Here is a 55,303-nt window from a genome sequence, read left to right as displayed (position 1 = left end):
TGCGCAGTTCAGTGCGGTCTGGCCGCCCATGGTTGGCAGCAGCGCATCAGGGCGCTCTTTTTCGATGATCTTGGCGACGGTCGCCCATTTGATCGGCTCGATGTAGGTCGCATCCGCCATGGCCGGGTCGGTCATGATGGTGGCCGGGTTCGAGTTGACCAGAATGACGCGGTAACCCTCTTCGCGCAGAGCCTTGCAGGCCTGGGCGCCGGAGTAGTCGAATTCGCAGGCCTGGCCGATTACGATCGGGCCAGCACCAAGAATCAGGATGCTTTTAATGTCTGTACGTTTTGGCATGGGTTGTCACTCGAATCCTGTGTCAGTCGGCAAGCCGTCTTGAACATCTCAGGTGCCGGGCGGGCTGCCGGATCAGATCCGGCCCACCGCGATCACCTGCTCGCTACAGCCGCAAGGCAGCCTTACCGGCGCTTGTCCATGGCTGCGATGAAGCGATCGAACAGCGGCGCGACGTCAGTCGGGCCCGGGCTCGCTTCAGGGTGCCCCTGGAAGCTGAACGCGTCCTTGTCAGTGCGCTCGATGCCTTGCAGGCTGCCATCGAACAACGACTTGTGAATCGCGCGTACGTTGCTCGGCAGGGTCGCTTCGTCCACCGCAAAACCGTGGTTCTGGCTGGTGATCATGACCACGCCGGTGTCCAGGTCCTGGACCGGGTGGTTGGCGCCATGGTGGCCCAGATCCATCTTGATGGTCCGAGCGCCGGAAGCGAGCGCCAACAACTGGTGACCCAGGCAGATACCGAACACCGGAATGTCGGTCTCCAGCACTTCCTTGATCGCCTGGATGGCGTAATCGCAAGGCTCCGGATCGCCTGGGCCGTTGGACAGGAAGATGCCGTCCGGCTTGAGGGCAAGCACTTCACTGGCAGGGGTCTGCGCAGGTACCACCGTGACACGGCAACCGCGCTCGACCAGCATGCGCAGAATGTTGAACTTGACGCCGTAGTCCCAGGCGACCACGTGGTACTTCAAGTCGGCTGCGGCAACTTCGGGGCTGCTGTCGGACTGCAGGTTCCAGACCGTAGAGCGCCACTCGTAGGTTTCTTTGGTGCTGACTTCCTTGGCGAGGTCCATGCCTTTCAGGCCCGGGAAACCTCGTGCCGCCGCGATGGCTGCTTCTTCGGAAATGTTGTCGCCAGCCATGATGCAGCCGTTTTGAGCGCCCTTCTCGCGAAGGATGCGCGTCAGGCGGCGCGTGTCGATGCCTGCGATCGCAACGGTTTTATTGGCCTTCAGATACTCGGCCAGGGGCATCTTGTTACGCCAGTTGCTCGCAACCAGTGGCAGGTCGCGAATCACCAGACCCGCCGACCAGACGCGGTCAGACTCGGCATCTTCCGGCGTGGTACCGGTGTTGCCGATGTGCGGGTAAGTCAGGGTGACGATTTGCTGGGCATAGGAAGGATCGGTAAGAATTTCCTGATAGCCTGTCATTGCGGTGTTGAACACCACTTCACCAACGGTTTGACCGTCGGCACCAATGGCTTCGCCGCGAAAAATGCTGCCATCAGCAAGGGCGAGTATGGCTGGCTTAGTCAAGAAGACCTCCCGTAATAAAGCCTGAAAGGGCGATCGCAGGTTGTAAAAAAGCGGAATGACGTATAGACACGTCACCCCGCTTTTTTCATAGAATTATCTGCGCGCTTTTAGTGGACACACTAAAGCTGTAGCTTACAGAAAGAGGTCTTTTTAATCCACCGCTAAAATTGCCGTGAGGGCTGGGGAGTGCGACGAGACATCGCGTAGCGGGTGTGTAAAGGCTTTGAACTGCGGGCAGGATACAGGTAAAGCCCCTCTCCTGCCCGCATTGTTACCTGTCACGTCTGGAGCGCCGCCAGACTCAGCGCAGATCGAGTACGTCCTGCATGTCGTAAAGACCCGGCGCCTTGCCATCGAGCCACAGAGCGGCGCGCACTGCGCCCTTGGCGAAGGTCATGCGACTGGACGCCTTGTGCGTAATCTCCAGACGCTCACCCTCGGCGGCGAACAGCACAGTGTGATCACCTACAACGTCACCGCCACGGACAGTGGCAAAGCCGATCGTCTCACGCTCACGAACACCCGTGTGACCCTCACGACCGTAGACGGCGACCTTGCTCAAATCACGCCCCAGGGCATCGGCAACCACCTCCCCCATGCGGACAGCCGTACCCGACGGCGCGTCGACCTTGTTGCGGTGATGAGCTTCGATGATCTCGATGTCCGCGTCTTCGCCCATCACCCGCGCCGCCAGATCCAGCAGCTTGAACGACAGGTTCACGCCCACACTGAAATTGGACGCGAAAACGACAGGAATATCCCGGCTCGCTTCCACCAGCAGGTGCTTCTGTTCGACGCTCAAACCGGTGGTACCAATCACCATCGCCTTGCCCGATTTACGGCAGAACGCCAGGTTTTTCAGCATGACGTCCGGCAATGTGAAGTCGATCAGAACGTCGAACTCGTCGGCAACCTGCTCCAGATTACCGGTCAACTGAACACCGATACGCCCCAGCGATGCGAGCTCGCCGGCGTCGGCACCGATCATCGTGCTGCCGGGACGAACGATTGCCGCTGTCAGTCCGGTGAGCGGCGCACGATCCTGCACCGCCTCGATCAGGTTTTTGCCCATGCGCCCAGCGGCGCCCATCACAGCAATACGTCGCATGCCCTGCTCCTCAGAGGTCGCCGAAGAAGCGCTTCACGCCTTCGAACCAGCCGCTGGCCTTGGGCGAATGAGAGCTGTCGCCTTCAAGGGTGGCACGGAACTCTTCGAGCAGCTCGCGCTGGCGACGGCCCAGGTTGACCGGGGTCTCGACGGCCACACGGCACATCAGGTCGCCGGCGCCACCGCCACGGACAGGGGCAACGCCCTTGCCGCGCAAACGGAACTGTTTGCCGGTTTGCGTGCCTTCCGGGATCTTCAGCTTGACGCGACCGTCCAGGGTCGGCACTTCCAGCTCACCACCCAGTGCAGCGTCGGTGAAGCTGATCGGCACTTCGCAGTAGAGGTGCTTGCCGTCGCGCTGGAAGATCGCGTGCTCACGCACGTTGATCACGACATACAGGTCGCCCGTTGGGCCACCCTGCGTGCCCGCTTCGCCTTCGCCCGAGAGACGAATGCGGTCGCCAGTATCGACGCCTGGCGGCACCTTGACCGACAGTGTCTTTGATTCTTCGACACGACCTTCGCCATGGCAGGAGTCGCAAGGATCGGAGATGATCTTGCCGTTGCCGTGGCAACGCGGACAGGTCTGCTGAACAGAGAAGAAGCCCTGCTGCATGCGCACCTGGCCGATACCGCCGCATGTCGGGCAGGTCACCGGAGACGAACCCTTTTTGGCGCCGCTGCCGTCGCACGGTTTGCAGTTGACCAGTGTCGGCACACGGATGCTGACCGTCGTGCCGCGCACGGCTTCTTCAAGATTCAATTCGAGGGTATAGCGAAGGTCGCTGCCACGCTGGGCACCGCCACGACCACCACCGCCGGCGCGACCGCCGCCGAAGAAGTCGCTGAAGACATCACCGAAGATGTCGGAGAAGTTGGCGCCACCACCGCCGAAACCGCCGCCGCCCATACCTTGATCGACACCGGCATGACCATATTGGTCATAGGCCGCGCGCTTGCTGGCATCGGAAAGCACTTCGTACGCTTCGTTGGCTTCCTTGAAGGCGTCTTCCGAAGCCTTGTCACCCGGGTTGCGGTCAGGGTGAAATTTCATTGCGAGACGGCGATACGCCTTTTTCAGGTCCGCTTCGCTGGAGCCACGCTCCACTCCCAATACTTCGTAATAATCACGCTTTGACATAAATTTTCCGCACTCTTGAGGACGTCCGGCATGACCCTCCTGAGTCTGCCGAACTCGTTGAGCCCCTTTCAGGCCCGGACCCAACTCACGTCAATTAAACGATCCTGGTCTTGGTTCAACGGCCTTTAATCGACCGAGAAAAGCGGCTGAACAAGCCGGAGTGCAGGAGCATCCGGCTTTGCCACAAAGCCCGCGAATCAGCTTCGCAAGCTTGAAAATTTTGGGTATTCCAGACACGCCAACGCGGGAGCAAGCTCCCGCGCGGCGACATCCTACCAGCGACCACTGGAAAGCGGTCAACCGGCGATCAAGTGAGCCTGCGCTTACTTGTGGTCTTTCACTTCTTCGAACTCGGCGTCGACAACGTCGTCAGCCGGCTTGCTTTCTTCCTGAGCGGCCTGAGCACCGCCTTCAGGTTTTTCGGCTTGCTCGGCGTACATCTTCTGAGCAACCGGCGCGGAGACTTTTGACAGTTCCTCGATCTTGGCGTCGATGGCAGCCTTGTCGTCGCCTTTCACAGCGGCTTCAAGTGCAACCAGTGCGGCCTCGATAGCGGTCTTCTCTTCGGCGGTGACTTTGTCGCCAGCGTCGGAGATCATTTTGCGAGTCGAGTGAACCAGCGCATCGCCCTGGTTGCGGGCAGATGCCAGTTCTTCGAACTTGCGGTCTTCGTCCGAGTTTGCTTCAGCGTCGCGAATCATCTGCTGGATTTCTTCATCCGACAGACCGGAGTTGGCCTTGATCACGATCGACTGAGTCTTGCCAGTGGCCTTGTCTTTCGCGCCGACGTGCAGAATGCCGTTGGCGTCGATGTCGAAGGTCACTTCGATCTGAGGTACACCGCGTGGTGCTGGCGGGATCTCGGCCAGGTCGAACTTGCCCAGGGACTTGTTCTGAGCGGCTTGCTTACGCTCGCCCTGCAGCACGTGAATGGTCACAGCGCCCTGGTTGTCATCGGCAGTCGAGAACACTTGCGATTTCTTGGTAGGAATCGTGGTGTTTTTCTCGATCAGCGCTGTCATCACGCCGCCCATGGTTTCGATACCCAGCGTCAGCGGGCTGACGTCCAGCAGCAGAACGTCTTTGACGTCGCCGGCCAGTACCGCACCCTGAATAGCTGCACCCATGGCGACGGCTTCGTCAGGGTTGACGTCTTTGCGTGCTTCTTTACCGAAGAACTCGGTGACTTTCTGCTGAACCAGTGGCATACGGGTCTGACCACCGACCAGGATCACGTCGTTGATCGCGCCGATGTCGATACCAGAGTCTTTCAGCGCAATGCGGCAAGGCTCGATGGTGCGCTGAACCAGGTCTTCAACCAGCGATTCCAGCTTGGCGCGCGAGATCTTCACGTTCAAGTGCTTAGGACCGGTGGCATCTGCAGTGATATACGGCAGGTTCACGTCGGTCGAATTGCTCGACGACAGCTCGATCTTCGCTTTCTCGGCAGCTTCTTTCAGGCGCTGCATCGCCAGCGGATCACCTTTGAGGTTCATGCCGGATTCTTTCTTGAATTCGTCAACCAGGTAATCGATCAGGCGGATATCGAAGTCTTCACCACCCAGGAAGGTGTCACCGTTGGTGGCCAACACTTCGAACTGGTGCTCGCCATCGACTTCAGCAATTTCAATAACAGAGACGTCGAACGTACCGCCACCCAAGTCATAAACGATGACGGTGTGATCGCCCTTTGCTTTGTCCATACCGTAAGCCAACGCGGCTGCGGTCGGTTCGTTGATGATGCGCTTCACGTCCAGACCGGCAATACGACCGGCGTCTTTGGTGGCCTGACGCTGGCTGTCGTTGAAGTAAGCAGGGACAGTGATGACTGCTTCAGTCACGGTCTCGCCGAGGTAGTCTTCGGCGGTTTTCTTCATCTTCTTCAGGATTTCAGCCGAAATCTGAGGAGGGGACATTTTCTTGTCGTTGACTTCAACCCATGCATCACCGTTATCAGCCTTGGCGATTTTGTAAGGCACCATCTTGATGTCTTTCTGCACGACTTCTTCGTCGAACTTACGGCCGATCAGACGCTTGACCGCGTACAGGGTGTTATGCGGGTTGGTAACTGCCTGACGCTTGGCCGATTGACCCACGAGGATCTCGCCATCATTGGCATACGCAATGATAGAAGGGGTGGTACGAGCGCCTTCGGCGTTCTCGATAACCTTGGCTTTACCGTTTTCCAGAACCGAGACGCAGGAGTTGGTGGTCCCCAGGTCGATACCGATAATCTTGCCCATTTTTGAATCTCCCGAAACTTAAATGTGGTTGCCGCAACTGCATTTACAAATTGCGGTAATTCTTAAACGCTTGGCCTGTAAATGGGGGCCACTCAGCTAATTTCAAGCCTGCTCGTCAATAGACGGCGAAACAGGCGATGGCGCCTTGCTGACCACAACCATGGCCGGGCGAAGCAGACGGCCATTGAGCTGATAACCCTTCTGGAACACCTTGAGCACGCTGTTCGGCTCCACGTCCGCGCTTTCCTGCATCGCCATTGCCTGATGGTGCTCGGCGTTGAAAGGCTGGCCATGAGGGTCGATGGCTTCAAGGTTGTAGCGCTTGAGCGTGTCGTAGAACATTTTCAGCGTCAGTTCGATGCCTTCACGCATCGGCCGGATGCTCTCGTCGTCCGAGTTGGACAAGTCCAGACCACGCTCAAGGCTGTCGACAATCGGCAGCAGATCGCTGGCAAACTTCTCAAGCGCAAACTTGTGCGCCTTCTCGACGTCTTGCTCGGCACGGCGGCGGACGTTCTGCAGATCCGCAGCCACACGCAGAGACTGGTCCTGCGCCGCCTTCAGCTGTTCTTCAAGCACTTGCACACGCGTTGCCAGATCATCTTGAGAAGTCGCCGTGTCGGCAGCCTGATCCTGGGCCTGCATGTCCGGGTTCTGTTCGTCAGCCATAAATTCTCTCCTTCTAATTACATCCGTGAGCTCAACTCACGCCTCTGCCCGGCTATATGGGGTCGTAATTTTCGGGTTCAAGGGTTTAAGTGCAGGTTCGGCTGAATAACCCTACAAATGTTCTGACATGAGTCCGGTGGCGGTGAGCGGTGGCGAAAAGCAGGATTGATGCTAAAAATGGGCGATGACCTTTCAAATCGAGCTAAGGCAGGGCATTGTCAGCCCAAAGCAAAACACTGTATAAATAACCAGACAAATTGTTTGGGAGCCGCTCTGATGCTGGTCCACCTGTCCATACATAACTACGCCATCGTTGAACATCTCGATCTCGAACTGGATCGCGGCATGAGCGTGATCACCGGGGAAACCGGGGCCGGCAAGTCGATCATGCTCGACGCCCTCGGCCTGACGCTGGGCGATCGCGCCGACAGTGGCGTGGTGAGGCCAGGTGCCGACAAGGCAGACATTCTGGCGACCTTCGACGTGTCGGATATCCCTGAAGCAAGCGCATGGCTGAAGGAGCGGGACCTCGAAACCGACGGTCCCTGCATTTTGCGCCGGGTCATTACTGCCGAAGGCCGTTCACGGGCCTACATCAACGGGACGCCATGCCCTCAGGGCGACCTGAAGGCACTTGGCGAGTTGGTCATCGACATTCACAGCCAGCACGAGCATCAGTCGCTGCTCAAGACCGATACCCATCGGCGACTGCTGGACGAATATGCGGGCGCCACCGACCTCGCACGCCAAGTGCAACTGGCCTCCCAGCGCTGGCGACAAACGCGTCAGGAGCTTGAGCGTCTTTCCAATTCAGGCGACGAGCAACGGGCCAAGCATCAACTGCTGAGCTATCAGCTTGAAGAGCTGGAAAGCCTGAGCCTTGGCGAAAACGAGCTCGAACGGCTGGAACAGGAACACACCACGCTGACCAATGCCGAGAGTCTGCTGGGCATCTGCCGGCAAGTGGTCGAGCTGTGCAGTGAAAGCGATTCCGGCAATGCGCTGAACGCACTGACTGCCAGCCTCAACCGACTCAGCAGCGTCAACAACACGCCCGATGCATTGAATGAAGCCACCAATCTGCTCTCCAGTGCGCAGATTCAGGTTGAAGAGGCCGTCGGCGAGATCAATCGTTTCCTTGATCGCTTCGAAGCGGACCCCGCCCGTCTGCAGCAAATCGAAGAGCGCCTCGACACGATTTACACGCTGGCACGCAAACATCGCGTGCAGCCAACGGAAGTCGCAGCGCTGCACCAGAAGCTGCTCGACGAGATCGAAACCCTCAACGCCAACGATGAGGCGATCGAGAGACTGGAACACGAGGTGGGCTCTTACGCGCGGCACTATCAAGAGAAGGCGCGCGAGCTGAGCGACCTGCGTCACCGTGCTGCGCCTGAACTGGCCCACAAGGTCGAGCACGAAATTCAGCGGCTGGGTATGCCGGGCGGACGCTTCAATATCGAGCTGCGCGAGAACGTAGACAAAGAGCTGTCACCCAACGGGCTGGAGCAGGTTGAGCTGCTGGTCAGCGCCAACCCGGGTCAGCCGCTCAAGGCGCTGGCGAAGGTGGCGTCCGGTGGGGAACTGTCGCGGATCAGCCTGGCGATTCAGGTGATCACCGCACAGACATCCCGGGTCCCGACGCTGGTGTTTGACGAAGTGGACGTCGGTATCGGCGGCCCTACCGCTGAAATCGTCGGCCAACTGCTGCGTCGTCTCGGCGAACGCGGCCAGGTCATGACCGTTACGCACTTGCCGCAAGTCGCCGCCCAAGGCCATCAACACCTGTTCGTGCACAAAGTTCGTGAAGCGGATGTGACCCGCACGGCAGTGTCCAAGCTGAGCAAGAACGAACGAGTGGAAGAAGTGGCGCGAATGCTGGGAGGGATCGACCTGACCAAAGAGTCGCTCGCGCACGCCAAGAAGATGGTGGTCACGTCCAAATCGTGAGGACCACCAAGGCGTAACCCGGGCATCGTCGATCTGGCAGGACGCCGATTGCGAAATGCATAAACAACAAAGGCGACCCGCGGGTCGCCTTTGTCGTACTTCACAAAAGACTTACACCTTTTGCTTGCGTACGTAGAGCACCAGATTGTGATCCACCAGCTCGAAGCCGTGCTTGCTCACAATGGCTTTTTGCAATTTTTCGATTTCTTCGTCGAAGAACTCGATGACCTCGCCGGATTCCACGTTGACCATATGGTCGTGGTGGCCGCCGTCAGCCAGCTCGAATACCGCATGGCCGCCGTCGAAATTGTGGCGAACCACCAATCCGGCTGCTTCGAACTGAGTCAGAACTCGGTAAACCGTTGCCAGACCGACGTCTTCGTTGGCCTCCATCAGCGCCTTGTAGACGTCCTCCGCGCTCATGTGACGCTGCTGCGCAGAATCGAGCATTTGAAGGATCTTGACCCGCGGCAGGGTCACTTTAAGTCCGGCTTTGCGTAGTTCGCTATTTTCAACCATGGTCAGCTTTCTCGCAGACGCTGCTTCGCAGCTTCTCTTAATGCAGGTATGATCGGGGTTTACGTTGTCCCAGCCAAGATAGTGGAAGTCGCCCACCGATGCAAAACACCAAGCTCTTGCTAACCAGTTTCACCTTCGTGGGACTGCTCGCACTCGCCGGTTGTTCATTCCCCGGGGTTTATAAAATCGACATCCAACAGGGCAATGTCGTCACGCAGGACATGATAGACCAGTTACGCCCGGGAATGACCCGTCGGCAAGTAAGGTTTATCATGGGCAACCCTTTGTTGACCGACACTTTCCACCCTGAACGCTGGGACTATCTGTACAGCCTGCAGCCTGGTGGTGGCGAACGCCAGCAGGAGCGCGTCAGCCTGATCTTCAATGGCAATGACCAACTGGCGAGCCTGTCCGGTGACTTTAAGCCGGGTGTCAGCCGCGACGAGGCTATCCTCGGCAAGAGCAGCGACACGACTGTCACCCCCGAAAACCAGGGGACGCAGCCGCCGAAGGAAGAACCGCCGAAGCCTGGCTCGTTGCTTGAGCAGATTCAGAACGACGTCGACAAGGTCGAAACCGTGCCCGTTCCTTCCCAGGAACCGCTGGACACAAACCCGCGCTGATCCACCGCTTCGTCGTGGAATCAGCTGCATAAAAAAGCCCGGACATGCCGGGCTTTTTTACGTCTTTCAATCGGGCCGATGAGAAAATTAAATCGGTCTTTGCGCCTTTCTCGCCTCCGCTGCCTTTAAAGCGCGCAGACGGCGCACCTCTTTTGGATCAGCCAGCAACGGCCGATAAATCTCGACCCTGTCGCCGGTTTCCAGCGCGCGCTGTTCCGGTTCGCCTACAAGCTTGCCGAAGATGCCCAACGGGCACTGTGCGAGGTCCAGCCCGGGAAAGCGCTCAGCCATGCCCGACGCAATGGCCGCAGCACGCACCGATGTTCCGACAGGGACTTGCAGTGCGATCAACTCCTGACGGTCGACGGCGGCATAGACCACCTCGACGCGAATCATCGGGTCAGCCATGCAGCTCTTTGGCTCGCTGGCAGAAAGCATCAACCAACGTGTTGGCGGCCTGATTGAACAGCGGCCCCAGGGTCGCGCGGACGATCGAACCGCTGTAGTCGAACGACAGGTCCAGGCTGATCTTGCAGGCCTTTTCGTTCAGGGCTTTGAAGGTCCAGACGCCGTGAAGCTGACTGAAAGGCCCCTCCTCCAGGTTCATCTCGATGGTTTGCCCCGGCGTCAGCGTATTGCGCGTGACGAAGTGCTGGCTCAAACCGCCTTTGGCGATCTCGACACGCGCGCGCATTGAGGTATCACTCTGCTCTAGCACGGTGCCAGCGGAACACCACGGCAGAAATTCGGAGTAGCGACTCACGTCGTTGACCAGGTCATAAAGCGCCTGGGCGGGATATGGCAAAAGGGCGGAACGTTGAATATGCGTAGTCATGTCAGCGTCATTTCCAAAGCTGAGCGGCAAAGACAATCACGATGCCGATCGGCGCCACATAGCGCATCAAAAAGAACGTTAAAGCGAACAGAACCGGGCTGCGCACCGACAATTCGTCACGCACAGCGCCGCGTCCCATCACCCAACCTGCGAATACCACAAAACACAATCCACCCAGCGGCAGCATGATCCGCGAGGTGAAGAAATCGATCACGCCAAAGAAATCCAGCCCCGACGACGCTCCCCACTGATAGAGATGGAAGCCGCCGCCTTCGTTCACGAAGAATTTGGCCTCCTTCCAGATGTTGAACGAGAAAACCGTGCCCAACCCGACGAACCAGCAGATGAACGATAGCCAGAAAGTCACCCAGCCGCGGCGAACCTTCGTACGCTCAACCAGGTACGCGACCATGGGCTCGAGCAAGGAAATCGCCGAGCTCCAGGCCGCGACGGCGACAAGAATAAAGAACACCACGCCCATGACGGTACCGAAGGCGACGTTACCAAATGCATACGGCAACGTAACGAACATCAGCCCTGGCCCTTCGCTTGGGTTCAGGCCCGCCGCGAACACAATCGGAAATAATGCGAGGCCCGCCAGCAGCGACACGAAGGTGTCGAGCAATGCCACGCCCACCACCGTCGCGCTGATCGAAGCCTCTTTGGTCATGTAGGCGCCGTAGATCATGATCGAACCGACGCCCACGCTGAGCGAGAAGAACGCATGACCCATGGCCGGTAGCAGGCCATCCAGCAGCTTCTCGGGGGTGAAGTCGAACATGAAGTGCACACCTTCCATGAAGTGCCCGGTGGTCAGGCTGTAGCCCAACAGAATCACGATGAGTACAAACAGTAAAGGCATCAGAATGCGCAGGCTGCGCTCAAGGCCGGCGTTGACGCCCTTGGCAATGGTGATCGCCGACAGCAGCATGAACAGCGTGTGCCAGCCGACGAGGCGCCATGGATCAGCGATCATCTCGCCAAAATAGGCGCCGACACCGTCAGGCGTCACCCCTTTGAAATCGCCTTTGCCGACATCGATGATGTACTCGAGCGACCAGCCACCCACAACACTATAAAAAGAAAGAATCAACAACGCGGTCACCATGCCGGCAAACGCGCCCCATGACCATTTCGACGAATGCCCGGCTGCGACTGCCAGCGAACGCAGCGCGTTGGCCGGGCTCTGCCGTGCGCGGCGACCGATGAGTGTCTCGGCGATCATCACCGGAATGCCGATCAGAGCAATGCACGCCAGAAACACCAGCACAAACGCACCGCCGCCATAGACGCCGACCATGTAGGGGAATTTCCATATGCTGCCCAACCCCACGGCAGAGCCTGTGGCGGCCAGGATGAACACCCAGCGACTGGCCCAACTCCCGTGAACCGAAACCTTGTCCGTCGACATCGTTGACACGTCCAACACGCAAAAAAGATCGCGCATTGTCCGGGATTCACTCCACCTGCTCAAGCACACAGCTTCAGCGCGCGAGCCCATAGCCGAGACGCCCGTTGATCCCTATAATGCGTCGCCTATGGCTAAGCTCAAGAAACATCCCACAGGGACCATCGCGCAAAATAAAAAGGCGCGTCACGATTACTTCATCGAACACAAGTTCGAGGCCGGTCTGGTCCTGGCTGGCTGGGAAGTAAAAAGCCTGCGTGCCAACAAGGTGCAGCTGGTTGACAGTTACGTGTTGCTCAAGGACGGTGAGGCCTGGCTGATGGGTAGCCATATCTCGCCGCTGACGACAGCCAGTACCCACGTCATCGCTGACCCGACACGCACCCGTAAACTGCTGCTCAACAAACGCGAGCTGGAAAAGCTGACGTCCTCTGTTCAGCAAAAAGGCTATGCCTGCGTAGCCCTTGCCCTTTACTGGAAGCAGCACTTGATCAAGTGCGAGATTGCTCTGGGCAAAGGCAAGAAGGAATACGACAAGCGCGACACCGAGCGCGAACGCGACTCCAATCGCGAGTTGCAACGCGCCGTGCGGAACAAGGGCAAGGAAGACTGATTCTTTCAGTGCCTGATTTGACGCCTCGCCAGAGGCCGCCGAAAGCAGCGTTGGGCTTTCTGGTTGATGAAGGATCTGTAGGAGCCGGCTTGCTGGCGAATGCGTCATTCCGGTCAACATTGTGATGACTGAAATCGCGGGTTCGCCAGCAAGCCCGCTCTTACAGAATCGATATCAGCTGTCTGTTATGCGTCCCAGGCCCACCCAATATCTTCATATCCGGTTGCGCCGTTCAGCCCGCGCTGTGCGCTGCACTTGCTGGCGCACTTCCTCCAGCACCTCCTGCACATACAGCAGATGACGGCTCGACACTTCTCGAGCATCGTCCGCCCGACCTTCGATAATCGCCAGGTACAACTCACGATGCTGATCGATCAGCATGTCGCGGGTTTCTGCGCGCTGTTTGTACATGCCGCCGATATTGGTGACGACACTGCGCCGCAGCAGATCAAACAGGCCGCGAATAGTGTGCAGCAACACAGCGTTGTGGCTGGCTTCGGCGATGGCGAGGTGGAAACTGGCGTCTGCGGCGCCCTCCTCTGCGCGGCTCACTTCTTCCGCACGGCTGTAGCAATCCTGCAACGCATCGAACGCTTCGCGCAGCCGCAGCCGATCGACATCCGTCGCGCGTATGGCTGCGTAGTAGGCGCAGGAGGCTTCGAGAGTGTGGCGGAACTCAAGCAGGTCGCGCTGCGCTTCCGGGCTGCTTTCCAGCAGATGAAGCAGAGGATCGCTGAACGTTGACCCAATACTGTCGACGACGTAGTTGCCGCCGCCTTGACGACTGACCAACAGCCCTTTGGCCGTCAGCTTCTGAATGGCTTCGCGCAACGAGGGACGTGATACCCCGAACTGCTCGGCCAGCGCTCGTTCGGCCGGCAGACGACCGCCGGAGCACAACGTGCCTTCCAGAATCATCCTTTCCAATTGCTCGACAATATCGTCAGACAAGCGGCGCTGACGCACCTGATCAAAGCCCATAACCCTTCACTCCACAACCCGGCTGCCCCGTCTGACGTCGCTGCGGGGCGCACATTCTCGCCGATCACGATCAGACATTCACCCGGCAGATGTAGGAGAAATCGCCCCCTCAGGCGCAGATCCGGCGAGATCCGAGCGAGCTGCTACGAAAGTTTACGCGTCATAAATTGACACATCGTCAGCAAGGCTTCTAACCTAGCTTCAAGACATTGTAAATTGGTATTACCAATTTACAATGCCGGCGATGGACGGGTTGTCACGGTCCCACGCCGCAGGCACTTCCCGACGGCGGAACGCTTGAGCTGGTGAGCTGTGCGACTCGTTCGTCAGCGCCGACAGGAAGACAGACAAGCAGTTGTCACCTGCAGGAGCCGCGCACGTAAGACATGGACACCGGGCCTAACCAAAAACAATTAGGGGCCTCATACATGCAAACCTGGCAACAGCTCTACACACCTCTTGGTGGCCTGGGCCTTTCGGCGCTGGTCGCTGTCATTCCGATCGTTTTCTTCTTTCTGGCGCTGGCGATATTCAGGCTCAAGGGCCACGTCGCAGGCGCCATCACGCTGCTGCTCGCCATACTGATTGCGATCTTCGCGTTCCAGATGCCCGCCGACATGGCCGTCGCGTCCGCCGGTTACGGCTTCCTCTACGGCTTGTGGCCCATCGCCTGGATCATTATTGCGGCCGTGTTTCTCTACAAACTGACGGTCAAAAGCGGCCAGTTCGAGATCATTCGCAGTTCGGTCATGTCGATCACTGACGACCAGCGCTTGCAGGTCTTGCTGATCGGTTTCTGCTTTGGCGCGTTCCTGGAAGGGGCGGCAGGCTTCGGCGCACCAGTGGCAATTACCGCTGCATTGCTCGTCGGCCTGGGATTGAACCCGCTGTACGCCGCTGGCCTCTGCCTGATCGCCAACACCGCACCGGTGGCCTTTGGCGCACTGGGCATTCCGATCATCGTCGCCGGTCAGGTGTCCGGCATCGACCCCTTCAAGATCGGCGCCATGGCCGGTCGTCAATTACCGCTGTTGTCAGTGTTCGTGCCGTTCTGGCTGATGTTCATGATGGACGGCGTGAAAGGCGTCAAAGAGACCTGGCCAGCGGCACTTGTTGCCGGCGGCAGCTTCGCTATCGTGCAATTTCTGACCTCCAACTTTGTCGGTCCGGAACTGCCTGACATTACCTCGGCGCTGGTCAGCCTCGTGTCTCTGACCTTCTTCCTGAAAGTCTGGCAGCCCGCTCGCGCAGCCGACGCGCAAATCGCCGGTGCGTCCGGCGGTGCCGCGGTCATGGGCGGCGGCGCTGGTAATGCGGGCGGCTTTGGTCAACCGCGTACCACCAAAAAGTCGCCGTACTCGGCGGGCACCATCATCAAGGCATGGTCGCCCTTTCTGATCCTGACTGTGGTCGTGACGATCTGGACGCTGAAGCCGTTCAAGGCGCTGTTCGCTGCGGGCGGTCCGCTGCAGGCTCTGACCATGAACTTCCCGGTGCCGCACCTGGATCAACTGGTCATGAAGATGGCGCCGATTGTCGCCAACCCGACCGCCATGCCAGCGGTGTACAAGTTCGACCTGCTCGCTGCATCGGGCAGCGCGATTCTGATCTCGGCCATTCTCGCGATGATCGTACTGCGCATTACACCTAAAACAGGTTTGACCACGTTCAAAGAAACGCTGATCGAACTGCGCTGGGCCATCGTGTCGATCGGCATGGTGCTGGCCTTCGCTTTTGTCATGAACTACTCCGGGATGTCCTCGACGCTGGCGCTGGTCCTCGCCGGGACGGGCAGCGCGTTCCCGTTCTTCTCGCCGTTCCTCGGCTGGCTGGGCGTGTTCCTGACAGGCTCGGACACCTCGTCGAACGCACTGTTCGGCTCGTTGCAGGCCACCACTGCACACCAACTGGGCGTCAGTGACGTGCTGATGGTGGCGGCCAACTCCAGCGGCGGCGTGACCGGCAAGATGATTTCCCCGCAATCGATCGCGGTGGCCTGCGCGGCGACCGGGCTGGTGGGTAAAGAATCCGACCTGTTCCGCTTCACCCTCAAGCACAGCATTTTCTTTGCCACGATCGTTGGCTGCATCACATACGCCCAGGCGTACTGGTTCACCGGCATGCTGGTTCATTAATCAGACGAGCGCCGGGTGTGTTTTGCGCACCCGGCAATGGCCCCCGCTCACTCATCTGCGAGATCTCATGATCATTTCTTCCTCCACCGACTACCGCGCCGCCGCTCAGCGCAAGCTCCCGCCCTTCCTGTTTCACTACGCCGACGGTGGCGCCTACGCCGAGCACACCCTGCGCCGCAACGTCTCCGACCTGGCCGACATTGCGCTGCGCCAGCGCATCCTGAAGAACATGTCCGAGCTGAGCCTTGAGACGACGTTGTTCGGTGAAACCCTGAGCATGCCGATGGCACTCGCCCCGGTCGGCCTCTGCGGCATGTATGCCCGCCGTGGCGAAGTGCAGGCCGCACGTGCTGCAGACGCCAAGGGCATTCCGTTCACGCTGTCGACGGTTTCGCTTTGCCCGATTGAAGAAGTCGCCCCGGCGATCAAGCGGCCCATGTGGTTTCAGCTGTATGTGCTGAAAGACCGCGGTTTCATGCGCAATGCGCTGGAACGAGCCAAAGCCGCCGGTGTTAAGACGTTGGTATTCACCGTCGACATGCCCGTCCCGGGCGCTCGCTACCGTGACGCGCACTCCGGCATGAGCGGCAAAAGCGGGCCGATGCGCCGCGTCTTGCAAGCCATGACTCACCCGCAATGGGCGTGGGATGTGGGCATCAACGGCCGGCCCCACGACCTGGGCAACGTGTCGGCCTATCGCGGCAACCCTACCGGTCTCACCGATTACATCGCCTGGCTGGGCAACAACTTCGATCCGTCGATTTCATGGAAAGACCTGGAATGGATTCGCGACTCCTGGGACGGCCCGATGATCATCAAAGGCATCCTCGATCCGGACGATGCACGGGATGCAGTGAAATTCGGCGCCGACGGCATCGTCGTGTCCAACCATGGCGGCCGCCAGCTCGATGGTGTGCTGTCCAGCGCCCGTGCGCTGCCCGCCATTGCCGACGCCGTGAAAGGCGATCTGAAGATTCTCGCCGACTCCGGCATCCGCAGCGGCCTGGATGTGGTGCGCATGATTGCACTCGGTGCCGACACCGTGTTGATCGGCCGCGCGTTCATCTATGCCTTGGCCACCCACGGCGAGGCCGGGGTGAAAAACCTGCTGGATCTGTTCGAGAAGGAAATGCGCGTGGCGATGGTCCTGACCGGCGCCAAGTCGATCAGCGAGATCACCCGCGATTCGCTGGTCCGCGAACTGGGCGCCTGACCCGCGCCGATCCCGACCCATGCGGCCAACAGAGGCCGCAGCGCCACCGAGATGCCCCACGAGGAAACAGCATGACTTTGCCCACCGCGTTTCTGGCCGGTGTGAACAGCCTCATTCCTGCCGGAAGACGCTTCGACGACCCGCTCTCGACCCTGGCCTTTGGCACCGACGCCAGTTTTTATCGGCTGATCCCCAAGCTGGTCATCCGCGTTGAATCAGAAGACGAAGTCGTGGCGCTGCTGAAACTGGCGCAGGCCGATAAAGTCCCCGTAACCTTCCGCGCGGCGGGCACCAGCCTGTCGGGGCAGGCTATCAGCGACTCGGTGTTGATCGTGCTCGGCGACAACTGGAATGGCCGTGAGATACGCGAGCAAGGCGCGCAAATCCGTTTGCAACCCGGCGTTATCGGCGCGCAGGCCAACGTCTGGCTGGCGCCATTCGGGCGCAAGATCGGACCTGACCCGGCGTCCATGCATGCGGCAAAAATCGGCGGCATCGTCGCCAACAATTCCAGCGGTATGTGCTGCGGCACGGCCCAGAACACCTACCACACCCTCGCCGGCATTCGGCTGGTGCTTGCCGACGGTGCCCGCCTGGACACGGAAGACGCCGCCAGTGTCGCTGCGTTCAACGTCAGCCATGCCGAGCTGCTCGAGCGCCTTGCGCAACTGGGCCGCGAGACCCGCGCCAATACCGAACTCGCTGCGAAGATTCGCCACAAGTACCGCCTGAAGAACACCTGCGGGCTGTCGCTGAACGCCTTGGTGGATTTCGACGAGCCGCTCGACATCCTCAGTCACCTGCTGGTGGGGTCAGAAGGCACGCTGGGCTTCATCAGCGCGGTGACCTACGACACGGTGCTTGATCACCCGAACAAGGCGACGGCGCTGATAGTCTTTCCCGACATCGAAACCTGCTGCAACGCCGTGACGGTTCTGAAAACCCAGCCGGTCGCTGCCGTCGAACTGCTTGATCGACGCAGCCTGCGCTCGGTGCAGAACAAGCCAGGCATGCCGGCATTCGTGCGTGAGCTGTCGGAAGGCGCCTGCGCCCTATTGATCGAAGCCCGCGCCGCGACCCGACCGTTACTGCATGAGCAACTGGCGCAGATCATGGCGTCAATCGCGCATTTCCCGGTCGAGAAGCACGTTGATTTCACCGAAGATGCGGCCGAGAACGCGCGACTGTGGGCCATTCGCAAAGACACCTTTCCTGCCGTCGGCGCGGTGCGTGAGACCGGTACGACCGTGATCATTGAGGACGTGACCTTCCCCGTCGAGCAACTGGCCATCGGCGTTCGACGCTTGATTCAGCTGTTCGAAAAGCACCGCTACGACGAGGCGATCCTGTTCGGCCATGCGCTGGAGGGCAACCTGCACTTCGTGTTCACCCAAGGCTTCAACGATCCACAGGAGATCGCGCGTTATTCAGCATTCATGGATGACGTCACGCAGTTGGTGGCCGTCGAGTTCAATGGCTCGCTAAAAGCCGAACATGGCACCGGCCGCAACATGGCCCCTTTCGTGGAGCTTGAATGGGGCAGCGAGGCTTATGCGCTGATGTGGCAACTCAAACGGCTGCTCGACCCTAGCGGCATTCTCAATCCTGATGTCGTGCTCAGTGAGGATGCACAGGTGCATCTCAAGCACCTGAAACCCATGCCCGCGGCCGATGCGATCATCGACAAATGCATCGAGTGCGGCTTCTGCGAGCCGGTGTGTCCGTCGAAAGGCCTGACCCTCAGCCCACGGCAACGGATCGTCATGTGGCGTGACATTCAGGCGAAAAAACGCGCGGGCAACGACACGACCCAGCTGGAGCGCGACTACCAATACCAGGGCATCGATACCTGCGCGGCCACCGGTTTGTGCGCGCAACGTTGCCCGGTAGGCATCAATACCGGCGAGCTGGTGAAGAAGCTTCGCGGGCAGCAAGCCCATCATGACAAAGCGGCCAGCTGGATCGGTCAGCACTTCGGGACGGCTTTGAAGGGCGCACGATTTATGCTGCATGCGGCCAATGGCGCCCGCATGCTGCTCGGCGCACCGAGACTGGCGAAGATTTCCAGCGCGCTGAGCAAGGCATCGTCGGGCCGCGTGCCTCAGTGGACGCCGGCGATGCCGCAGCCCGAGAACGCCATTCGTTTCAATCCGCCGGTTGAGGATTCGCGCCCGCGCGTGGTCTATCTGGCCGCCTGCGTGTCCCGCGTCATGGGACCTGCGGCGGGCGATCGCGAGCAGATGTCGCTGATGGACAAGACCCGAGGGCTGCTGGAGAAAGCCGGTTATCAAGTGGTGTTCCCGGAAGACCAGGACAGCCTATGCTGCGGTCAGCCGTTTGCTTCCAAGGGCTACGCCGAGCAGGCTGAAGACAAACGCCAGAAGATGCTTGCTGCGCTGACCAAGGCCAGTCGCGGCGGGATCGATCCGATCTATTGCGACACCAGTCCCTGCACGTTGCGCCTGGTTCAAGACCTCAAGGAAACCCGGCTCGACCTGTACGACCCGGTACGTTTCATCCGCACCCATCTGCTGGACAAACTGGTGTTCACCCCGCAGCAAGCGCCCATCGCCGTTCACGTCACCTGCAGCACGCAACACCTGGGCGAGAGCCAGGCGCTGATCGAGCTGGCGCGAATGTGCAGCGTCAATGTGGTCGTACCCGAAGGCATTCACTGCTGCGGATTCGCGGGCGACAAAGGCTTCACCACACCTGAGCTGAATGCCCATGCGCTGCGCACGTTGAAAGACGCTGTTCAATTCTGCGATGAAGGCATTTCGACCAGCCGGACATGCGAGATCGGGCTCACGCAACATGGCGGCATTGACTACCACGGTCTGGTCTATCTCGTGGATCGAGTGACTCAACCAAGAACCGCTTGATGCACACAAATGGGGCGTAGATCGCCCCATAATCTCGAAACATCCGGCAACGTGGCTTTTTCGCAGCATCGTGAAAAAAAATAGAACCCCTGCGACAGGCGGCAGTCCATCTCTTTAGGCGCCGCAAACCATTCGGCGCTTTTCCCTCTATCTCGGGCACCGGCAAATTGAGCGGCGACACCGAGTCAACAGGCTCAAGGAGATACACATGAAGCGCACCGCACTGACTGGATTGTTTCTTACCGCTGCACTGTTGGGCTCCCCGGTTTTCGCTGCTGATGACCTGTGCGGCGCGAACATCGCGACGCTGAAAAATGCTGAGGCATCGACGACCACTAACCTGACCGGCGATAGCAAAACTGACATTGAAAAAACCGTCGCTGATGCCACTGCCGCGCAAAAAAGTGGCAATGACAAGGAGTGCATCTCGATCACTACCAAGAAAATCACCGAGCTGAAAACCGGCGGTGACGGTAGCGATGGCGGTGCCGCGAAGTAATTGCCGAATCAAGACCGGCGAAAGCCCGTCGTGAGCGGAATGTCAGGCGGGAGGTCGACGTATCTCATTGATTCGGGTAGACTCCGCCGCCTGACTGCTAGAGCAGCAGAATTGGGGCCGATTAGGATTCGACGCCGGTGATGAAACTCTAGGGGCATGCCGACTTGGTAACAGAAGTCGTAAATCCACTGTTGCAACTTTCTATAGTTGCCAATGACGAAACCTACGGGGAACAAGCTCTCGCCGCGTAAGCGGTGCTAGCCTTCCTTCTGGTAGCTTCGGCTCCAGCAATCACCAGGGGATGCCTGTAAACCCAAAGTGATTGTCATATAGAACAGGATCGCCGTGCAGTACGCTGTGGACGAATCGGCTAAAACTTACACAGCTCGCCCAAAGCACCCTGCCCGTCGGGTCGCTGAGGGTTAACTTAATAGACACGGCTAAGCATGTAGGCCCGAAAGCGGAGTACTGGCGGACGGGGGTTCAAATCCCCCCGGCTCCACCATAAAAGCATTACAAATCAAGCACTTAGCGTTTACCGCAAGTGCTTTTTTTGTGCCTTTTAGGGCTGGTTTGGCTCAGGAATGCCAGCTTAATGACAGCCTTAGGGTTGCCAGCTTTGACGGTGTGCCCCAAGGCTTTTACGCTGAAGGCTTAATCTGAAGATATGGCCGTAATTTCAGCAAGTGAGCTCACCTATACCTATGCACTCGGCACCACGTCTGGCGACGATCCAAAGCTAACGGGTGATCCGGACCGGAGCCTTTTCAACCGACATGAAAAACACGAGGTTTTGTACCTGCTTAATAAGTTCGCCGAAAAGCATTCCCTGACTCTCGCAGGTGCTCAGAAGGCAGAGAGAATGATCCACATGGGTCTACCCGCTACCACCAGATCCCAGATAAATGTAGTGATTTGGCTGGAGAGCAACTGGGCTAGCTATCAATGAGCAGCTGACTTGTGATCAGTAGATCCCGGGGTAGACGTACAATTCGAGCACGTTCGGGCGCAACTCCGACTCGTCTATACCACTATCCGTACCCAGGAGCGACAGCATTTTGGAACGCCAAATGCTGCCGAAGAAATCGGTCGGATTGCCTCTCCGAATACGTTGCCACTCCAATAGGCAAGTCTGAACTTTCAACCCTTCAACCAACCGCGAGAAGGGACGGGGGGACTCGGGCACCGCCATCCCTGGCGATAGCCACTCCCTACTGATGCAGCAGTAGTGTGAAAGAGGCAGAGTAGGCCAACGATACGAAAGCCTGCGCCTTCTTCTGTCTAAAAAGAAAGTCCCAGACAGATGTAGTGATCTACGCACGAAAAAACGCGCCAGCATTTCAGTTTTCTCGAAACTGGCAGATATCTTGATTACGTAATCGCCAACTACCTATCCGGACACGCCATGAATCTGCGCTCGATCTCCATCGCCTCCAGAGCTTCGCTTTGTTTTGGCTTGATCTCCTTACTGGTGATAGTGTTGGGCGGTTTCGCATTCCTGCAGCTAGGCGAGCTGCGCGGATCGGAACAAGACATCGAAAAAAATTGGTTGGCTAGTATTCAGACCACGGACGATATTCAAATTGCAGTATTGGAAGCGCGCTTGGAAAGCATTCGGCTGCTTGCTGCAACTTCCCCAGAGGACCGTGCTAATGCGGTCAAGCAGCTGGCGAATGCCCGCGATGTGCTCAGTGAGCGGACCGATTTCTATCGGAACAATCTAATCTCGGACGACGAGGAGCGTCAGACATTCGAACTGGCAGCCACACTCATGGGTAAATTTTTGGAGGGTCTAGCTCGCATCGTTGAGCTGGAAAACACACAGCATGAACTGGCGGTAGATTATGCGAATAGTGAGCAAAAAAACCGTGCAGCAGCCTATCAGGGTGCGCTTACCTCTCTTCGTAAACACAACGCCGACGGCGCGATAAACGCAGGGATTTATGCAACTAATGTTTACCATCAGAGTAGCAAAGCTATAGCCTTAATGGTGGTTGCGGCACTAGTACTGACAATCCTATTTGCCATGGCGCTTACGCGTAGCATCGTGCTCCCGATCAATACGTCGCTGAAGATGGCGGAAGAAATAGCCGTCGGGGACCTTCGAACGTCTTTGATTGTAACGGGATCCGACGAAGCTGCGAGACTCATGGGAGCTCTCAACACAATGCAGAAAAACCTTCGCGGCACCATAGCGGAGATCTCCGAGGCTTCAATGCAATTGAGCTCCGCGGCGGTAGAAATGACCGCCATCACTGAAAGCGCTAATCAGACTCTGCAGCAGCAGAACTCTGAAATTGATCAAGCAGCAACTGCCGTCAATCAGATGAGCGCAGCAGTCGAGGAGGTCGCCCGGAATGCGACATCCACTTCTCAAGCAGCAAAGGAGTCAGCCAACGCAGCGGAGAAAGGAAATGCGAAAGTTGGCGAGACACTCATGGCTATGCGCTCGTTAAAGGACCGGGTAGACGTTACTTCTGGTCAAGTTCAAGAATTGGCTGTACAAACCCAGGACATCAGCAAAGTCTTAAACGTTATTGGGGCAATTGCAGAACAAACCAATCTCCTCGCTTTGAACGCTGCAATCGAAGCCGCTCGCGCTGGGGAGCAGGGGCGCGGCTTTGCCGTAGTGGCGGACGAGGTTCGTGCGCTTGCCCATCGCACGCAGGCCTCTACCGGCGAGATTGAGACCATGATTGCTTTGATGCATTCGCGCAGTTCTCAGGTCGTGGAGTCGATGGCTGACAGTACGCGCGAGGTCCATGCCACTCAGAGCACGGCAGACGAGGCTGGCCGATCACTTCAGCTAATAACTGACGCCGCGCAGATGATTGACGACCGTAATCAACAAATCGCTACGGCCTCAGAAGAACAGGCGCACGTAGCTCGCGAGGTAGATCGTGCTTTGGTGAGCATTCGAGACTTGGCAGTCCAGAGCACCGAGGGTACCCGGCAAACACTAACTGCAAGTGGTGAGCTATCTCAGCTTGCGCTCAATTTGAATCAGATGGTCGCCCGCTTTCGAACATAAAGGATTGTGCTGATTTATCTAATGCACGCTATAGCTTCGCTCACCCCGCCTCATGTAACGGCTCAGAGCGTGCGAGCTTGACTTAGTAAGCGGTTCTTTCCCCACAATTGACTTCGTCTTGGTACAAGCCTTGCTCCGCCAATACTGCAAGGCGGTGTTCAAAAGCTCGTGTGTAGGCTTCCGACAGTAAGTTGAACTGCTCTGGGGTGACAGCGTGCAATAACCCAAGGCCCACACCAAGACCAAGGGCACGGCCATGGGCGTGGGTCAAACCGATGACGGTGTCTGCATTCCAAATCCGATTCAGGCCCGATTCTAGCCCTCGTTGGAGATCGCGGTTCAGCCGCAACGAGCGAATAATGCGTTGCGGATCGGATGCCGAATTAAGCAGGCGATAGGCCACAAGCTTTTCCTGTGCCGGTTAAGTCGAAACTGCGCTTATGCAACGTAAGCGTACACCGGAGGCCTGCCTTGCCCAAGCGAGCCGTTGGCTAAAGTTCAGACCTTCCGGATCCCGAACTGAGCGGCTTTGACTTTCGAGTCCTGATTGACGCCCGCGGCTAGGTAAAGCCCCATCCTTGCGGTAACGACCGCCTCAGTGACATCGCACGGGTAGCGCTGGGTTTCCAGCGCACCTTTCCAGTTCGCTGGCAGAGTGAACGGCTCCTGGTACTTGTCCATCGAGCGGTAATAGATGGTGGTGGACTCGCCGGATACCGGTTTGGTGATGATCAGTTCCGCCTCCCAGCTGAGGATGCCCCGGCTGTTGCCGACGATCTCCGGAGCCGAAACCATCTCGATGACGTCCCCTGCCAGCAGATTCGACAGCGTCACGTTCGCCGCCGGCTGAAGATAGATGTACCCGCCGGCCGCCGCCATGGTCCCGGCCAACTCGATGCACTGCGCCTCGCCGAATGCTGCAGGCTCTTTGTACCAGCGAGTGGTGATGCCGTTTAGGCCTGAGCCGGTTGCCTTGTAGTTGTCCGCCAACACCGATCCAGCGACAGGGTTGACCAAAGCGTTGATCACGCCGGTTGAGCCAGCCATCAGAGGGTTGGCGTTCAGGCAGCCGAACGGGCGAATCGCCGAGTACAGATCGGCGGCATCCGTGGGCAGCGGCACGCCGAAGAACTCGAAATTGGCATTGATGATTGGCACGCAGCGGGATTGGATGAAGTCGGCGCCGATCAGGTTCGGGTGCAGATCATCGACAGTCATATCCTGCGTGAAGCCGTCCCAGATGTTGACCACCGGCACGAACTGCCGGACGTAGCCCAGCACCCAGTCCTTGTACGCGATCGCATCGGTGAGCGCGGCGCCGGTCAATGCCTTGGTGCCGAAGCGTGGCGTGCCGGTGCCGACAATAAGGTATTTGCCAGGGGTGTTCTGGAACGCGATGATCGCCTTCATCACGTTCGCCTTGCTGTCGGCCAGCGTCATGCCTGGAGTCGTACTGTCGTTGGTACGTGACAGCAGCATCCACAGATCGGCCGTGAGCGAAGTCAGGCAGGAAGGCAGCCGAGGCATGAATTGGCCGGAGTGGTCGCCGACCTTCCCTTGGTTGTCCAGGTAACTGGGGAAAAGACCGGTCTGCGCAGCAATCGCACCGGCGTAGCCGTAGGCCTCGGTTCCGAATGCCTTCGGGTCAATCGTGTGGCAGTTTGCGCTGAAGCTGTCGCCCAACAGACCCAGGCCACGACGGATGCGGCGGCGGGTCTGCTGGCCCTCTGCGAGAAGACTCATGCGAACACCTCAAAGGCGGCGCCGCCCGCCGGCAAGAAGCGCACCGTGGCCGGGGGAATGTTGAGTTGATAAGCGCCATCATTCCACAGCGTGTCAGACGTCACCCAGGTGTCGCCCATTTTGATCTGAACCGAGACCGAGCCCCCGTTTGCTTTCACGCCCAGCGTGACGCGCAAAGCGCGGGAGAATGTTTCTTCTTTTTTCGTTGTCTGCACTGCGTTCTCCAATTGGTCGAGATCAAGTGAGGTGTCAGGGCACGTCGCGGAAGAAAACGTGGTTGCCCAGCTTCAGTGTCCGCTTCGCCTTGGCCTCCCAGTCCGGCGCCTTAGGCATGGTGGTCGCGTAATAGTGGGTCGCCCCGCCGGTGGGGTCCGGCACCTTCCCGTCGATGACCTGGTCAGCGGCAATCCGGCACTGCGCCAATTCGCGGAACGGGATCTGCCGCGCGCCGCTCAGGAACTGATAGTTCGGGTCGTTGCGATTCCAGCAGCTGAACTGGTACGGCTTCTGGCACACGCCTGCGTAGCCCTCGCCCCACCAGGATTTATCCTTGCCGTCGTCCACACGATTGCGGATCGTCCAGGCCACGGCCACCATCCCGGCCAGTCCCTCCCCGCGCGCCTCGCCCCATAAAGTGCGGGCCAACACATCGCGATCTTTCTCGGTTACGGTCATCACTTTTCTCCAGACGAAAAAAAACCGCTCAAGGCGGTCGGGGGGATTAGGCGGGCTGTTCAGGCCATGGCGGGGACGTCAGCGTCAGGTCGATGCGGTTAACCGCTATCCGGTACTGCTTCCACTTTTTTAGCAGGCCGGTTTCTTCAGCGGTAGCTTCGTCGAGATCCACTGCGTCCTGAAGCGGCCCGATGGCGAGCGTCGCCGTCGCCAGCGCCGTGTCACGAAGGTTGGTGTTCGTCTTCAGAATGTCTTCCGCCGATGGCACGAGTTCGGGCGCCTGCGCAATTGGCTCTAAAGTGAAGACCCCTTTTTTGCATTTGGTGCCGGTGGTTACCGGAAGCCCGTCAGGAATCAGCACCGCCTCCTGACCCTCGGACGGGGTCCAGTTCTCGGTGTCTCCGTCCCAGACCGACACGTTGATCACCTTTCCTTTTTCAACGATTGCGTAGTTTGCCATTGCCAATTACCACTCCAGAATGAGAACACCTTGTAAACCTGGCGCACCGGTGCCGCCAGGCGCTGAAACGGGCGAGGTGTACGCACCACCAGAACCACTGCCGCCAGCACCGTAACCACTTCCCGGAAAAGCGCTGGGGTTAGCGCCTACCGCGCCTCGGCCCGGAGGTCCTGCGTTGCCGAATGGGGTGCTGCCGCCAATTCCACCCATGCCACCGGAGGCCTGCCCGCCGGAATACACCATGGTGTCTGAGGCATACCCGCCTTTCGGGAATCCAGCGCCGCCTTCTGGGCCTGCGTAGTTTGCAGGGGAGGCGGTACCGCCGGAGCCCAGCAGCCCCTTGGTGCCGCCTGCAAGCGTAAGATTCCCAAAAATAGTGGCGCCGCCATCTGTTGCGTTATTGGCGGCAGGCGTCCCTCCAACACCCGGCGCGCCGATCACGTAGGCAATCGACTGTCCGGGGTTAACGTTGATGAGCTGCCGATAGAGCGATTGACCTGCGCCACCGCCTGATCCTCCCGTGACAAACGACGATGAATTGGTCGCGAGAGATGCGCCACCGCCGCCGCCAGCACCGCAACCGCTTAGCCAGATTTGATACACACCATCCGGCACAATGAAAGTGCCATTGGCGGTGAGCCGGACCATGTTCTTCAGCTTGCCGACCTGACTCGCGATGATTGCTCTGATGGCCGCGAGCAACTGATTATTGGTGTTTTCCTTGGGCACCAGCGATGCGCCCCGAATGGTATTCAGGATTTCATCGGTGACCGCATTGCCCCAGTCCGAGGGGATCAACGAGCCGATCGTGCCGGTGGCCGTGTTTTCATCCACAAACCTTCCGCCCACGAGCCCGACGCTGGGGACGCTAATTGGATAGTCCACTGATTATTCTCACTTGTAGTTGATATTGACGATGGTGTGCGCAGGTGCGTAGCGGCGGATGATGCATTCAAGGGCACTGCCGGGATTCGCACCAAATCGCTGACCCCAATGGCTCACACCAAATCGGCGGCCGAGGGATTGCCGCCCGCCCGTGTTCAGGGTCCACATGAACTGGGCCTGCCACGTGCCGAAGTGGCTCTTCCCCATGCGAGCACGGCCAAAGCGTGGCGCTCTGTGCTGAGTGACAGACGCGTTCGGATAGCCCTGCCCTCTGGCGATCGCGATGAAATAGCTGACGTGCTGGCTGCCGATCGCGAGAAGTCGTTGCTGCACCCCGAGCTGGCGATCAGCAAATGCCGGTGAGCTGCCCAGACAATCATCAGGGAGCCCCATGACGGCCTCCCATTCCGGCACCAGCTCGAAGACATGGGCCGGGTCCATCTCGGAATTGAGAGCAAACGCCCGGGCATCCAGTCGGGCCATTTCCTGCGCAATGCCGGCGAGAACAACTTCCAGCTCAGGCGCCCCCTCCAGATCCCAGGCCGGACCTTGAGGAAGGAGAGCGATCAACTGTGATAGGTACTCATCGGCGGTCCTTATTGCCATGTGATTGCCCCCACCGTGAGCAGCTCGTTGGGCTTGGCGGTAACGTCATTCGCAGGGCTGCCAACCACGTTGTCGACCTCACCTTGTGCGCTGCTAATCGCCTCCCGGATATGACTGATCAGCAGCGTCTCACCCAGGCCCGCCTCTCGCTCGTGCAGGTCTGTGAGTTCAGCGGTAACCGCAGTGCGCACCACGGTGGTGTCCGGGGTGAGCTTGATCGTGTAGTTGACGGCTTTGAGCACCGGCGCCAGCACGATCACTTCGGCGGTCACCGGCGCCTTGGTGTCGATGTAGTTCTTGACCGTTGCGATCTCATTGGCGTCCGGAATGATCGAGGCGTCGCCATCGCGAACGAAGAACACACCCACGGTGCCGGGGCCCAGGTAGTTTTTCACCGTCCAGGCGCGCGTCACCCCCGCGCACTCCAGCGCCCACGTCACGTAGTCATCAGCGTCTCCCCCGTGGGGGATAACCTGGAAGCTGCGAATGACGCGACTGCGTAGCGATTCGACTGACTCCTGGTTACTGCCACCGGTGATGCCCGGCGCCAAGACGGTGAACGTCTCGTCAATGCCCGTCACCGGCTGCACCAGCTTCAGGGTCAGGCCTGCGGCTGCATTGCCCAGAATTCCACCATCGACTGCTTCGAGTTGCGCGGTGTTTATCCCCGAAACCGGAGTGATAGCGTCCACCACACGGTACTGACGCCCGTCGCTCGCCTGCACCACCAGATTCGCATCCAGAACAGATCCTGCTGAGGCCAAGAAGCTCGCCGAGCCGGTTGCACTTTTCGCCGGGATGCGCGGGGTTTCCAGCCGCAGGAGAGCTTGCCGCTCGAGCGTGACGGCGTCCGCGGTGTCGGGGAGGATCTGCTTGGCAATCCAGTTGAGGTAACCGTACAGCCCATAAGCCGCGCCACTGATCGTGCGTGACAGCACCTGCGCATCTGACTGGCGCAAGGCATCACTGGCAAGGTCAGCAGCAGTGCGGCTGATGAGTGTGGGCAGGGTCGGGGTTTCAAACGGCATAAAGCACCTGCCAATGTTCGTTAGGGTAGATATCCAGGGTTTCGCCCGAGGGCAGGGTCATGACTACGCCCAGGTTGAGCCGGGAATGCCCGGCGCGTTCTGTAAGCACCTGCACCGCAGTGGCATGTCCGTCATCCAGCAACCATTTGAGCGCCTCCTGGGCATAGGTCACGGCATCACCAATGGTCGCAGTAGTGAGCTTGCGCCGGCGCAGCAGCCAGAGCCGCGAGCCGATACGGTCGTTTGCAACCAGCGGAAAGCTGTCACCCCACCAGCCGTAGCGCTCCTCGTCTTCGACCTGATCGGAGGCATTGGCGCGGCGCCACGTGAACAGGCTGATTTCCACAGCCCGGCGCAGGTTGACCTCTACGCCATCCGCAACGATGACGGTCATGACGCACCCCCAGGGACCGGCGGGCCGCTCTGGTCTGGGCCTTCCTTCACACCGGTGTGCAGGTGATTGATCTGGCTGACGCCGCCGGCGATCTGGTCGCCCTGGCTGACGATTGTCCCGGTCTGGGTGATGCTGGGCGTTTCGAAATGAACCCCCTTGGCCGCGCGAATGTTCAGCGTCTGGGTCTCAATGTCGATGATGCGGCCACGCTTGAAATGGATCTTGTCGCCCTCATCGGTAAATATCGCGACTTCGCCCGCCTCCAGGGCTTGCAAGCGATATCGTCGGTCCGCGACCACCACCACGACGCCATGGGATCGATCGCCGCCCATGAAGGCGGCTAGCCCTTCTGCACCCTCGTGGGGGCAGCTTGTAAAACCGTAGGGCTCAAGGTGTTCCATCCCGTCTTTGAGTTCGCCATGGGTCAGGCGCATCTGCAGGCTTTGCATCTTGCCCGTGGACTTGACCATGGCCACGACGCCGCGCGTCAGCAGGTTCATCAGTCGGCTCATTTGTCTTTGTAGTCCGCAGGTAGGAGGTATTCGACGGCGTCGGTTTTCTTGGCCTTGCGCTTCTTGTGCGGGTCGTCGGGCTCTTGCAGGTAGCCCTCGGGCGGCCCCACCCGAAGACGGCAGATCGTGCCTTGCTCGTCGAGCGTGTAGGTCACCTCGGCGATGAGCATGTCGCGGTCGTAGCCGATCACCGGGTCGACGACGCGCACGATGGTGTTTGGCAGCCACAACGCCCCGTTGCTCTGCCGCCAACCCTGGACGTCATAGGTCACTTCCAGCGCCTTGCCGACGGCGGTGCCGCGCTCCCAGTTGGCCCGGTCGGCCGCCAGCTTGTCGCTGAGCTGCCCACTCTCATGGATGACCTTCACTCGCTTGCGCGCCATACGCGGGTCCGTGACAGAGCTGTTGACCTCTGTAGTGGTCTTGGCAAAGTCCTCATCGGTGCCTGAGCGCTGGCCGATAACCCGGTATTCGGAGAACACGCGTGTGAAATCCAGCGCGGCGTCTGCCTTGAGCACGTTGCGGCCCAGCTCCAGCGATTCGGCTGAGCGCCCTGCACTACCAACCTCGGCCAGCACAACGTTGCCTTTCGCATCGTCGGTGCTGAACACCCGATAGAGGGTGAGCAGGCGATCGATGGATTCAAACGCCGTTTCTCCCGGCTCAATGGTGTGGTCTGTCAAGCCGCTGGTGGTCGCGATCTCACTCCTGACCGAAAGCCCGTAGGGGCTGGCCAGCGCCTGAACGATTGCCTGCACACTCTGGCCTTTCCACTGGCCCGGCTGATTAATAGCGCCGCAGTCGATCAGGTCGCCAGTTGAAGACCGGCCGGCAATGGATGTGGTGACCTTTTCATGGTCGTAGCTGATCGGCGTGGCATCCACCCAGCCCGTCACAACCAGATCGCCACCGATGCGCACCTCGCAGCGAGCACCCTGCTTGACCGGGCGTAGCACGTTCTGTCCGGGCCACTTCCAGGTGATGCCGATGTTGAAGCTGCGCGCCTGCCGCTCTAGACCTGCGCTGATTTCTACCGAGGTCCAACCGGAATAATCCAGCCCGTCAACGGTCAGCGTCACAACCGTCTTCGGGTCGGACATGCGGTTACTCCCTGGCTACTTGAAGGGGTGCGGCAGGCACAAAGCCCGGGTGATTGATTTTGTTGCGTTGCACGATTTCACCCTCGCGAGTCGCGTCGCCGAAACGCCGATAAGCCATCACCACCGCCGGCACGGTTTGGAGCGGGGTGACGCTGACCAGTTGAACACCGGAAGCGGCGACCGCCGTCAGGTGCTTGGATACCTGCTGGCGTGCCTCATTGATGGCGGGGTAAAAGGTCGCGTCAGCCTTGAGAGCGGCCTGCCAGAACACCGCATCTAGTGCGTCCCTTACAGCAACCACCTCGTCGGCCACCGGCACCTCGGCTCGCGCCACGGGCTCGACGACTTGCTGTTGCAGTGACGCCGTCGACTGATCCTTGGCAGCTGGGGTCAGCACAGGCATTTGTGCGATCGTCGCGGTTGCCTGCACCAGGACCGCATCCTGCACAAGATTGGCCAGCGCCTGCGCCGCAGCCGTGGTATCAGCCCCGCTGCCCGCCATGACCGTATCAATGCTGGCCGCATCCTCCGCCTGTCTGGACACTATCCCTACCGCATCGGTGTAACTGTTGAACATCGATGCGCCAGCGCTGGTGGTGCTCGTGGCACTCGTCACGGATGCCGAGGCGGATGTATCGACGTCACTGCCGCTGGTGCCGCCACCGGACGTCCCGCCGGCGCTTGCACCGGAAGATGATCCGGTACCGCTCGACGCCGCAACGCTCGAACTCTTTGCCGAGGACTGGCCCAGGTCGCTGAAATAGCCGCTGAATAAGCTCGACAGCGCGCCAGGCGAATTGGTCAGCATTTGGGCCAGCGATCGCGCGGACCCGATTGCACTGCCCAGCGGGGAGAACTGCCCCGTGATGACGCCGAACGCACCGGTGACCGTGTTCTGCAGGCCGATCAGGTTGATGCGCGCGGTATCCACCGCGGCCATTGCCGACTTGTAACGCCCCAGCGCGGCGCTCCAGTAGCTGGCCGAGGTCTGCCCCGCCATGCGCGCGGTGTTGGCACGCACCGATGGGTTTGTCTGGGCGTTGCCTGGATAGAAAGTCAGGTCGAAGGTGACCATGCCGCCCTCTCGGCGGCTGTGGGCCATCTCACAAGCACCGGGCACAACCTGCAACTGCCCAAGCCAGGGATGAACAAGTGTCCCCTCCCCCTCGGTCTCCAGGGCTTTGAGCAACTTGTCCCGGCGCTGGAAACAATCATCGCCGATGATGTAGGCCTTGACCTTGTGCACGCGGGCGACCTTGCCCATCTGTTCGGCGAACGACTCGTCTCGCTTGGGGTACTCGTGAAGCTGAACCTTGCGCCCCACTGGAACCGACGTATCCTCGATGAGAAACGTCTCGCCCCGAAACGACGCCGGCAATAACTGCTCGCGCCAGGTATCGGCCATCTATTGCGCTCCAGAAAGGGATCTATAACCGACATTGGTGCTGATCTTGAGCCCGGGCTGATCGGTCGTTGCCGGTTGAGGCCGCACGCCGCGAGTCTCGCCCTCCAGTCGAATAACCAGCTCCCCGTTCAGTTGCGACTTGCCTGACGCACCCGCGAGCAAATTGCCCGGTGCCGGCAGTATTGCGCCGGGCATAAGTGGCAACGGGCGCTCAAACCCAAGGCTACTGCCGGCTGTCACGGAATCTTTTGGCTGACTGAGCCCAGCGGTGACGACTGGCGCTGCCTGCCGAGGGACCTGCGCCGCAGCGACAGGCGCAGCCTGTTTAATGCCATCTGCTGCAACCACGGGCACAGGCTGCTGACTGATGCCCGCTGCGAAGTGCCTGAGCCCTTGCGTGCCGTTATTGATCACACCGCCAGACAGCGCGGTAGGGTCGCTTTTCGAGAAAAAGTTGCTGACCTGCGCAGCCTTTCCCTTGACCCAGCCCGTGGCCGCTTCGGTTTTCTGGTTGGCCCAGTCACCTGCCTCCATCAGCGGCTGAATGTAAGGCCGAATCCTCTCGAACAGGCCCTTGAAGTAAGCCACCAGTCGTTCCCACTTCTCGGTGACGATCTGCACCGGATCAAAGCCCAGTTGCTCTTTGATCCATCCCCACGCTGCCGCCATGGTGTCCTTGATGCCTTCCCAGGCAACCGCAGCCAGGGCGCGAATGACGTCCCACAGCGCGCTGAAAAACTCCGACAGCGGTTGCCAATTGCGAGCGATGACCGTCATGGGTGCCCAGTTGAAAGCAGCCTTCATGAAGTCCCACGTGGACACAGCGGCGGCCTTAATGACGTCCCAGAGCGCTCCGAGGAATTCGCTGATGGGCTCCCAGTTGGCAATGACTTGTCCCACTGGCGACCACTTGAACAACTCTTTCATCCAGCCCCACACCGCCATTGCCGGGCCCTTGATGCTTTCCCACAGCTGCTCGAAGTACGGCGCCAGGGTGTCCCAATTTGCGACGATCACACCGACAGCGGCGGCAATAGCCACCGCCGCAATGCCGATCGGGGTCGCTGAAAACGCAAGCCCTAACAGCCTGGTGGCGACAGTTGCGGCTACCGCGCCCACGCGAATGGCAGTGAAAGCGACGCCCGCCATGGCGAGTCCTCTGACAAACGCAGGGCTGGCCTGAATCAAGTCGCCCACATGGCTGATAAAGGGCCGCAGCTTATTGATCACGGCATTTAGCGGGGGTAAAAATGCTTGGCCCAACGCTATGCTCGCCCGGTTCAAAGAACCTCGCATCAGCGTCAAATTGTTTTCAGTCGTGGCCGCACGCGAAGCGTATTCGGCCTCCATTGAGCCGGCGTACTGCGAAGCGTCACCGGTCTTTTTCAGGTTGCTCTCGAGTAGCCCTAGATTGGTTAGCAGTGGCGAGATTGCAGCAACGGACTCAGTGCCGAAGAGATTGGTCAGCAGCGCTGGGCGCTTGACTGCATCAACCTCAGCAATACGTTTGAGCACCTGGAGCATCGTGCTTTGAGCATCCTTCTGCATTCCTGCCGCCACGGTTTTCGAGTTCAATCTGAGCGACTTCATCGCGTTTGACTGAGTCTTCGTCGCGGCGCTGCCCTTGGTAAGCGCCAGCATGAAATTCTTGATGCCGGTTGCGGCCACCTCCTGCTCGACACCCGTGCCAGCCATAGTCGCGCCCAGCGCCGCAATCTGACCCGACGCTACGCCCGCGACTTCCCCCAACGGCCCGACGCGAGTAACGATGTCGGAAATCTGCTTGGTATTGGCCGGCCCGGTGTTCCCCAAGTAGTTGATCTTGTCAGCGAGCCCGACCACCTCGGCTTGGGTCATTTTGAAGGAGGTCCGCCACTTGGCCATCATGTCGCCGCTTTGCTCAGCGGTCTGGTCAAACGCGATGCCCATCTTTACCGCGTCTTGTGCAAAACCCAGAAGTTCTCCCCGGGCAATGCCTGACTGCCCGCCCGCTGCAACGATCTTGGCGATGTCATTGGCGGCCATCGGCAGCCGTTCCGACATTTTGGTGATGTCGTCGCCCATCTCCTTGAATTGGCTGGGCGCGTCAAAGTTGACTACCTTGCGCACGTCGGCCATCGCCGATTCGAACTCTATCGCTGCGCGCGTCCCCATCACGAACGGCGCTGCCAGCGCGCCGCCGGTGATGACCTCCTTGAAACTGAGATTGCCCAGACCTGTGTTCTGCAGGCCCTTGCGGAAGTTGGCAACGTTCTTGCGAATGCCGGCCAGCGTTGGCGACAGCTTGTCGACACCGGTGATCAGTGCCTTGAGCTGAAATTGATCTGCCATCAGTCCACCTGCAACGCGCGATTGATCCGCTGCGCCTGAGCTAGCGATTCAAGAAAGATATCCAGCGGCCTGGCCATCATCTGTTCAGGGTCAACCTTCCAGAAATAGGCCAGGTCGTAGACCAGAGAAATCAGGTCTTCGAGACTGGTGACGCCGGGGTCATGAAAAAACCTGCCACCATCCAGGCGAGTTTGTTGAGGTCCGCCAGATCCAGCTGATTCACCGACGAAGGCGGAATGCCGGCGCACACGGCGATGTACTTGGCCGACACATCCAGATCCAGGCAAACCGCCTCGTCTGCATCGATCTTGTAGGGCAACGCTTTGATCGCGCGGGCTTCCTGCGACGTCGGGCGGCGCAGCACCAACTCAGTGAGTTGTTCGCTATGCGCCTGAATCGGGGCGCTCAACTTGATCGGCGCGTTCGGGTCAACAACCTGCTTTTCTTCACTCACAGCCATACCCCTTTAACGCCGTCAAATTGCAGTTCAATGGTGCCTTCCTCGCCGTTGGAGCTCGGCTGATCCACCAGGTAGGCGCCGGAAAGTGTGTAGACCTTGCCGTTCTTGAGTTCGGCAGTAATGGTCATGTTCGTCCCCTCGGTCAAAGCCTTGAGCGGGAAGTTCGCTGTGTGCACCGCGGAGAACTTGAGCCAGGGCGCCTTGTCCTCCTCCTTGAAAAATCCAGGGACCACGGTCTCCCGCGTCTTGTCCATGAGCGGTGCTTCCACGCCGCCCTTGAGGGTTAACTGCGTGCCGTCAACCTTGACGTAGCAGGTACCAGCAACTTTCTGCCCCATGAGTGGGCCTCCAAATAAAAAGGCCCGCTCGTGGCGGGCCTTGAAAACGGGACAGCGTTACGCTGCTTCGGCGGTGTACTGCAGGCGGAACTGGTTGAGCAGCGCGAAAATGCGCAGCCCGTTCACGTAATCCGGCGGGTACAACACGTTGATGCGCGTCGGGCTCTTGCTGTCGCGCTCCACGATCAAGTACTGGGCGAACAGCGCCGAGTTCTCGACGTGGCCGTCGCGCTCCATGTTGCCGTATTCACTGATCAGCTCACCGCGAATCACGTTGGGCGTGACGATTGGCTGACCATCGCCGAACTGGGTGCCGTCGCTGGCCAGCTTGTGGCGACCGTACTTGCTGGTGATGATGCCTTTGAGGCGGCGCACGATGTACGCGCTCTGGTGCATCGTCTCGCTGTCCAGATAAGAGTCGTCAGCCTGCCCGTAGGCGTTTTTCTGGTAGGTGGTGATCGCACGCTGGATGCGCACATAGCCGCCTTCAAAGAACAAGGTCGCGATACCGTATTGCAGCAGCGAGTTGAACTCGGTCAGCGTGAAGCGTGCCCCCTCAGGCGCGGGATCAATTCCCACCAGCACGCCGGTCTGGGTTGGCCGGCTGGCATCGGCGGACAGGAACACCGCCTGACGTGCAGCGCCAGCAGCGGCCACGCGCCAGAATGGCTGAGGAACGCCCGCTTCGAAGCCGAAGATGGTCATGTGCTGGTCGTTGCGCGGCTGACCGGCTGCTACCAGGGTGCCAAGCGTGCCGCGCAGGGCGCTGTAGACGTGACCGTAGAGCTGCTTGGCCCAGGACCAGCGGCCACTGGCATCACCCATCGCAATTTTCCATGCGTCCAGGGTGGTGGTGTCGGCCCAGGGTACGCAAATAAACTCGAACGGTGCGTCGCCGAGCGCGGCAAGGGCGGCTGTGGCATCGGGGGTGCCCGCGCCGCCGGACATTGGCGCTACCACAACGGTCAGGCCCGCCGGGGTGAATTCGCCATTGCTCTTGCCCAGACGGTTCAGGCTCAGGCCGATATCGTTGCCGGAGTCACCCAGCCACTTGGACGTCAGCGTTACCACACCCGCTGCCGCAGCAGCGGTAACCGGCAGATCGGCCGCAGCGTTGATCTTGGTAGCCAACGCTGCGGCCGCGACGGCGGCTGCAGCACCAGAGGCTACAGTCGCCTGAACGCGCACACCCGCCACGTACAGGTTGATCAGCCCGGTTTCAGTGGCAGCGTTGGTGATGGTCACCTTGCCCGCCGCCGCAGCACCGGCACTGGCCTTGACCGGCAAACACCAGATCTCGCCCACCAGGTCGTTCTGACGCCAGGTGTCGTACATCGCCGCGAGCATCGAGCCTTGGCCGCCGATCGTCTTGGCCTGGGCCAGGCTCGACACCAGCACCAGCTTGCCGATTTCATCGGCGGTGGACAGGTCGTTGACCTGACCCACGATCAGGCGGCGCAGCGCGCTCGACGCGCTATTGGCGTTCGAGTTGTCCATCTCCGCATAGAACAGCGGCACGCGGATATCCGCGGGGATCTGTTGAAATCCTACGCTCATTTGGTCGCGACCTCTTTGGCGGGCGGGTTAGGGATCACGACGTCGCCATCAGCAAGACGGCGGCGCCAGTAAGCGTCATCGGGCACATCCCGACCTTCGAGCAACAGGAGTTCCCCGGTTTCCGGATCGGGCACCGCGCGCCCCTTGGCCGGCACCACAGTAATGCGGTTCATGGCAGTTCCTCTTTGAGTTGAATTTCAATACGCCCATCCGGGCCGGGGTATTCGAGGTTGCGGTCTGCCGGGTCGATGCAGTCCACGTTGATGTCCATGCCCTCCAGCTTGGGCAAGCCGTCGAGCTCAAGCTCATGCCAGGTCTCGGCAGGATCCGTTGACGCATTGCGGCCCAGCTGGAAAGCAGTCACGAAGGAATAGCGGTAGATCACCAGCGCCCGGTCGATCTGAACCAAGTCCCCACCGTCGTAGGTGACGGGTTCGTACTCGGCGCCAGGCTTCCAGCCGACCAAAGCGCGCCACAGATCGGCGCGTATGTCGTGGAGCACGTCCACCGCCAGTTGCCCGCGCTGATCCTTCGCACCCAGGATGACCACCACGTCAAAAGCGTCCGTGATGTCTTGGCGTATGCCGTTCTGTAGGTCGTTGTCCGTTGCGTCATCACCGGTCGCGATGACGAACGCCCCAGGCCGATCAACTTGCTGACTGGCCTTCACGGCATCGAAGTCGATGCCGCCCGCCACGCGCCCACCGAACAGCGGGCAGCGCTGCCGCAGGTGCAGCACCACAGGAGTGATTTTCATTGGTTGTCTCGTTGATCAGCGCAGAGCGGCGGCAAAGGCCTGCTTGAGGATCGAGCGCACGGCGTCCTTGCTGTTGTTGAGCGCGTCGACCATGTAGTTCTCGCGCGGTTCGATCCGCCATGCTCCGGTCGCTTCCTGCTTTTTATGGGACTTGCCACGCTTGGCACCGCGGCGCACTCCGTACCAGAGGTAAGCCGGGTAGAAGTCCTTCATGTCGGCGGTCTTCTGCGGTTCGATCTTTACCAGGAAGCCGGCACGGCTAACCCGGTATGTGATCGAACGGCGCAGCCTGCCTTTGCGCATGCCGGGGTACTGGCCTTTGCCTGACACTGCGCGCTTGCTGACCAGCTTTCGGCCCTCGGCGCGCACCAGCACGCCAGCCTTGCGCATGGCCTTGCGGATTTCCTTCTTGTCGAAGTCGAGCTTGCCGTAGCTGTCGAACTCGCCGAAGTGCAGATAGGCTGCAGGTCTAGCCATATAGGCTTCCTCCAGGCTGTTCTAAGCCAAGTTCCTCGACCTCGAGCACGGTGAATCGGCGGCCGCCATTCATGGCAGCGACACGACGCACCGCATAGATACAGCCCTCCGACGCGATTTCATCTGCCTCGGTAACTCCTTGCAGGTACCGAACAAAAACCCGGTGGGTAATTTTTCTGTCGGTTTGCACTCCGTTGGCATATACGGCCGTGCCCACGGGCTCGATCTTTGCCCATCGCTCCCTGGGCAGCGTGAGCACCGAATCAAGACCCATGTCTTCGGCCGGGTAATCGGTTCTTCGTTGAATCGTAATGCGCCGATTAAGGTCGCCAGCACCAAGGTCCTGGTATGTCATTTTCTTCGTCCGGTTCGGGTGCATCGCGGAAGTTGCGCGAGCTCCATAGAAAGGAGTCGACCGCCAACGGCAGCGTTTCCAGCGCAGCGCCCGAGGCGACGGCCTCTCGGTTTTCGTAGGAATGAGCCGTGAGAAGCAGCAGTGCGACTTTGAATGATGCCGGTATGTCGGATGCGGCAACCAGCAATGGGTTATCGCAATACCACAAGGCCCAAGCCAGTGCCGACTCCGCGTACAGCAGGATCAACTCGTCTTCGTCCGTATGATCAATTCGAAGATGCAGACGAATGACATTGAGGCTGAGCAAGTCGGCAACGGCTATGGTCATTTTTTGGACCCTTTCTTCGGCGGCAGGTCTTGAGCTGGATCGTCCTCAACCACCTCTGCCAGCTCCAATCCGACCAATGCCTCGGCGTATTCTTCCTTGACTTCGCGGACCTCAAACTGACTGAAGTTTCCGGCGTAGTAATGCGAAAACTGGCGCAGCGCGCGAATCTTGATCATCAGTACTAATGGGGCAGTTGCCTGCCCCGCCCTCGATTAAGCTGCGGTTGCGAAAGGACCGGTGATGATTGCGGTTGGCCGGTAGTGAGCCAGGGCCAAGCGTTCTTCACACAGAATGGTCAGCATGTTCTTGACGAAGTTGTCACGGTCTTCGCGGCTCACTTCGACAGTCGCGTCCATGCGGTCCCAGACCTGGGAAGCCAGATCAAAGCCGCCCACGGTGAACGTGCCCAGGGCCTGGGCTTTGGTAGCAACAACCGGCAGCCCCCACATAACCTTGGCTGCAAAGGCAGCTGGACCGCCGAAGATGTAGCGACCATCAGCATCTTTCAGCAGCGCAATTGCATGCCAGTCACGCGGATTGAGAATGATGCCGGACGCTTCAAACTCAGATTCGCTGGTCTGGAAGATCGCGTGAGCAATCTTGTCGGCGCGTGTGTCACCGGTCACGTTCAGCGTTGCGTCGTACGCAGTCGCCACCTTGTTCAGGCCGGTCAGGTTGTCACCGGTGCCGTCACCGTTCAGCAACTGGCCTTCTTCGACCAAAGCCAGGCCGAACAGCAGCCGGTTGTTCACGTACGACTCGAGCATTGGCGCATCGTCCATCACTTGGCGCGAGGCCTGGATCCAGTGAGCGATGGTTTTGACGTTCGCCGTTTCCTTGGTGAAAGTCAGGTTCGACTCGGGCTTCAGATTGCCTTCCGCAACAGGCCCCGCGCTGTTGGTGAAGATGTTCTCGCGAACATATTCCAGCGAGTTCGTACTGATTCGGCCCTGAGCGAGCAAGTCGCGAATGGTGAGACGACGCAGGCCCGGCATCAAAATACCAGCGTTGCGCTGTGGCTCGATCAAGGCGCCGGCGGAACCTGCCGTACTGCCCAGTTGCTTGTTGAAGCTCTTGACGTCGACCTTGCCCGACGACTTACCGTCCCAGGACTTCTGAAGATCAATCGCCGTTTGCTCTGCAAAGGATTTCTTCGTTTCCGGGTTGTCCAGATTGCCCGCGGCAAGCTTTTGTTCCAGGTCGAACAAGCGAGTGCCGGATTTGGTCAACTCTTCCTGGACGGACTGAAGGTCGGTTTGCAGTTTTTTACTGACCGCACCGGTTTCGGTAATTTCTTTTTTCTGCGCATCGAACAGTTCAGTCATGTTCTTTTGCGATTCTTCGATAGCCTTTTGGATTTGAGCCAATTCGGACATGGTTTATTTTCCTACAGATGGGAAGGACTTAAGGCGATCCAGGATCGCGGTGATTTCGCCACCTTCGGAATCGCTCCGAACTGCGGACTTAATCCGGGCTACAAGGCCCAGCGCTTGCGACTTGGACAGGCCGACCGAATCCCTCAGCCAGTGCTCAATGTCGCGAATGGTGGTGATGGACTCCATTGATTTCATGGACTCAATAGTTGCCAGCTCATTGGCTGGGAACGTGCAGATGCTTATCTCGCGAAGGGCGGCCACACTCTTAAACGCGCGGCCGGTGGGGATCATGTCGAAGTCGTCTTTCATCACGGTGAAGCCGACAGACATCCCCTCGACAGTCTTGTGCTCCATAGCGGCGCGCAGGTCGTTAGAAACAGAAAGACCTGGCGTCAGTTCGCCTCGAACGATCAGGCCTTTGCTGTCCTCTGTAAGCGACTGCCATTTGCCCACAGGCAACCCGTAGGTTTGGTGGTTGAAGAACATGCCAACCTGCCGGCTCTGCGTGTTCAGGGCTTTTTTAAACGCGCCCGGAAGGATGATGTCGCCATCCGAATCGATAACATCGAAAACGCTGGCATACCCCTCGAAAACCCCTACCTTCCCGCTGGCATCAAATTTGATTTCAGCCTCGGCGAAGGCCAGGGTCTTTTGAATGTTTGACATTTGGCAGCTCCAGAAAAACTAAACCCCGCCAGGGGCGGGGTTTGTTTGTCCAAGTTGAGTAAGCGGCACGTTCTGAGACTGCCGTGTTGCAACATCGCCGCCAGGTAGTGGCGGCTCATTGTCCAGGCGCCTGAGTTCGTTGACTGTTCGCAGCCCTTTATCTGCCATGGTGCCCATGTATGCAGCACGGGCGGTGGAGTCTCCGCGCAACAAGCCGTCGAGGTTGTGTTCAGCATGGAGGCGCCCAAGATCGGCTGGCTTTATAAGCCAGCGCTCAATGGCGTATTCCCACCGATTCAGGAAAGGCGAAAGAGTGTATTGAAGAAAGCCCAGGTTCTGCTGTTCGATGCCGGAACCCCAACTGGTCGTTTTCTCGACATCACCCACCAAGTGCGGGGGCACGCCGAAGAAGCGGGCGAGCTCGCTCACTTGGAACTTGCGCGCGGCCATCGTTTCCGCATCTTGCGGGCTGACACCGATTGACTGCGTAGTGAAGCCAGCCTCCAGAATCCACAAGCGCTTTTTGACTGGGCCACCTGCGATTTCCTTGAAGTTCTCGCCGAGCTGCTTGCGTTGCTCTTTGTCCAGAATCTTGTCGCCGGTCATGAGGATTTGCGGCGACTTCGCGCCGTTAGCGTAGAAGTCACGCTGCTGATCTTCCATGGCCACAGCCACGCTGGCGGTCTTTGCTGCGAAGGCTATCGGTGAAAGCCCCACCAATCCGTTGAAGCCGAACCCTTTGAGATGAAATATCTCGGAGTGCTTGAAATCAGCGAACTCGGTGTCGCGCCGATACCGGTAAACGATTCGCTTGCCTTCCATGCGTACATCCATGTTGACGGACATCAGAGGCATGAGGCTGATCACATCGCCAACGCTGTTGCGCTCGATCAGCGCATAGGCATTGCCGTAATAGCAAAGCTGCATAGTCATTGCTTCGCGAAACTCAACGGCCGTCATGTACTGATTTGGGCTGTAGCGCAGCAGCCTGGCCAGTGGGTTGTCGATTCCCACCTTCGACCGGTTGTTGTCTTTCGTCTGAAAGACATCCAAAGGAAGGCCGGCCGCCACTGTAGAGATCAGACGCACACATGCGAAAACCGTAGCGATCTGCAGCGATCTTTCGTCGGTGACGATCGAATCTCCGACAGCTCCCGACGCGGAGACGGGGCCTGACTGAGATCCCCTTTCGGGAGTCGTCAGCCGTCCGCCTACGAAGAAGCTCGCCATGCGCGCCCAAAAGGGGCTGCGAGTGCGCAGGTCAATGCTGTAGTCGGTATCGGCCATTACATGCTCAGTGTTTGATTTAGGAAGTCTTCAACCGGACGGCTAGGCGCGACGTTCGCGAGTATCCGGCCGATGGTCATGATCAGCGCCACCGCCCCATCAATCTTGTTGTCGTCGCCTTGCTTGATCGGCCGCACAACGTCGTCGTTACCGGGTAGGTGCTTGCCGATCACATTGCCGATACACCAGGTCATGATTGGGTTACCGTCATGGTGGAATCGTCCGGACTCGATAGCCGCTTCGAGCTCCTTCATAGGGTCCGACATATTGGTGTAGTTCTGGATGATGGTGATGGGGCAGAACCCCTCGTCATCCAAGTCATGGCTCAAGCCTGTAGCACCATGCGGGTCGATGGGTGACTCTCGCAAAGGCGCCTGGTGATTGGCCTCTTTGGTGTCCTCAAGGATTTCCCGGTAGTCGATTTCCGCGCCTGGTGTAACGTCCAGATGCTGCGAGTTGATCCATGCTTGGAAACGCTCAGACATGCGCCGATTGTCGCTGTTGAAGACGGTGTCTTCAGGCACCCAAAACTTCGGAGCGATGCTGTAGTAATGCACTCGATCATCAATGACGCGCCAAAACAGACGGGCCCTTGAGTTCATGTCCAGCTTGCGTGCCAAGTCGAAACCAGCAACCCACTCCTGCCCCTCGAACTGATCAAGCGTCAGCGTCGTGTCTTCGCAGGCCTTCCAGCGCTCCATGTTGAAGAAGCCAGATTTGGCGCTTACCCACAGATTCAGATGCTTGGTTTTGAACGTGTTGGCGAAACGCGCAGAACGAATGGCCCTCGCCTGCTGGCTTTCCAGATACTCCTGAAACACAGACACGCCGTGATTCGGATTGGCCTTGGCCAGCATCTTCGGATCGGTCCAGTCATCGCCATCGTCGAGAGTCCATATCCAGCCGAACAGTTCGTCGTCGGGTACAGTGCCGGCCAGCATCTCAACGACCTGGCGACGCTTGTCGTAGCAAGGCCCTTCGATGTCAGCGCCCGCGGTGGTGATGATGAACATCAACGGCTGACGCCTTGCACCCATTCCGGTCAGCATCGTGTCGTACTGCGCCGAGGTCCGATGCTCGTGGTATTCGTCCACGATCGCGCAACTTGGTGAAGCGCCGTCACCCGGGTCGCCAATCAGCGGCTCGAAGCGGCTGAAGTCGGAGGGGATATTCATGTTCGAGGCATTGACCTCGATCCCCGCCGCCTGGACCAGCATTGGCGATTTGCTGACCATCAGCTTCGCAGGCCTGAAAACCTCCCACGCCTGTTTCTCCGTGGTCGCTCCGGCGTACACCTCGGCGCCGTGCTCGCCATCAGCGACAAACATGCTGATGCCCACGCCGCCGGCGACAACGGATTTACCGTTCTTGCGGGGTACCTCCCAATAGCTTTCGCGGAACCGTCGATGCCCGCCCTTCTTTTTGACCCAGCCAAATGTGACGGCCAGGCCGAACAGCTGCCAAGGCTCCAGGCTGATCAGCTGCCGCTTGAAAGCCCACTCGCCCTTTGTATGAGGCAGGAGCTGTATCAGCTTGAGTTTCTTCTCAGCCTTTATCGGATCGAACTTGAATCGGAAACCACGCTTACGACTGGCAGCCATGTCGTCGAAGTGACGCTGCACCGCCTGATGAATGAAGCGGCACGCCGGTACCTTGCCGCGCAGCAATGACCGACCCCACGCCATCGCCTTGTCGACGTTGGGGTGGGATGGTTTGGTCATCAGCTACTCAATAGTTTGGCGAATTCGTTGGTTTCTTTTTCCTTGTTGCCGCCGATAAGGCGTGTGCGGCTCGCCGGGTCCAACCCAAGCATCGCGCCGAAGGTCACCATCTGACGCATCGTTTCGTTTGCCGCGGTCAAGGCCGGGTTTTTCATCGGGCCGCCAGTGGCTCCGGTCACCACAATGCCGAACTGCTTGATCGACTCTTGCGCGAGCCGCCAGTTGTCATAGGCGCTGCAGAATGCTTCGACGTTATGCAGATCGGTGATGGCCACCACGTTCTCGCGAAGCAACTCTGGAACGATCATTTTCCACATCGTGGCTGCGCGCTCGCTCAACCACTCGGGCGGGTCGATCTGAGTGATCTTTGAAAACTGGGGCTCTGCATGGTTGAGCGCTCGCTTGCCCGGATTGCCTGCGAGAACCTTCTGGGCCGTGGGTTTGGGAGTACGGCCCGACCTCCCCTTCACCCCGGCCATGGGCCCACTCCTGAGTTTTATATTTCGCGGGTGTAAAAAAACGACGGGCAGGCGGTGTCCGCCTCGTAAACCCCTAGACTTTCGACCCTCCCCCGCCCCAAAACGGTGCATATCCGACGAACGGTCGGGGAGTTGGCGTGCCACAAGGACCTCTGACGTGCCACACGAGGCCGCTCCGCCTCAGCCGCTGCCGCGGGCGGCCTGTGCCTCGCGGGCGGTCTTAAGCTTGTGGCAGTCGTGATGAATCGCCCTGAGGTTGCTTGGGTAGTCAGTGCCGCCCTGTGCCAACGCCACGATATGGTCGACCTCCGTCGCAGCACGTACCCGGCCAAGCTGCACGCACTCCTCGCAGCGGCACAGGTACTGATCGCGCGCGAGAACCTGGTCCCGCAGTCGGCGCCATGGCCGGCCGCCACGGCCTGAGCCTTGCCTGGTTCCCCATGCCTTGGAGAGATCCAGGTGCGCGTCGCAGTACTTGGCGTTGCGAGTCAGCGCATTGCAAGCTCGCGCGGCGCATGGTTTGAGAGTTCTCTGGGGCATGTGCGCCTCAACCTACGGAGCTGGTCAGCTACCTGCAGCGCGCGAAAGTGAGAGCGCTTGCATGGTCGTGTCCGGCATGATTATGGGAAACAGCTAAGCGACGAACCGCTGTTGTTAAAGCCAAAGCATGCATTCTTAATGCTGCTATGCATTTGGTTAGGCGCAGCAGCTCATGTCATCACACTCGGTCTCACTACTACCTTCCTCGATGCCCGAGTCTGTAGTAATCGCCACACTCCAAGCCGTTCAGATTCAACTCGCCGAGCTTCTAGCTTTGCCAGTGAGTGAATGGGGTCCGAATCACCAACTGGACTATTCACAGCTGACGCTTTACGAGGACTCGCTAAGAGCTCAGCTCCTGCGTGAATGACGTCGCCTCATCGCCCTATTTGCTTTTGCTGCGCAGTATCTGGGCGTCGACCTGATCGGCGCATGTGTCGAGCAGCTTGATGGCCTGATCTTTCAGCTCCCATACATCGCCGTTGTCACGTAAATCGGTATCGTCTGCATTGACCCGCTCGCAGGGGATCAGCTCAGGGGCTTCCAGTCTTATTGCCGTGGTTTTTGTTACCACTTGCGGCTTTGCCGCGCAGGCCGTCAGGCAAAGGCTGAGCAGCCCAATCACGAACCGGTTTGCTGTTGCGCTTGAGATCATCGAAATCCTTCTTGGCCTTCTTGGCCTTGTCTTCGCTGGCCTTGATGCGTTTGTTCAAGTCGGCGGCGTACGCGGCGTTGCGAGCAGCTTCGGCTTTCAGCGTGGTGATCGTGGCCTGGCTTTCCTTGTTGGCATCGACGGCCTGCTGCTTTGCATCACGCTCAACGGTCACGGCGCCCTGTAGGGAGACGACGCGAACCTGTTGGATGGCGATCAGCAAGCCCATGACGATGGCGATGACGATGGCGGCGGCAATGGCGCGCAACGTGGAAACGGATTTGGCTACTGCGACAACGGGCTCAATGTTCATACTGAGTCCGCCTTGCGACCGAGGAACCTGATGATCAGCTCCCGGATCGCCGTCACGCCGATGAACCCGATGGTGCCGCCAGCGGCGACTGACAGGCTGGACGGCCAGGCCATCCATTCGATGACGCTGCTGGCGGACAGGCTCAGGGCACCGCAAATCAGCGCCTCAAGCACCACGCGCCATTTATTGGCCTCTTTGCCTTCATAGAGCACGCGCAATAACGAGATCGTTGCCGCCATGATCGCTCCTTGCCAGAGGGGCGTCGTGATGATCAGCCAGACGTGCGCCCAGAAGTCAGGTGTTTTTTCCGGCATCGTCGACATCCGACAGTCCACCCTTGCGGGATCGGCATATGAAAAAAGCCCCGGCAAATGCCGAGGCTCGAATTAGGTGATGTCTTTCCATCAGTCCGCCAAAGCCGCCCAGGACGCTCGAGGCGAAGGGTCCAATGACTGCCAGTGTTATTTCCGCACGCAGCATTGCAGGCTATCGACGTCCAAGCCACTTTCGCCAGAAACAGCCCGAGGTGTGGCGTCTCGCATAAACTAAAAACCCCGCACTTAGCGGGGTCTTGAACTGAAAGTTAGCCTGGAATCAGTTCATATGGTGTGGCTGTAAAAAAGCGAAAACGACTCGATACCGTCATTAGGTTCTTTGATGCTCCCGTTCGAATAGTGGATCGCACGTATCCCCACCTTCTGCGTCTCGCCGATTTTCAAGCCAGCACCGATCCGATCTTCAAAATTGAAGGCAGTGCTCATTTTCTGGTCACCAGCGTTGGTGCTGGAGAACATTGCAACACCAATGCCTGCCTCGACGAACGGCTTGATTTGACCTTGACCAAACTCATAAACGAAGACCGGCGAAAGCGATATCGAATGACGGCCACCGGCTTCATCGCCAGCTTGCCAATAGGTGTAACCCAGATCCCAATAGCCGGTGAGCTTGCCCGACGAGCTTTCCAACCAGGACTTATCCCAGTTGAAGCCCAAAGCCGTTCGTGCAGTCACCCCACCCTGGCTAGTGGCCCCGATAGCTGCTGATAAGTCTGCCGCATTAGCATTGGCTGCAAGCCCGAAGGAGCAAAGAGCAAGGAAAGCGAGAATCGTCTTCATGGATATCATCTGCGTAATTTAGGAGTTAAGTGAAGCTCCAAAATAATAACCAAACGGCGATGAAAGATTTATAGATATTTCCAGCGCGACAGCTCAGCGACAGGAGAGAGGGAGTTTGGTCATCTGCAGATCAGACCACTCGCGCTGCCAAAGCGGGACTTCAGCAACCCCGGCCAGGCAGTCGCAACCCAAACGCTTATAAATGCCCACAGATCAAATCCCGATGCTTTCGCCTGGATTCACCACGTGAATCCTTGCCAGATCTGCCGCAGGCGCCAATTGAGGAATAAAAAACCCGGCTCAAATGTGGCCGGGTTTTTAATCTCTGTCTGGGTGTCGCGCTGAATCAGCTGAACACCGTGCCATGAAAACAGAGTTATCCCGCGCGGAAAAGTGTTTTTTCGCACGGAACCTGGCCCCGATGATTGGCTCGGCGCACCGGCCATCGGTACGTTCCTCAGAATGATTGTGACCCAATAGCGAGGCGCCTATAGTGGCTACTTAACATCAATTGGAATATGCCATGTTGCCCTCGCAGTCAGAAACTCGCTACCACACGGGTAAGGTGGAGAGCGTATTCGTATCGGTTGCCGAGGCATGGCAGGTAGAACGCTTCATTGAGGCATATCTCGAATTACGAGGGTATCAACTCACTGAAAGCAATCGGTTCCTGCTAACCCAGCAACTCGAAGCAGCCCCAGGACGTCCTCCCTACAGAATCGAAAGCCTAGTCTCGTGGCTGGATGAGAAATACAAACACTCTCGCCGCACTCTGACGCCGAAGTTAGGTCAGTAGCCCGGGGTCGGTACACCCCGAGCAATTTCGGGTTTAGAGCAATTGCAGGCTTGCTAGGCGGCGTCGCGCAGTCCTGCGACTGCGCAGTCTACCCACGCCACCCCTGCCTGCTTCAGCTCTCTTGCCTTCGCCTCGCTAATGCGAAAATGCTTTCCGACACGCAGCATGGGCCACTTGGCGCCGAAGTACAGCCAGAGGACATCACCCATCTGCTGGTCGCGCGTACTAAGCCTGGCCACCGCGCGATCGAGCCCCACAGCCCAGTCGTCGGTAATGCAGTAAGACTTCGTAGGGCTCGGCAGTGCATCGCGCATCAATGCAAACATGGGCGAAGCGTAGCTAGGCACCCCCATCCCATCCATACGCCACCATCCCCACTGCTCAAGCAGGTATTCGGTATCCCCCAACGGCCGTCCCAACGGCTTACGAATCATCATGCTGCTTTCCTCGGATCTGGTTGATTCAGGCCAAACAGCTCACGCAGGAGCTGATCAGCGATCTTGTTCTTTGCATGACCTTCGGTGATCCACCGACCGGCGTACGCCTGGAAGTTGAGACTCCCCCGGTGGTTGCCCCAGTCAGCAACAAGGTCCATCAGCGCTGCGGCGCCGATCCGGCCGTTGGGTTTGTCGAGCAACAGGCGGTTGCCTTGCTTCAGGAAATCCCGCTCGCCGGAGGTCAGGATCTTACGTGGTAATGCTGCAGTTACTTCACTCATGTCCGTCTCCTGGCTGGGCTTGGGCGCCGCCTTTTTCAATATGGCTCCTCCCTTGGGATGGATGCTGGTTTGCGCTGAAAGCCACGTATTCAAAGGGCTGCACGCGTGTGCACACCGCTGGCTGTCCCGCATATGTCCCACCGTGCAGCAGGGCAAATCCTTGGCCGTCTAGGTGCTGATGCCATGCCTCAAGCGCCTTGCGTTTCATGCCCTCGGCGGTGGTGTGGATGTAGGTCGCGTCCAGATCCTTCATGGCGTGGTTGAGCAGCATTTCGCCGACCATGTAATCGACACCCAGATCGGCCCACGCGGTGCGTGCGACCTTGCGCAGGTCGTGGCTCGACCATTCACCCTTGCTCACGCTGGTGAACACCGTGCACGCCTTGGTGGCACTCAATGCCGACCCGTTGCTGCCGGGAAACAGGAAAGGCCCGCTGTAACCGGTCGAGTGCTGTCGAGCGCGGTATCGCTGTAGGAGCGCGCAGGCCTGTTCGGTCAGCGGCAGAGTGTGCTCGGCCTTGGTCTTCGTGTCGTCGGCGGGGATGAACCACTGGCGGGTCACGAGGTTGAGGTTCTTCCAGCGGGCCAGCCGGGTTTCCCCGAGGCGCGTGCCGTGACAGAGCATCATCAGCGGCAGCATGGCCTGCACCGGCAGGGCGTCGAATTGCTCGGCGAATGTCTGTAGGAGCGGAGGAAGGTCATCACCACGCAAGCGCGCGGCCTTGGGCCTGATCCGGGTTCGGACGAAGTCGGTGAACTTCAGATCCGCCATCGGGTTGACGTCGAGCAGTTTCAACCGGGCGGCTTGCCGAAACGCCGCCGCCAGCACGCCGTAAACCGAGCGCACGAACGACAACGCGTATTTCTCCTGCATGGGCCACATCAGCAGGCGGTCGAGCGAGGACCGATTGAGCCCGGCCAGCTCTAACTCTTGCAGGCGCGGCACCAGGTGACAGCGCAGCGCGGACTGGGCGCTGGCCTTGCGCTTGGCCGACAAGCCACGGTCCCGCGTCATCCGATCGGTGTACCAGGTCAGCACGTCGCCGACGGTGCGCCAGCTAGTGGTGGTCGACGCCGCGGTCGAGTCCACGGCTCGGCGCGCGAGGATGTCCGGCAGCGTGGTCTGCATCAGCTTGGCGTTGATCCCAGGATAACTCCCGGCCTTGCCCCACTTGCCGGCCACCACCACATGCCAAACGCCCTTGGCGCGGTCGACGGTCGAATAGCGGAAGCGCAGCTGCGGATAGCGAGGATCGCGAAGCTGGCGGACGCCGGTGGCTGCCTGCTTGCGGATTTCCGCGTCGGTAATAGACACATGAACGGTCCGGCCTAGGTTATTCATCACCACGCTCCTGCCGCAACCGGTCGGCCTTGTCGATATGCTGGTTAACGCGCTCGAGGTGGCTGTCACGTTCGGCTCTCAGAATGCGAAGCCGATCAGCCTCGCGCTCCGCAGACCGCTCCCTCATCTCATCGCGGATTTGCCGCAAGCGGTCCCTGACCTTGGGCGATGGCGACGCAGCCCTCCCTGTGAGCAGCCCGGCTATCGCACGCCCGTCTTCGCTGATGGCTGGTTGTCCAAGCCCTTCGAGCGCAAGATTTGCAGCCATCGGTTCAAGGCGCTTCATCAGTACCGCCTGTTGAATTGCGGCTACGCGGCGCTGTGGATCAAAGCCTGCGGAAATACTCCACCGCGCTGGCTCGCCTTTCTGCCGCGCCTCGGCGATCAGACGGTCGTAGGCAGACATGAACGCCATGCGAGCACCGACTTTGTCGCCCACTGTCAGAATTGGCTGTGCCGCCGACATCGCCAGGCGAATTTCCTCGGTCATCACAACGGTGTCGGTCTCGTCGCTCGATGCCAGCCCGATGGACCAAGCCTCGTCCCGGCCAGGACGCCCATCCGCCGACTGCAGCCGCTGGATGATTGCTGCCAGCGTTAACCGGCCGTTCAACTCGCGGCGGCAGAGCTGCAGCGCGTCAACCAGCGCAGACACCGAGAACTGCTCCAGATCGTCGGCCATAGTCTTAGCGGTGTTCGGGCTCAAAGTGGTGCCGAGCGCCTCTGCGGTCACGCAGAGAGCTTCGACCAGAGCGATTTTATCGGCGGAGGAAAGCATTACCCTGCCCTCCTTCCAGAATCATCGCTTTGGCCTGTTCGGCGGCGTTGAGATTGGCCTGGGTGTTTTCCATCTGCCGAGCCGTAACCCCATTCACCTGCGTGTTGGTTGCCCACTGCGTCCGGTAGGCTTCCGCCTTTGCCAGCAGCGATCCAAGGTCATGACAGCTCCGGATCAAGTAGCTGTCATTGATCGTCACGTAGTACGCCGCGACATGAGGCGCCTCAACGCTGCCCAGCCGCTTGAGCAGATCGTTCACCTGCGTGTTGATCTTGGCATTGCGCACCGGCTCAGTCCGGTACCGCGCGAAGTAAGCCGTCGCGTAGGAGGACCAGATCATGCGGCAAGCTTCCTGCCGATCAGAATCGGCTGGCTCCGTCTTCGGCTTTTTCGCCGATTTGTTCGAGACGGCAGCCTTCGTCGGCGGCGCCGAAAGGTCGCCGGAAGGCTTTTCAGTTTTACTTCCTGTTTTATCTTCCTGGTTATATTCCTGTTTTATAGGTCTGTGTGACCCTACCCCCAGGTCACTGTGACCTAACCCCTCGGGTCTGTGTGACCCTACGGTGGGTTCATCCTGAACCGGGTAGGTTCTGTGTGACCCTACCCCCCTTTCAAGGCAAAGCCGGTACTGGTTCGGTAGCTTCACAGCATTGAATGCTCGGTTTTCGATAACCAAATAACCGTCTTCCTCCAGCTGTTGGATGGCACGCTTCACAGTCGAGGCGCTCATACCGCAGTCATCTGCCAGACGCCGATGCGAGGGGTCACAGCGACCGGTATCATGGTTGGTTCTGTTGGCCAACATCAGAAGCACGAACTTCTCCCGAGTAGGCAACTTCTGCTCGACTGCCCACGCCATGGCTTGGAAGCTCATTGCAGGGTCTCCCCGGCTGGCCGGTAGGAACGAGTGACAATTTCCCCCACGGTCTTGTGCCACACCACGTATTGGCTGCCTTTCGCGTCCTCGTGTCCGTTACGAACCATCCCTGCTTGCTTGGGCATGTGCGGCCACTGCTGGAGCACGAACGTCACCGTGAGCCCCGACAAACCGAAACGTTTGTTCATGCTTTGCTTGATGCGCCCCAGCGGCACGCAGTTCTGCGGGCAGTGATCCCACGCGCGTTGCTCGGCGATGACCTCGACCCTCCGCTCGATACGCTCCAGCGCGACTTGCTGTTCACGCTGTTGACGCTCAACCTCAACCAGTTGGTTGGCGTTTGCCGCCGTGATCTCGGCTTGAGTCATTGGGCGGCCGGCCTTGCCTTCCAGCTCTTGCCAGCGATCGACCAGCGCGGCGGTGAACTCAGGACACAGCTGCGCTACCACTACGAAGCTGTCGCGCTTGATCACCTGATATACGGACTCAGTGCGCGGGCGCCCGATTGAGTCAGTGGTCTGTCCGTCCACCAATGGTGGTTGGACGATCACGCGCTTTTCCACAAGCCGTTCGATGGTGCGCTTCACACTGTCGTGACGAGAGCCAACCAGATCCGCAATTTCCAGTGACGACATGGTCAGTGCGGTGGTGGTGATCAGATTCACGCCGCACCTCCCGCGCCACGATTTGGCATGTCGGGATTTTGTGGCGCGGATTCACTTCGCGCGATCTTCCCGAACATCTCGATGGCAGACTCGGTGCCGGGGACACCTGTGTCTCCCAGGTAGGTTGCGAGCTGCGCCAACTCCGCTACATCGCGGCCTGAGTTGTGCTCAACGTCCCGTGAAATAGCCCGGGCGAGAGCCGAAAACCAATCCAGTAGGTTCTTCGCCGCGAGCATCTGGAACTCGGCCTCTTCCGCGAGCTGTTTGAGGTTTGGAATGGAAATGCTCATTGGCCCGCCTCCTTTTCAGCGCGGGACATGGCCAGCTGTGCAGATCGGGTAAGAGCCAGAACCGCGTCGCTGATGAACGCGAGGCTTTTGAGTTCCGAACAGAACACCAGCTCGCCAGAGTTAGTCGATGCGTGCATGTGACGGAGCAAGTTACGCATCCCCTCGGAGAGGTCTGCGGCCATTGAAACGGCCTCGCCGACTTTCCCATCCGACGTAACAGCCAGTAGTTGGTGATCACCCATTGCCAAGCAGTCGCCAAAACTGATTGGGTCGCCGATCAAAAGAGTTGCTGAGTTAGATTTTTTCATTGCCCAGACTCCTGCTGGGCCGCGAGGCAGACGCTGACATGCGTGCTATCAAGCAGTGCCTTTGCTCCGGTTACGATGAAGAGAATTCCCATCGCTGAACTTTCATCAACCGGGCCCAGCTCGGTGAGCTTGATGAGCAACTCCTTTGCAGAACACAAAAGGCTGCTGGATTCGCTTAGCGCAGCTGCAACCGAAAAGGGCTGGCCATCACTGAACTCAGCTTCAAAATTCACGGGTTGAATTTTCTGTAAGTGTTGCGCCAGTGATGAGCTGGTGGTATTTTCTCGACGTGACATATCGTTCCCCTTAGAACGAAGATTTACGAAGCTCCCCTGGCAGGGAGTGGACAAAAGCCCGCTTCCATGCGGGTTTTTTGTTGCCTGGAGGAATGTCAGCCAGACAACAAATGTTGGGAGTCTCAGGTATTCAGGAGATGGCCTGAGTAGTACTGGATGCCTGAACAGCGGTACAGCCCGCCTGTTGATGGTGGCGTTGTGCGGGTATCGTTTGATTCAAGGTTAGGGCGCAGCCTGCGATATCTGCTCCGTTTTCCAGTTCGACTAAGAGCAGCTCGATCGCTTTTCCAACCTCATAACGGACGGTGGCTCCGTTGGCTGCACGAGATATGCTCGGCTGGGTGGTAGCGCACCGTTGGGCAACATCTGCTTGAGATATCCCGCGCTTGAAAAGGCGGATCAACATTTCCTGTACTGTCATGGAAACTGCCTGTCTATGAAATTCTGCATATCAAATCATACGAATTCGAATAGATCTATGCAATAGAATTCTTTCCATGCGTATGCGTATTAGGTGATCTATGGATTTCGGCTCCAGGCTCAGAAGGAAGCTCACAGAACTGGGCCTCAGCGAAAGTGAAGCTGGGCGCAGATCCGGCGTACCTCAGCCGACGATCAACAGAATATTGTCCGGTGAGAGCTCCAGTCCCAGGCGCCCTACCGTTGAGAAGCTCGCAAAGGCCCTCAAGGTTTCTCCCGATTGGCTGATGTTTGGAGGTCGCGAAGATCGCGTCGACGTCAACGTTGAGCCAACTCTGGGTCCGACCAGATATTTTGAATACCCAGAAATCAGCTGGGTACAGGCAGGGGCTGCTATGGAAGCCATGGAGCTATTGAACGTTGCGGCGTGCGAGGCTCATCCATCCGATGCCTGGGCTGGCCCGAACGGCTTTTGGCTCAAGGTTCGCGGCCCGTCCATGACGTCGCAAGGTGGGATCTCATTCGTGGAAGGGATGGTAATTTTAGTAGCGCCTGGCTTCGACGTTGAAAACGGCAACTACTGCGTTGCGAAAATGACCGACACAAACGAGGCGACGTTCAAGCAATTTGTTTGGGATTCTGGCCGGGCTTATCTCAAGCCGCTTAATCCCGCCTTCCCTACCGTAGAAGTGGATGGAGAGTGGGTGATTGTTGGGAAAGTCGTAGACGCCAAGTGGCCGAGGTCGGTGCTGGCTTGATGGTCGATTAGACGGGGTGGTAGATATTGCGGTATCGGGGAGCAATTGACCGGGGTAGCGGTTATCTATAGAATCGAGAGCGGTGCATGTAAAGCCTGGATAGCTGCGAAGCATGATTTGTATCGTAAGCGCTATGTAATGGCGCCAGTCCCAGGGTTTGCACCACCCATTCCCGAGTCCCGCATCTCATGACGAGAAGTTTTATCTACCTGGATGAGAGCGGCGACCTAGGCTGGAAATTCGATGCCCCCTATAGACAGGGGGGCTCCAGCCGATACCTCACGATCGCCGCCCTAATCGTCTCCGAGCAATCGGTCAACGACCCTGCGCGCGGCATGCGTCGACTATACAACAAATTTAAATGGCCTACGGACAAGGAAAAGAAGTGGGCTCGCATGCTGCATGATGAGAGAGCAGCATTCGCTGAGATGGCTAAGCGCACCGCGGCCGCGTCAGAGGGTGGAATCAAGTTTATGTCGATCACGGCCAAGAAGGAAAACGTGGCTGCCCACATCCGTCTAGACCCAAACAAGCTCTACAATTTCATGATAAAAATGCTATTGCTGGATGAGATGGCCAAGGCCGATGAGGTCTTGTTTTTCCCTGACGACAGAAGCATTAAAGTGAAGAGCGGGAACAGCCTAGGTGACTATTTGCAGACTGAGCTGTGGTTTTCCAAGGACACTACAACAGTCCTGAAAACCTACCCATGCGACAGCTCAAAAAATCTATGCGTCCAGTTCGCCGACATGCTTTCCGGCATCGCTCAAAGCCATTACCAAGACAGGACATCGGAACCTTATCGCCTATTGGCTGCGCACTTTCAGCCCCGCCTAATATTTAACAATTAGCCCGGTCCAGCGCCGGGCTTTCTGTATCTGCCCTTCCCGCTCCCACAGCGCCCGCCAGGCAGAAGCCTTGATTTACATAGCGTCTGGCGCCGATCCAGCCTGATAAACCGCGAGCTCGCCCCCCCCCCCCCCCCCCCCCCCCCCCCCCCCCCCCCCCCCCCCCCCCCCCCCCCCCCCCCCCCCACAAAAAAAAAAAATAATATATCTCTAGTAAAATTTAAAACTAATATGTCAAATT

The 55,303-nt window shown here is 58.9% G+C and carries 62 protein-coding genes, 1 other RNA gene and 1 pseudogene (1 of these 64 cut by a window edge); 12 read left to right on the top strand and 52 right to left on the bottom strand.

What is annotated here, in order from left to right:
* The 6 genes from carB to grpE all read right to left on the bottom strand — a co-directional run.
* On the bottom strand, positions 1–297 hold the 5' end (the start) of the coding sequence (gene carB, locus EC919_RS24115) for a carbamoyl-phosphate synthase large subunit (RefSeq protein WP_133776818.1). The gene continues 2,925 nt to the left of window position 1, outside the view; the window shows 297 of its 3,222 coding nt (coding positions 1–297); it begins with the start codon at positions 295–297; its stop codon lies beyond the left edge, outside the window.
* 122 nt (positions 298–419) lie between these two features.
* On the bottom strand, positions 420–1,556 hold the full coding sequence (gene carA, locus EC919_RS24110) for a glutamine-hydrolyzing carbamoyl-phosphate synthase small subunit (protein ID WP_133776817.1): 1,137 nt from the start codon (positions 1,554–1,556) through the stop codon (positions 420–422).
* Between the two features lie 301 nt (positions 1,557–1,857).
* Positions 1,858–2,664 (bottom strand): 4-hydroxy-tetrahydrodipicolinate reductase, encoded by an 807-nt coding sequence (gene dapB / locus EC919_RS24105; protein WP_133776816.1) that lies wholly within the window; start codon positions 2,662–2,664, stop codon positions 1,858–1,860.
* Positions 2,665–2,674: 10 nt separating this feature from the next.
* Positions 2,675–3,805: a molecular chaperone DnaJ gene (dnaJ, locus tag EC919_RS24100; protein WP_133776815.1), complete on the bottom strand. Its 1,131-nt coding sequence runs from the start codon at positions 3,803–3,805 to the stop codon at positions 2,675–2,677.
* A 323-nt stretch (positions 3,806–4,128) separates the two neighbouring features.
* Positions 4,129–6,048, bottom strand: coding sequence for a molecular chaperone DnaK (gene dnaK / locus EC919_RS24095; RefSeq protein ID WP_133776814.1), 1,920 nt, complete (start codon positions 6,046–6,048; stop codon positions 4,129–4,131).
* A 102-nt stretch (positions 6,049–6,150) separates the two neighbouring features.
* Positions 6,151–6,717: a nucleotide exchange factor GrpE gene (gene grpE / locus EC919_RS24090; RefSeq protein WP_065987614.1), complete on the bottom strand. Its 567-nt coding sequence runs from the start codon at positions 6,715–6,717 to the stop codon at positions 6,151–6,153.
* A 276-nt stretch (positions 6,718–6,993) separates the two neighbouring features.
* On the opposite strand from grpE, the gene recN reads away from it, so the two are divergent.
* A complete protein-coding gene (recN, locus tag EC919_RS24085; RefSeq protein ID WP_074888451.1) occupies positions 6,994–8,667 on the top strand; it encodes a DNA repair protein RecN in 1,674 nt (557 codons plus the stop codon).
* A gap of 111 nt (positions 8,668–8,778) precedes the next feature.
* Here recN and fur read toward each other — a convergent pair whose 3' ends face one another.
* Positions 8,779–9,186 (bottom strand): ferric iron uptake transcriptional regulator, encoded by a 408-nt coding sequence (fur, locus tag EC919_RS24080; RefSeq protein ID WP_065987616.1) that lies wholly within the window; start codon positions 9,184–9,186, stop codon positions 8,779–8,781.
* 98 nt (positions 9,187–9,284) lie between these two features.
* Between fur and EC919_RS24075 the strand changes: the two genes are divergently transcribed.
* Entirely contained in the window at positions 9,285–9,809 is a 525-nt protein-coding gene (locus EC919_RS24075; protein WP_074888447.1) for an outer membrane protein assembly factor BamE, read from the top strand.
* An 87-nt stretch (positions 9,810–9,896) separates the two neighbouring features.
* On the opposite strand, the gene EC919_RS24070 is transcribed toward EC919_RS24075, so the two are convergent.
* Genes EC919_RS24070 through EC919_RS24060 form a run of 3 tightly spaced genes read right to left on the bottom strand, consistent with a single transcriptional unit; the run spans position 9,897 to position 12,055 of the window.
* Positions 9,897–10,217 carry an RnfH family protein gene (locus EC919_RS24070; RefSeq protein WP_133776813.1) on the bottom strand — a complete coding sequence of 107 codons (321 nt, stop codon included), beginning with the start codon at positions 10,215–10,217 and terminating at the stop codon, positions 9,897–9,899.
* The gene (locus EC919_RS24065) at positions 10,210–10,644 is read right to left on the bottom strand and encodes a type II toxin-antitoxin system RatA family toxin (RefSeq protein ID WP_133776812.1); all 435 of its coding nucleotides are present in this window, start codon (positions 10,642–10,644) and stop codon (positions 10,210–10,212) included. The genes EC919_RS24070 and EC919_RS24065 overlap by 8 nt, the downstream gene beginning before the upstream one ends.
* A gap of 7 nt (positions 10,645–10,651) precedes the next feature.
* Positions 10,652–12,055 carry a sodium-dependent transporter gene (locus tag EC919_RS24060; protein ID WP_133776811.1) on the bottom strand — a complete coding sequence of 468 codons (1,404 nt, stop codon included), beginning with the start codon at positions 12,053–12,055 and terminating at the stop codon, positions 10,652–10,654.
* A 127-nt stretch (positions 12,056–12,182) separates the two neighbouring features.
* Here EC919_RS24060 and smpB point away from each other — a divergent pair, with 127 nt between their 5' ends.
* On the top strand, positions 12,183–12,665 hold the full coding sequence (smpB, locus tag EC919_RS24055; RefSeq protein WP_065987620.1) for an SsrA-binding protein SmpB: 483 nt from the start codon (positions 12,183–12,185) through the stop codon (positions 12,663–12,665).
* Positions 12,666–12,878: 213 nt separating this feature from the next.
* On the opposite strand, the gene EC919_RS24050 is transcribed toward smpB, so the two are convergent.
* A complete protein-coding gene (locus tag EC919_RS24050; RefSeq protein WP_133776810.1) occupies positions 12,879–13,646 on the bottom strand; it encodes a GntR family transcriptional regulator in 768 nt (255 codons plus the stop codon).
* A 428-nt stretch (positions 13,647–14,074) separates the two neighbouring features.
* On the opposite strand from EC919_RS24050, the gene EC919_RS24045 reads away from it, so the two are divergent.
* The 7 genes and pseudogenes from EC919_RS24045 to EC919_RS27975 all read left to right on the top strand — a co-directional run bounded on the left by EC919_RS24045 (position 14,075) and on the right by EC919_RS27975 (position 23,406).
* Complete coding sequence (locus EC919_RS24045; RefSeq protein ID WP_133776809.1) at positions 14,075–15,781, top strand: lactate permease LctP family transporter; 1,707 nt, start codon at positions 14,075–14,077, stop codon at positions 15,779–15,781.
* 67 nt (positions 15,782–15,848) lie between these two features.
* Positions 15,849–16,994 carry an FMN-dependent L-lactate dehydrogenase LldD gene (gene lldD / locus EC919_RS24040; protein ID WP_133776808.1) on the top strand — a complete coding sequence of 382 codons (1,146 nt, stop codon included), beginning with the start codon at positions 15,849–15,851 and terminating at the stop codon, positions 16,992–16,994.
* Between the two features lie 71 nt (positions 16,995–17,065).
* Positions 17,066–19,876: an FAD-binding and (Fe-S)-binding domain-containing protein gene (locus EC919_RS24035; protein WP_133776807.1), complete on the top strand. Its 2,811-nt coding sequence runs from the start codon at positions 17,066–17,068 to the stop codon at positions 19,874–19,876.
* A gap of 208 nt (positions 19,877–20,084) precedes the next feature.
* Entirely contained in the window at positions 20,085–20,375 is a 291-nt protein-coding gene (locus EC919_RS24030) for a hypothetical protein (RefSeq protein WP_133776806.1), read from the top strand.
* A gap of 113 nt (positions 20,376–20,488) precedes the next feature.
* Positions 20,489–20,880: a transfer-messenger RNA gene (gene ssrA / locus EC919_RS24025) on the top strand.
* A 900-nt stretch (positions 20,881–21,780) separates the two neighbouring features.
* Positions 21,781–22,548 (top strand): annotated as a pseudogene (locus EC919_RS27980) (MCP four helix bundle domain-containing protein); the annotation flags it as partial.
* On the top strand, positions 22,525–23,406 hold the full coding sequence (locus tag EC919_RS27975) for a methyl-accepting chemotaxis protein (protein ID WP_432213844.1): 882 nt from the start codon (positions 22,525–22,527) through the stop codon (positions 23,404–23,406). The pseudogene EC919_RS27980 and the gene EC919_RS27975, both read left to right, overlap by 24 nt.
* A gap of 82 nt (positions 23,407–23,488) precedes the next feature.
* Here EC919_RS27975 and EC919_RS24010 read toward each other — a convergent pair whose 3' ends face one another.
* The 41 genes from EC919_RS24010 to EC919_RS23805 all read right to left on the bottom strand — a co-directional run bounded on the left by EC919_RS24010 (position 23,489) and on the right by EC919_RS23805 (position 53,036).
* Positions 23,489–23,809: a hypothetical protein gene (locus EC919_RS24010; protein WP_133776803.1), complete on the bottom strand. Its 321-nt coding sequence runs from the start codon at positions 23,807–23,809 to the stop codon at positions 23,489–23,491.
* Between the two features lie 95 nt (positions 23,810–23,904).
* Entirely contained in the window at positions 23,905–25,149 is a 1,245-nt protein-coding gene (locus tag EC919_RS24005; protein WP_133776802.1) for an SGNH/GDSL hydrolase family protein, read from the bottom strand.
* The gene (locus EC919_RS24000; protein ID WP_243842332.1) at positions 25,146–25,364 is read right to left on the bottom strand and encodes a hypothetical protein; all 219 of its coding nucleotides are present in this window, start codon (positions 25,362–25,364) and stop codon (positions 25,146–25,148) included. The genes EC919_RS24005 and EC919_RS24000 overlap by 4 nt, the downstream gene beginning before the upstream one ends.
* A gap of 34 nt (positions 25,365–25,398) precedes the next feature.
* Entirely contained in the window at positions 25,399–25,824 is a 426-nt protein-coding gene (locus EC919_RS23995) for a cell wall hydrolase (protein ID WP_133776801.1), read from the bottom strand.
* 46 nt (positions 25,825–25,870) lie between these two features.
* Entirely contained in the window at positions 25,871–26,284 is a 414-nt protein-coding gene (locus EC919_RS23990) for a tail fiber assembly protein (protein ID WP_133776800.1), read from the bottom strand.
* 6 nt (positions 26,285–26,290) lie between these two features.
* Positions 26,291–27,118, bottom strand: a complete 828-nt coding sequence (locus EC919_RS23985; protein WP_243842330.1) for a hypothetical protein — start codon at positions 27,116–27,118, stop codon at positions 26,291–26,293.
* 60 nt (positions 27,119–27,178) lie between these two features.
* On the bottom strand, positions 27,179–27,775 hold the full coding sequence (locus tag EC919_RS23980) for a YmfQ family protein (protein ID WP_133776798.1): 597 nt from the start codon (positions 27,773–27,775) through the stop codon (positions 27,179–27,181).
* Positions 27,766–28,803, bottom strand: a complete 1,038-nt coding sequence (locus EC919_RS23975) for a baseplate J/gp47 family protein (protein ID WP_133776797.1) — start codon at positions 28,801–28,803, stop codon at positions 27,766–27,768. Before EC919_RS23975 ends, EC919_RS23980 begins: the two co-directional genes overlap by 10 nt.
* Positions 28,793–29,197 (bottom strand): phage GP46 family protein, encoded by a 405-nt coding sequence (locus EC919_RS23970; RefSeq protein ID WP_133776796.1) that lies wholly within the window; start codon positions 29,195–29,197, stop codon positions 28,793–28,795. Before EC919_RS23970 ends, EC919_RS23975 begins: the two co-directional genes overlap by 11 nt.
* On the bottom strand, positions 29,194–29,709 hold the full coding sequence (locus tag EC919_RS23965; protein WP_133776795.1) for a phage baseplate assembly protein V: 516 nt from the start codon (positions 29,707–29,709) through the stop codon (positions 29,194–29,196). The genes EC919_RS23970 and EC919_RS23965 overlap by 4 nt, the downstream gene beginning before the upstream one ends.
* Positions 29,706–30,809, bottom strand: a complete 1,104-nt coding sequence (locus EC919_RS23960) for a phage baseplate assembly protein (protein WP_133776794.1) — start codon at positions 30,807–30,809, stop codon at positions 29,706–29,708. Before EC919_RS23960 ends, EC919_RS23965 begins: the two co-directional genes overlap by 4 nt.
* 4 nt (positions 30,810–30,813) lie before the next feature.
* Complete coding sequence (locus EC919_RS23955) at positions 30,814–32,214, bottom strand: DNA circularization protein (protein ID WP_133776793.1); 1,401 nt, start codon at positions 32,212–32,214, stop codon at positions 30,814–30,816.
* Positions 32,215–34,545: a phage tail tape measure protein gene (locus tag EC919_RS23950; protein WP_133776792.1), complete on the bottom strand. Its 2,331-nt coding sequence runs from the start codon at positions 34,543–34,545 to the stop codon at positions 32,215–32,217. It lies immediately after the preceding gene.
* Between the two features lie 130 nt (positions 34,546–34,675).
* Entirely contained in the window at positions 34,676–34,999 is a 324-nt protein-coding gene (locus tag EC919_RS23940) for a phage tail assembly protein (RefSeq protein ID WP_243842328.1), read from the bottom strand.
* A complete protein-coding gene (locus tag EC919_RS23935; protein ID WP_133776789.1) occupies positions 34,996–35,343 on the bottom strand; it encodes a phage tail tube protein in 348 nt (115 codons plus the stop codon). The genes EC919_RS23940 and EC919_RS23935 overlap by 4 nt, the downstream gene beginning before the upstream one ends.
* Before the next feature lie 57 nt (positions 35,344–35,400).
* Positions 35,401–36,900, bottom strand: coding sequence for a phage tail sheath subtilisin-like domain-containing protein (locus EC919_RS23930; protein WP_133776788.1), 1,500 nt, complete (start codon positions 36,898–36,900; stop codon positions 35,401–35,403).
* A complete protein-coding gene (locus EC919_RS23925; protein WP_133776787.1) occupies positions 36,897–37,073 on the bottom strand; it encodes a DUF2635 domain-containing protein in 177 nt (58 codons plus the stop codon). The genes EC919_RS23930 and EC919_RS23925 overlap by 4 nt, the downstream gene beginning before the upstream one ends.
* On the bottom strand, positions 37,070–37,657 hold the full coding sequence (locus EC919_RS23920) for a phage tail terminator protein (RefSeq protein WP_133776786.1): 588 nt from the start codon (positions 37,655–37,657) through the stop codon (positions 37,070–37,072). The genes EC919_RS23925 and EC919_RS23920 overlap by 4 nt, the downstream gene beginning before the upstream one ends.
* A 15-nt stretch (positions 37,658–37,672) precedes the next feature.
* Positions 37,673–38,134, bottom strand: coding sequence for a hypothetical protein (locus EC919_RS23915; protein ID WP_133776785.1), 462 nt, complete (start codon positions 38,132–38,134; stop codon positions 37,673–37,675).
* Entirely contained in the window at positions 38,127–38,489 is a 363-nt protein-coding gene (locus EC919_RS23910; RefSeq protein ID WP_133776784.1) for a phage head closure protein, read from the bottom strand. The genes EC919_RS23915 and EC919_RS23910 overlap by 8 nt, the downstream gene beginning before the upstream one ends.
* Positions 38,455–38,817, bottom strand: coding sequence for a head-tail connector protein (locus tag EC919_RS23905; RefSeq protein WP_133776783.1), 363 nt, complete (start codon positions 38,815–38,817; stop codon positions 38,455–38,457). The genes EC919_RS23910 and EC919_RS23905 overlap by 35 nt, the downstream gene beginning before the upstream one ends.
* Positions 38,814–38,993: a hypothetical protein gene (locus EC919_RS23900; protein ID WP_133776782.1), complete on the bottom strand. Its 180-nt coding sequence runs from the start codon at positions 38,991–38,993 to the stop codon at positions 38,814–38,816. Before EC919_RS23900 ends, EC919_RS23905 begins: the two co-directional genes overlap by 4 nt.
* Positions 38,994–39,029: 36 nt before the next feature.
* The gene (locus tag EC919_RS23895) at positions 39,030–40,193 is read right to left on the bottom strand and encodes a phage major capsid protein (RefSeq protein ID WP_133776781.1); all 1,164 of its coding nucleotides are present in this window, start codon (positions 40,191–40,193) and stop codon (positions 39,030–39,032) included.
* A 3-nt stretch (positions 40,194–40,196) separates the two neighbouring features.
* Positions 40,197–40,859 carry an HK97 family phage prohead protease gene (locus EC919_RS23890; RefSeq protein ID WP_133776780.1) on the bottom strand — a complete coding sequence of 221 codons (663 nt, stop codon included), beginning with the start codon at positions 40,857–40,859 and terminating at the stop codon, positions 40,197–40,199.
* A gap of 18 nt (positions 40,860–40,877) precedes the next feature.
* Positions 40,878–42,146: a phage portal protein gene (locus tag EC919_RS23885; protein WP_133776779.1), complete on the bottom strand. Its 1,269-nt coding sequence runs from the start codon at positions 42,144–42,146 to the stop codon at positions 40,878–40,880.
* Positions 42,146–43,867 (bottom strand): terminase large subunit, encoded by a 1,722-nt coding sequence (locus EC919_RS23880; RefSeq protein ID WP_133776778.1) that lies wholly within the window; start codon positions 43,865–43,867, stop codon positions 42,146–42,148. The genes EC919_RS23885 and EC919_RS23880 overlap by 1 nt, the downstream gene beginning before the upstream one ends.
* Complete coding sequence (locus EC919_RS23875; RefSeq protein ID WP_133776777.1) at positions 43,867–44,346, bottom strand: phage terminase small subunit P27 family; 480 nt, start codon at positions 44,344–44,346, stop codon at positions 43,867–43,869. Before EC919_RS23875 ends, EC919_RS23880 begins: the two co-directional genes overlap by 1 nt.
* 180 nt (positions 44,347–44,526) lie before the next feature.
* Positions 44,527–44,886 (bottom strand): HNH endonuclease, encoded by a 360-nt coding sequence (locus tag EC919_RS23870; protein WP_133776776.1) that lies wholly within the window; start codon positions 44,884–44,886, stop codon positions 44,527–44,529.
* Positions 44,887–45,271: 385 nt separating this feature from the next.
* A complete protein-coding gene (locus tag EC919_RS27500) occupies positions 45,272–45,460 on the bottom strand; it encodes a hypothetical protein (protein WP_243842327.1) in 189 nt (62 codons plus the stop codon).
* Positions 45,420–45,806, bottom strand: a complete 387-nt coding sequence (locus EC919_RS23860) for a hypothetical protein (protein WP_133776890.1) — start codon at positions 45,804–45,806, stop codon at positions 45,420–45,422. The genes EC919_RS27500 and EC919_RS23860 overlap by 41 nt, the downstream gene beginning before the upstream one ends.
* Before the next feature lie 41 nt (positions 45,807–45,847).
* Positions 45,848–46,174, bottom strand: coding sequence for a phage holin, lambda family (locus EC919_RS23855; RefSeq protein WP_133776775.1), 327 nt, complete (start codon positions 46,172–46,174; stop codon positions 45,848–45,850).
* A gap of 276 nt (positions 46,175–46,450) precedes the next feature.
* On the bottom strand, positions 46,451–46,966 hold the full coding sequence (locus EC919_RS23850; protein WP_133776774.1) for an acyloxyacyl hydrolase: 516 nt from the start codon (positions 46,964–46,966) through the stop codon (positions 46,451–46,453).
* Between the two features lie 849 nt (positions 46,967–47,815).
* Positions 47,816–48,199, bottom strand: coding sequence for an antiterminator Q family protein (locus tag EC919_RS23845; protein ID WP_208295012.1), 384 nt, complete (start codon positions 48,197–48,199; stop codon positions 47,816–47,818).
* Positions 48,196–48,480, bottom strand: coding sequence for a hypothetical protein (locus EC919_RS23840; protein ID WP_133776773.1), 285 nt, complete (start codon positions 48,478–48,480; stop codon positions 48,196–48,198). Before EC919_RS23840 ends, EC919_RS23845 begins: the two co-directional genes overlap by 4 nt.
* Positions 48,473–49,822 (bottom strand): tyrosine-type recombinase/integrase, encoded by a 1,350-nt coding sequence (locus EC919_RS23835; protein ID WP_133776772.1) that lies wholly within the window; start codon positions 49,820–49,822, stop codon positions 48,473–48,475. The genes EC919_RS23840 and EC919_RS23835 overlap by 8 nt, the downstream gene beginning before the upstream one ends.
* On the bottom strand, positions 49,815–50,600 hold the full coding sequence (locus tag EC919_RS23830) for a hypothetical protein (protein WP_133776771.1): 786 nt from the start codon (positions 50,598–50,600) through the stop codon (positions 49,815–49,817). Before EC919_RS23830 ends, EC919_RS23835 begins: the two co-directional genes overlap by 8 nt.
* Complete coding sequence (locus EC919_RS23825) at positions 50,581–51,474, bottom strand: helix-turn-helix domain-containing protein (RefSeq protein WP_243842326.1); 894 nt, start codon at positions 51,472–51,474, stop codon at positions 50,581–50,583. The genes EC919_RS23830 and EC919_RS23825 overlap by 20 nt, the downstream gene beginning before the upstream one ends.
* Positions 51,471–52,142, bottom strand: coding sequence for a Rha family transcriptional regulator (locus tag EC919_RS23820; RefSeq protein WP_133776770.1), 672 nt, complete (start codon positions 52,140–52,142; stop codon positions 51,471–51,473). The genes EC919_RS23825 and EC919_RS23820 overlap by 4 nt, the downstream gene beginning before the upstream one ends.
* Positions 52,139–52,432: a hypothetical protein gene (locus EC919_RS23815; protein WP_133776769.1), complete on the bottom strand. Its 294-nt coding sequence runs from the start codon at positions 52,430–52,432 to the stop codon at positions 52,139–52,141. Before EC919_RS23815 ends, EC919_RS23820 begins: the two co-directional genes overlap by 4 nt.
* On the bottom strand, positions 52,429–52,740 hold the full coding sequence (locus EC919_RS23810) for a hypothetical protein (RefSeq protein WP_133776768.1): 312 nt from the start codon (positions 52,738–52,740) through the stop codon (positions 52,429–52,431). Before EC919_RS23810 ends, EC919_RS23815 begins: the two co-directional genes overlap by 4 nt.
* A complete protein-coding gene (locus tag EC919_RS23805) occupies positions 52,737–53,036 on the bottom strand; it encodes a hypothetical protein (RefSeq protein WP_133776767.1) in 300 nt (99 codons plus the stop codon). Before EC919_RS23805 ends, EC919_RS23810 begins: the two co-directional genes overlap by 4 nt.
* A gap of 521 nt (positions 53,037–53,557) precedes the next feature.
* On the opposite strand from EC919_RS23805, the gene EC919_RS23795 reads away from it, so the two are divergent.
* Both EC919_RS23795 and EC919_RS23790 read left to right on the top strand, forming a co-directional pair.
* The gene (locus EC919_RS23795; protein ID WP_133776765.1) at positions 53,558–54,214 is read left to right on the top strand and encodes a LexA family protein; all 657 of its coding nucleotides are present in this window, start codon (positions 53,558–53,560) and stop codon (positions 54,212–54,214) included.
* Positions 54,215–54,402: 188 nt separating this feature from the next.
* Positions 54,403–55,065, top strand: coding sequence for a DUF3800 domain-containing protein (locus EC919_RS23790; RefSeq protein WP_133776764.1), 663 nt, complete (start codon positions 54,403–54,405; stop codon positions 55,063–55,065).
* Positions 55,066–55,303 lie beyond the last annotated feature (238 nt).

The organism is Pseudomonas graminis, assembly GCF_004364335.1.
GTDB lineage: Bacteria > Pseudomonadota > Gammaproteobacteria > Pseudomonadales > Pseudomonadaceae > Aquipseudomonas > Aquipseudomonas graminis_D.
The sequence above is the reverse complement of the archived record's forward strand: the minus strand, read 5'-3'. Positions and strand labels throughout refer to the sequence as shown.

Excerpts from the sequence above, each read along its gene's own strand:
- dapB (WP_133776816.1), bottom strand. The coding sequence starts at position 2,664 with ATGCGACGTATTGCTGTGATGGGCGCCGCTGGGCGCATGGGCAAAAAC.
- dnaJ (WP_133776815.1), bottom strand. The coding sequence starts at position 3,805 with ATGTCAAAGCGTGATTATTACGAAGTATTGGGAGTGGAGCGTGGCTCC.
- dnaK (WP_133776814.1), bottom strand. The coding sequence starts at position 6,048 with ATGGGCAAGATTATCGGTATCGACCTGGGGACCACCAACTCCTGCGTC.
- grpE (WP_065987614.1), bottom strand. The coding sequence starts at position 6,717 with ATGGCTGACGAACAGAACCCGGACATGCAGGCCCAGGATCAGGCTGCC.
- recN (WP_074888451.1), top strand. The coding sequence starts at position 6,994 with ATGCTGGTCCACCTGTCCATACATAACTACGCCATCGTTGAACATCTC.
- fur (WP_065987616.1), bottom strand. The coding sequence starts at position 9,186 with ATGGTTGAAAATAGCGAACTACGCAAAGCCGGACTTAAAGTGACCCTG.
- EC919_RS24075 (WP_074888447.1), top strand. The coding sequence starts at position 9,285 with ATGCAAAACACCAAGCTCTTGCTAACCAGTTTCACCTTCGTGGGACTG.
- EC919_RS24070 (WP_133776813.1), bottom strand. The coding sequence starts at position 10,217 with ATGGCTGACCCGATGATTCGCGTCGAGGTGGTCTATGCCGCCGTCGAC.
- EC919_RS24065 (WP_133776812.1), bottom strand. The coding sequence starts at position 10,644 with ATGACTACGCATATTCAACGTTCCGCCCTTTTGCCATATCCCGCCCAG.
- EC919_RS24060 (WP_133776811.1), bottom strand. The coding sequence starts at position 12,055 with ATGTCGACGGACAAGGTTTCGGTTCACGGGAGTTGGGCCAGTCGCTGG.
- smpB (WP_065987620.1), top strand. The coding sequence starts at position 12,183 with ATGGCTAAGCTCAAGAAACATCCCACAGGGACCATCGCGCAAAATAAA.
- EC919_RS24050 (WP_133776810.1), bottom strand. The coding sequence starts at position 13,646 with ATGGGCTTTGATCAGGTGCGTCAGCGCCGCTTGTCTGACGATATTGTC.
- EC919_RS24045 (WP_133776809.1), top strand. The coding sequence starts at position 14,075 with ATGCAAACCTGGCAACAGCTCTACACACCTCTTGGTGGCCTGGGCCTT.
- lldD (WP_133776808.1), top strand. The coding sequence starts at position 15,849 with ATGATCATTTCTTCCTCCACCGACTACCGCGCCGCCGCTCAGCGCAAG.
- EC919_RS24035 (WP_133776807.1), top strand. The coding sequence starts at position 17,066 with ATGACTTTGCCCACCGCGTTTCTGGCCGGTGTGAACAGCCTCATTCCT.
- EC919_RS24030 (WP_133776806.1), top strand. The coding sequence starts at position 20,085 with ATGAAGCGCACCGCACTGACTGGATTGTTTCTTACCGCTGCACTGTTG.
- EC919_RS27975 (WP_432213844.1), top strand. The coding sequence starts at position 22,525 with ATGGGAGCTCTCAACACAATGCAGAAAAACCTTCGCGGCACCATAGCG.
- EC919_RS24005 (WP_133776802.1), bottom strand. The coding sequence starts at position 25,149 with ATGAGTCTTCTCGCAGAGGGCCAGCAGACCCGCCGCCGCATCCGTCGT.
- EC919_RS23995 (WP_133776801.1), bottom strand. The coding sequence starts at position 25,824 with ATGACCGTAACCGAGAAAGATCGCGATGTGTTGGCCCGCACTTTATGG.
- EC919_RS23990 (WP_133776800.1), bottom strand. The coding sequence starts at position 26,284 with ATGGCAAACTACGCAATCGTTGAAAAAGGAAAGGTGATCAACGTGTCG.
- EC919_RS23980 (WP_133776798.1), bottom strand. The coding sequence starts at position 27,775 with ATGGCAATAAGGACCGCCGATGAGTACCTATCACAGTTGATCGCTCTC.
- EC919_RS23975 (WP_133776797.1), bottom strand. The coding sequence starts at position 28,803 with ATGCCGTTTGAAACCCCGACCCTGCCCACACTCATCAGCCGCACTGCT.
- EC919_RS23970 (WP_133776796.1), bottom strand. The coding sequence starts at position 29,197 with ATGACCGTCATCGTTGCGGATGGCGTAGAGGTCAACCTGCGCCGGGCT.
- EC919_RS23965 (WP_133776795.1), bottom strand. The coding sequence starts at position 29,709 with ATGAGCCGACTGATGAACCTGCTGACGCGCGGCGTCGTGGCCATGGTC.
- EC919_RS23960 (WP_133776794.1), bottom strand. The coding sequence starts at position 30,809 with ATGTCCGACCCGAAGACGGTTGTGACGCTGACCGTTGACGGGCTGGAT.
- EC919_RS23955 (WP_133776793.1), bottom strand. The coding sequence starts at position 32,214 with ATGGCCGATACCTGGCGCGAGCAGTTATTGCCGGCGTCGTTTCGGGGC.
- EC919_RS23950 (WP_133776792.1), bottom strand. The coding sequence starts at position 34,545 with ATGGCAGATCAATTTCAGCTCAAGGCACTGATCACCGGTGTCGACAAG.
- EC919_RS23935 (WP_133776789.1), bottom strand. The coding sequence starts at position 35,343 with ATGGGGCAGAAAGTTGCTGGTACCTGCTACGTCAAGGTTGACGGCACG.
- EC919_RS23930 (WP_133776788.1), bottom strand. The coding sequence starts at position 36,900 with ATGAGCGTAGGATTTCAACAGATCCCCGCGGATATCCGCGTGCCGCTG.
- EC919_RS23925 (WP_133776787.1), bottom strand. The coding sequence starts at position 37,073 with ATGAACCGCATTACTGTGGTGCCGGCCAAGGGGCGCGCGGTGCCCGAT.
- EC919_RS23920 (WP_133776786.1), bottom strand. The coding sequence starts at position 37,657 with ATGAAAATCACTCCTGTGGTGCTGCACCTGCGGCAGCGCTGCCCGCTG.
- EC919_RS23915 (WP_133776785.1), bottom strand. The coding sequence starts at position 38,134 with ATGGCTAGACCTGCAGCCTATCTGCACTTCGGCGAGTTCGACAGCTAC.
- EC919_RS23910 (WP_133776784.1), bottom strand. The coding sequence starts at position 38,489 with ATGACATACCAGGACCTTGGTGCTGGCGACCTTAATCGGCGCATTACG.
- EC919_RS23905 (WP_133776783.1), bottom strand. The coding sequence starts at position 38,817 with ATGACCATAGCCGTTGCCGACTTGCTCAGCCTCAATGTCATTCGTCTG.
- EC919_RS23900 (WP_133776782.1), bottom strand. The coding sequence starts at position 38,993 with ATGATCAAGATTCGCGCGCTGCGCCAGTTTTCGCATTACTACGCCGGA.
- EC919_RS23895 (WP_133776781.1), bottom strand. The coding sequence starts at position 40,193 with ATGTCCGAATTGGCTCAAATCCAAAAGGCTATCGAAGAATCGCAAAAG.
- EC919_RS23890 (WP_133776780.1), bottom strand. The coding sequence starts at position 40,859 with ATGTCAAACATTCAAAAGACCCTGGCCTTCGCCGAGGCTGAAATCAAA.
- EC919_RS23885 (WP_133776779.1), bottom strand. The coding sequence starts at position 42,146 with ATGGCCGATACCGACTACAGCATTGACCTGCGCACTCGCAGCCCCTTT.
- EC919_RS23880 (WP_133776778.1), bottom strand. The coding sequence starts at position 43,867 with ATGACCAAACCATCCCACCCCAACGTCGACAAGGCGATGGCGTGGGGT.
- EC919_RS23875 (WP_133776777.1), bottom strand. The coding sequence starts at position 44,346 with ATGGCCGGGGTGAAGGGGAGGTCGGGCCGTACTCCCAAACCCACGGCC.
- EC919_RS23870 (WP_133776776.1), bottom strand. The coding sequence starts at position 44,886 with ATGCCCCAGAGAACTCTCAAACCATGCGCCGCGCGAGCTTGCAATGCG.
- EC919_RS23855 (WP_133776775.1), bottom strand. The coding sequence starts at position 46,174 with ATGTCGACGATGCCGGAAAAAACACCTGACTTCTGGGCGCACGTCTGG.
- EC919_RS23850 (WP_133776774.1), bottom strand. The coding sequence starts at position 46,966 with ATGAAGACGATTCTCGCTTTCCTTGCTCTTTGCTCCTTCGGGCTTGCA.
- EC919_RS23845 (WP_208295012.1), bottom strand. The coding sequence starts at position 48,199 with ATGATGATTCGTAAGCCGTTGGGACGGCCGTTGGGGGATACCGAATAC.
- EC919_RS23840 (WP_133776773.1), bottom strand. The coding sequence starts at position 48,480 with ATGAGTGAAGTAACTGCAGCATTACCACGTAAGATCCTGACCTCCGGC.
- EC919_RS23835 (WP_133776772.1), bottom strand. The coding sequence starts at position 49,822 with ATGAATAACCTAGGCCGGACCGTTCATGTGTCTATTACCGACGCGGAA.
- EC919_RS23830 (WP_133776771.1), bottom strand. The coding sequence starts at position 50,600 with ATGCTTTCCTCCGCCGATAAAATCGCTCTGGTCGAAGCTCTCTGCGTG.
- EC919_RS23825 (WP_243842326.1), bottom strand. The coding sequence starts at position 51,474 with ATGAGCTTCCAAGCCATGGCGTGGGCAGTCGAGCAGAAGTTGCCTACT.
- EC919_RS23815 (WP_133776769.1), bottom strand. The coding sequence starts at position 52,432 with ATGAGCATTTCCATTCCAAACCTCAAACAGCTCGCGGAAGAGGCCGAG.
- EC919_RS23810 (WP_133776768.1), bottom strand. The coding sequence starts at position 52,740 with ATGAAAAAATCTAACTCAGCAACTCTTTTGATCGGCGACCCAATCAGT.
- EC919_RS23805 (WP_133776767.1), bottom strand. The coding sequence starts at position 53,036 with ATGTCACGTCGAGAAAATACCACCAGCTCATCACTGGCGCAACACTTA.
- EC919_RS23795 (WP_133776765.1), top strand. The coding sequence starts at position 53,558 with ATGGATTTCGGCTCCAGGCTCAGAAGGAAGCTCACAGAACTGGGCCTC.
- EC919_RS23790 (WP_133776764.1), top strand. The coding sequence starts at position 54,403 with ATGACGAGAAGTTTTATCTACCTGGATGAGAGCGGCGACCTAGGCTGG.